The organism is Ruegeria sp. (assembly GCF_965243365.1).
In the GTDB taxonomy this organism is placed as follows: domain Bacteria; phylum Pseudomonadota; class Alphaproteobacteria; order Rhodobacterales; family Rhodobacteraceae; genus Ruegeria.
In genome coordinates this window covers 172,039-227,925 of the sequence record NZ_CBDEUW010000002.1, presented here as the reverse complement: position 1 = coordinate 227,925, position 55,887 = coordinate 172,039, and the positions used below count along the sequence as shown (strand labels likewise).

Annotated in this window: 55 protein-coding genes (1 of these 55 only partly in view); 26 read left to right on the top strand and 29 right to left on the bottom strand. The window is 58.7% G+C overall.

Features of this window, described 5'->3' with window-relative positions; genetic code table 11:
- Positions 1 to 47: the beginning of an alpha/beta hydrolase gene (locus tag ACP0GE_RS04815; RefSeq protein WP_424830864.1), read on the bottom strand. Its footprint begins 925 nt before the window's first position; only the first 47 of its 972 coding nucleotides appear in the window; it begins with the start codon at positions 45 to 47; its stop codon lies off the left edge, out of view.
- Positions 47 to 337, bottom strand: coding sequence for an SCP2 sterol-binding domain-containing protein (locus ACP0GE_RS04810; RefSeq protein ID WP_424830863.1), 291 nt, complete (start codon positions 335 to 337; stop codon positions 47 to 49). Before ACP0GE_RS04810 ends, ACP0GE_RS04815 begins: the two co-directional genes overlap by 1 nt.
- 69 nt (positions 338 to 406) lie before the next feature.
- Between ACP0GE_RS04810 and ACP0GE_RS04805 the strand changes: the two genes are divergently transcribed.
- From ACP0GE_RS04805 to ACP0GE_RS04780, 6 genes are all read left to right on the top strand, one after another.
- Entirely contained in the window at positions 407 to 976 is a 570-nt protein-coding gene (locus ACP0GE_RS04805; protein ID WP_424830862.1) for a tetratricopeptide repeat protein, read from the top strand.
- 21 nt (positions 977 to 997) lie between these two features.
- A complete protein-coding gene (locus tag ACP0GE_RS04800; protein ID WP_424830861.1) occupies positions 998 to 3,811 on the top strand; it encodes a helicase-related protein in 2,814 nt (937 codons plus the stop codon).
- A 6-nt stretch (positions 3,812 to 3,817) separates the two neighbouring features.
- Positions 3,818 to 4,183, top strand: a complete 366-nt coding sequence (locus tag ACP0GE_RS04795) for an RNA-binding S4 domain-containing protein (protein WP_424830860.1) — start codon at positions 3,818 to 3,820, stop codon at positions 4,181 to 4,183.
- A gap of 66 nt (positions 4,184 to 4,249) precedes the next feature.
- Positions 4,250 to 4,588 carry a ferredoxin FdxA gene (fdxA, locus tag ACP0GE_RS04790; protein ID WP_424830859.1) on the top strand — a complete coding sequence of 113 codons (339 nt, stop codon included), beginning with the start codon at positions 4,250 to 4,252 and terminating at the stop codon, positions 4,586 to 4,588.
- Between the two features lie 283 nt (positions 4,589 to 4,871).
- Complete coding sequence (locus tag ACP0GE_RS04785; RefSeq protein ID WP_424830858.1) at positions 4,872 to 5,381, top strand: CarD family transcriptional regulator; 510 nt, start codon at positions 4,872 to 4,874, stop codon at positions 5,379 to 5,381.
- Between the two features lie 124 nt (positions 5,382 to 5,505).
- Positions 5,506 to 6,267: an ion channel gene (locus tag ACP0GE_RS04780; RefSeq protein ID WP_424830857.1), complete on the top strand. Its 762-nt coding sequence runs from the start codon at positions 5,506 to 5,508 to the stop codon at positions 6,265 to 6,267.
- On the opposite strand, the gene cobS is transcribed toward ACP0GE_RS04780, so the two are convergent.
- A complete protein-coding gene (gene cobS, locus ACP0GE_RS04775) occupies positions 6,264 to 7,028 on the bottom strand; it encodes an adenosylcobinamide-GDP ribazoletransferase (RefSeq protein ID WP_424830856.1) in 765 nt (254 codons plus the stop codon). The two genes, ACP0GE_RS04780 and cobS, sit on opposite strands and share 4 nt — an antisense overlap.
- 79 nt (positions 7,029 to 7,107) lie before the next feature.
- On the opposite strand from cobS, the gene cobT reads away from it, so the two are divergent.
- The gene (gene cobT, locus ACP0GE_RS04770) at positions 7,108 to 8,121 is read left to right on the top strand and encodes a nicotinate-nucleotide--dimethylbenzimidazole phosphoribosyltransferase (protein WP_424830855.1); all 1,014 of its coding nucleotides are present in this window, start codon (positions 7,108 to 7,110) and stop codon (positions 8,119 to 8,121) included.
- Between the two features lie 31 nt (positions 8,122 to 8,152).
- Here the strand turns inward: cobT and ACP0GE_RS04765 are convergent, their stop codons facing one another.
- Together ACP0GE_RS04765 and ACP0GE_RS04760 are read right to left on the bottom strand one after the other, a co-directional pair.
- Complete coding sequence (locus tag ACP0GE_RS04765) at positions 8,153 to 10,036, bottom strand: monovalent cation:proton antiporter-2 (CPA2) family protein (protein ID WP_424830854.1); 1,884 nt, start codon at positions 10,034 to 10,036, stop codon at positions 8,153 to 8,155.
- A gap of 19 nt (positions 10,037 to 10,055) precedes the next feature.
- Positions 10,056 to 10,511, bottom strand: a complete 456-nt coding sequence (locus ACP0GE_RS04760; RefSeq protein WP_424830853.1) for an Lrp/AsnC family transcriptional regulator — start codon at positions 10,509 to 10,511, stop codon at positions 10,056 to 10,058.
- A 146-nt stretch (positions 10,512 to 10,657) separates the two neighbouring features.
- Between ACP0GE_RS04760 and hppD the strand changes: the two genes are divergently transcribed.
- Positions 10,658 to 11,755, top strand: a complete 1,098-nt coding sequence (gene hppD / locus ACP0GE_RS04755) for a 4-hydroxyphenylpyruvate dioxygenase (RefSeq protein ID WP_424830852.1) — start codon at positions 10,658 to 10,660, stop codon at positions 11,753 to 11,755.
- A gap of 115 nt (positions 11,756 to 11,870) precedes the next feature.
- Here hppD and ACP0GE_RS04750 read toward each other — a convergent pair whose 3' ends face one another.
- Positions 11,871 to 13,808, bottom strand: coding sequence for a hypothetical protein (locus tag ACP0GE_RS04750; protein ID WP_424830851.1), 1,938 nt, complete (start codon positions 13,806 to 13,808; stop codon positions 11,871 to 11,873).
- 164 nt (positions 13,809 to 13,972) lie between these two features.
- On the opposite strand from ACP0GE_RS04750, the gene ACP0GE_RS04745 reads away from it, so the two are divergent.
- Entirely contained in the window at positions 13,973 to 14,671 is a 699-nt protein-coding gene (locus ACP0GE_RS04745; protein WP_424830850.1) for an SIMPL domain-containing protein, read from the top strand.
- 2 nt (positions 14,672 to 14,673) lie between these two features.
- Here ACP0GE_RS04745 and ACP0GE_RS04740 read toward each other — a convergent pair whose 3' ends face one another.
- The 3 genes from ACP0GE_RS04740 to ACP0GE_RS04730 form a co-directional block, all read right to left on the bottom strand.
- Positions 14,674 to 15,378, bottom strand: coding sequence for a GNAT family N-acetyltransferase (locus ACP0GE_RS04740; RefSeq protein ID WP_424830849.1), 705 nt, complete (start codon positions 15,376 to 15,378; stop codon positions 14,674 to 14,676).
- A 2-nt stretch (positions 15,379 to 15,380) separates the two neighbouring features.
- Positions 15,381 to 16,673, bottom strand: a complete 1,293-nt coding sequence (locus ACP0GE_RS04735) for an O-acetylhomoserine aminocarboxypropyltransferase/cysteine synthase family protein (RefSeq protein WP_424830848.1) — start codon at positions 16,671 to 16,673, stop codon at positions 15,381 to 15,383.
- Between the two features lie 72 nt (positions 16,674 to 16,745).
- The gene (locus tag ACP0GE_RS04730; protein WP_424830847.1) at positions 16,746 to 17,741 is read right to left on the bottom strand and encodes a hypothetical protein; all 996 of its coding nucleotides are present in this window, start codon (positions 17,739 to 17,741) and stop codon (positions 16,746 to 16,748) included.
- A gap of 266 nt (positions 17,742 to 18,007) precedes the next feature.
- Here ACP0GE_RS04730 and ACP0GE_RS04725 point away from each other — a divergent pair, with 266 nt between their 5' ends.
- Genes ACP0GE_RS04725 through preA form a run of 3 tightly spaced genes read left to right on the top strand, consistent with a single transcriptional unit; the run spans position 18,008 to position 21,550 of the window.
- Positions 18,008 to 19,342, top strand: coding sequence for an NAD(P)-dependent oxidoreductase (locus ACP0GE_RS04725; protein WP_424830846.1), 1,335 nt, complete (start codon positions 18,008 to 18,010; stop codon positions 19,340 to 19,342).
- A 46-nt stretch (positions 19,343 to 19,388) separates the two neighbouring features.
- Positions 19,389 to 20,225 (top strand): methyltransferase domain-containing protein, encoded by an 837-nt coding sequence (locus ACP0GE_RS04720; RefSeq protein ID WP_424830845.1) that lies wholly within the window; start codon positions 19,389 to 19,391, stop codon positions 20,223 to 20,225.
- A gap of 20 nt (positions 20,226 to 20,245) precedes the next feature.
- Complete coding sequence (gene preA / locus ACP0GE_RS04715) at positions 20,246 to 21,550, top strand: NAD-dependent dihydropyrimidine dehydrogenase subunit PreA (RefSeq protein WP_424830844.1); 1,305 nt, start codon at positions 20,246 to 20,248, stop codon at positions 21,548 to 21,550.
- A gap of 43 nt (positions 21,551 to 21,593) precedes the next feature.
- Here preA and ACP0GE_RS04710 read toward each other — a convergent pair whose 3' ends face one another.
- Positions 21,594 to 22,202 (bottom strand): TetR family transcriptional regulator C-terminal domain-containing protein, encoded by a 609-nt coding sequence (locus tag ACP0GE_RS04710; protein ID WP_424830843.1) that lies wholly within the window; start codon positions 22,200 to 22,202, stop codon positions 21,594 to 21,596.
- Between the two features lie 167 nt (positions 22,203 to 22,369).
- Between ACP0GE_RS04710 and ACP0GE_RS04705 the strand changes: the two genes are divergently transcribed.
- From ACP0GE_RS04705 to ACP0GE_RS04660, 10 genes are all read left to right on the top strand, one after another.
- On the top strand, positions 22,370 to 23,620 hold the full coding sequence (locus tag ACP0GE_RS04705) for a Zn-dependent hydrolase (RefSeq protein WP_424830842.1): 1,251 nt from the start codon (positions 22,370 to 22,372) through the stop codon (positions 23,618 to 23,620).
- Positions 23,621 to 23,712: 92 nt separating this feature from the next.
- Positions 23,713 to 25,167, top strand: a complete 1,455-nt coding sequence (hydA, locus tag ACP0GE_RS04700) for a dihydropyrimidinase (protein ID WP_424830841.1) — start codon at positions 23,713 to 23,715, stop codon at positions 25,165 to 25,167.
- A gap of 54 nt (positions 25,168 to 25,221) precedes the next feature.
- Positions 25,222 to 26,019: an ABC transporter ATP-binding protein gene (locus ACP0GE_RS04695; RefSeq protein ID WP_424830840.1), complete on the top strand. Its 798-nt coding sequence runs from the start codon at positions 25,222 to 25,224 to the stop codon at positions 26,017 to 26,019.
- Positions 26,019 to 26,453 (top strand): GNAT family N-acetyltransferase, encoded by a 435-nt coding sequence (locus tag ACP0GE_RS04690; protein WP_424830839.1) that lies wholly within the window; start codon positions 26,019 to 26,021, stop codon positions 26,451 to 26,453. Before ACP0GE_RS04695 ends, ACP0GE_RS04690 begins: the two co-directional genes overlap by 1 nt.
- Complete coding sequence (locus ACP0GE_RS04685; protein ID WP_424830838.1) at positions 26,450 to 27,367, top strand: ABC transporter permease; 918 nt, start codon at positions 26,450 to 26,452, stop codon at positions 27,365 to 27,367. The genes ACP0GE_RS04690 and ACP0GE_RS04685 overlap by 4 nt, the downstream gene beginning before the upstream one ends.
- Positions 27,364 to 28,209, top strand: a complete 846-nt coding sequence (locus tag ACP0GE_RS04680; protein ID WP_424830837.1) for an ABC transporter permease — start codon at positions 27,364 to 27,366, stop codon at positions 28,207 to 28,209. Before ACP0GE_RS04685 ends, ACP0GE_RS04680 begins: the two co-directional genes overlap by 4 nt.
- A 59-nt stretch (positions 28,210 to 28,268) precedes the next feature.
- Entirely contained in the window at positions 28,269 to 29,264 is a 996-nt protein-coding gene (locus tag ACP0GE_RS04675; RefSeq protein WP_424830836.1) for an ABC transporter substrate-binding protein, read from the top strand.
- A 155-nt stretch (positions 29,265 to 29,419) separates the two neighbouring features.
- Positions 29,420 to 30,133, top strand: a complete 714-nt coding sequence (locus tag ACP0GE_RS04670) for an ABC transporter permease (RefSeq protein WP_424830835.1) — start codon at positions 29,420 to 29,422, stop codon at positions 30,131 to 30,133.
- Positions 30,126 to 30,860, top strand: coding sequence for an ATP-binding cassette domain-containing protein (locus ACP0GE_RS04665; protein WP_424830834.1), 735 nt, complete (start codon positions 30,126 to 30,128; stop codon positions 30,858 to 30,860). The genes ACP0GE_RS04670 and ACP0GE_RS04665 overlap by 8 nt, the downstream gene beginning before the upstream one ends.
- Before the next feature lie 23 nt (positions 30,861 to 30,883).
- Positions 30,884 to 31,699, top strand: coding sequence for a substrate-binding domain-containing protein (locus ACP0GE_RS04660; protein ID WP_424830833.1), 816 nt, complete (start codon positions 30,884 to 30,886; stop codon positions 31,697 to 31,699).
- Between the two features lie 54 nt (positions 31,700 to 31,753).
- Here the strand turns inward: ACP0GE_RS04660 and ACP0GE_RS04655 are convergent, their stop codons facing one another.
- From ACP0GE_RS04655 to ACP0GE_RS04610, 10 genes are all read right to left on the bottom strand, one after another.
- Positions 31,754 to 32,626, bottom strand: a complete 873-nt coding sequence (locus ACP0GE_RS04655) for a substrate-binding domain-containing protein (protein ID WP_424830832.1) — start codon at positions 32,624 to 32,626, stop codon at positions 31,754 to 31,756.
- On the bottom strand, positions 32,627 to 32,752 hold the full coding sequence (locus ACP0GE_RS04650) for a hypothetical protein (protein ID WP_424830831.1): 126 nt from the start codon (positions 32,750 to 32,752) through the stop codon (positions 32,627 to 32,629). It abuts the gene before it with no gap.
- A 13-nt stretch (positions 32,753 to 32,765) separates the two neighbouring features.
- Positions 32,766 to 34,028, bottom strand: a complete 1,263-nt coding sequence (locus ACP0GE_RS04645) for a c-type cytochrome (protein WP_424830830.1) — start codon at positions 34,026 to 34,028, stop codon at positions 32,766 to 32,768.
- Positions 34,029 to 35,231: a formate dehydrogenase subunit gamma gene (locus ACP0GE_RS04640; protein WP_424830829.1), complete on the bottom strand. Its 1,203-nt coding sequence runs from the start codon at positions 35,229 to 35,231 to the stop codon at positions 34,029 to 34,031.
- A 74-nt stretch (positions 35,232 to 35,305) separates the two neighbouring features.
- The gene (fdh3B, locus tag ACP0GE_RS04635; RefSeq protein WP_037307340.1) at positions 35,306 to 35,899 is read right to left on the bottom strand and encodes a formate dehydrogenase FDH3 subunit beta; all 594 of its coding nucleotides are present in this window, start codon (positions 35,897 to 35,899) and stop codon (positions 35,306 to 35,308) included.
- A gap of 12 nt (positions 35,900 to 35,911) precedes the next feature.
- A complete protein-coding gene (locus tag ACP0GE_RS04630; protein ID WP_424830828.1) occupies positions 35,912 to 38,806 on the bottom strand; it encodes a formate dehydrogenase subunit alpha in 2,895 nt (964 codons plus the stop codon).
- A gap of 102 nt (positions 38,807 to 38,908) precedes the next feature.
- Complete coding sequence (locus ACP0GE_RS04625) at positions 38,909 to 39,097, bottom strand: ubiquinol-cytochrome c reductase iron-sulfur subunit N-terminal domain-containing protein (RefSeq protein WP_424830827.1); 189 nt, start codon at positions 39,095 to 39,097, stop codon at positions 38,909 to 38,911.
- A gap of 57 nt (positions 39,098 to 39,154) precedes the next feature.
- Positions 39,155 to 39,766: a TorD/DmsD family molecular chaperone gene (locus tag ACP0GE_RS04620; RefSeq protein WP_424830826.1), complete on the bottom strand. Its 612-nt coding sequence runs from the start codon at positions 39,764 to 39,766 to the stop codon at positions 39,155 to 39,157.
- A gap of 4 nt (positions 39,767 to 39,770) precedes the next feature.
- Positions 39,771 to 40,349 (bottom strand): DUF3306 domain-containing protein, encoded by a 579-nt coding sequence (locus tag ACP0GE_RS04615; protein WP_424830825.1) that lies wholly within the window; start codon positions 40,347 to 40,349, stop codon positions 39,771 to 39,773.
- Entirely contained in the window at positions 40,346 to 40,900 is a 555-nt protein-coding gene (locus ACP0GE_RS04610) for a DUF3305 domain-containing protein (protein ID WP_424830824.1), read from the bottom strand. Before ACP0GE_RS04610 ends, ACP0GE_RS04615 begins: the two co-directional genes overlap by 4 nt.
- 260 nt (positions 40,901 to 41,160) lie before the next feature.
- Between ACP0GE_RS04610 and ACP0GE_RS04605 the strand changes: the two genes are divergently transcribed.
- Entirely contained in the window at positions 41,161 to 43,116 is a 1,956-nt protein-coding gene (locus ACP0GE_RS04605; RefSeq protein ID WP_424830823.1) for a 4Fe-4S binding protein, read from the top strand.
- Here the strand turns inward: ACP0GE_RS04605 and ACP0GE_RS04600 are convergent.
- Entirely contained in the window at positions 43,110 to 43,838 is a 729-nt protein-coding gene (locus tag ACP0GE_RS04600; RefSeq protein WP_424830822.1) for a hypothetical protein, read from the bottom strand. The genes ACP0GE_RS04605 and ACP0GE_RS04600 overlap by 7 nt on opposite strands.
- A gap of 129 nt (positions 43,839 to 43,967) precedes the next feature.
- On the opposite strand from ACP0GE_RS04600, the gene ACP0GE_RS04595 reads away from it, so the two are divergent.
- Genes ACP0GE_RS04595 through ACP0GE_RS04585 form a run of 3 tightly spaced genes read left to right on the top strand, consistent with a single transcriptional unit; the run spans position 43,968 to position 46,200 of the window.
- A complete protein-coding gene (locus ACP0GE_RS04595) occupies positions 43,968 to 45,029 on the top strand; it encodes an Mrp/NBP35 family ATP-binding protein (protein ID WP_424830821.1) in 1,062 nt (353 codons plus the stop codon).
- Complete coding sequence (locus ACP0GE_RS04590; protein ID WP_424830820.1) at positions 45,026 to 45,724, top strand: DUF4444 domain-containing protein; 699 nt, start codon at positions 45,026 to 45,028, stop codon at positions 45,722 to 45,724. The genes ACP0GE_RS04595 and ACP0GE_RS04590 overlap by 4 nt, the downstream gene beginning before the upstream one ends.
- Positions 45,721 to 46,200, top strand: a complete 480-nt coding sequence (locus tag ACP0GE_RS04585; protein ID WP_424830819.1) for a DUF6505 family protein — start codon at positions 45,721 to 45,723, stop codon at positions 46,198 to 46,200. The genes ACP0GE_RS04590 and ACP0GE_RS04585 overlap by 4 nt, the downstream gene beginning before the upstream one ends.
- 2 nt (positions 46,201 to 46,202) lie before the next feature.
- Here ACP0GE_RS04585 and ACP0GE_RS04580 read toward each other — a convergent pair whose 3' ends face one another.
- From ACP0GE_RS04580 to acs, 8 genes are all read right to left on the bottom strand, one after another.
- Positions 46,203 to 46,703 carry a flavin reductase family protein gene (locus ACP0GE_RS04580; protein WP_424830818.1) on the bottom strand — a complete coding sequence of 167 codons (501 nt, stop codon included), beginning with the start codon at positions 46,701 to 46,703 and terminating at the stop codon, positions 46,203 to 46,205.
- Positions 46,704 to 46,789: 86 nt separating this feature from the next.
- Positions 46,790 to 48,202, bottom strand: coding sequence for an exonuclease domain-containing protein (locus tag ACP0GE_RS04575; RefSeq protein ID WP_424830817.1), 1,413 nt, complete (start codon positions 48,200 to 48,202; stop codon positions 46,790 to 46,792).
- Between the two features lie 2 nt (positions 48,203 to 48,204).
- Entirely contained in the window at positions 48,205 to 48,723 is a 519-nt protein-coding gene (locus tag ACP0GE_RS04570) for a hypothetical protein (RefSeq protein ID WP_424830816.1), read from the bottom strand.
- A gap of 84 nt (positions 48,724 to 48,807) precedes the next feature.
- Positions 48,808 to 50,631, bottom strand: a complete 1,824-nt coding sequence (locus ACP0GE_RS04565; RefSeq protein WP_424830815.1) for a DUF294 nucleotidyltransferase-like domain-containing protein — start codon at positions 50,629 to 50,631, stop codon at positions 48,808 to 48,810.
- A 108-nt stretch (positions 50,632 to 50,739) separates the two neighbouring features.
- Positions 50,740 to 52,524, bottom strand: a complete 1,785-nt coding sequence (locus tag ACP0GE_RS04560; protein WP_424830814.1) for a sodium:solute symporter family protein — start codon at positions 52,522 to 52,524, stop codon at positions 50,740 to 50,742.
- Between the two features lie 5 nt (positions 52,525 to 52,529).
- Positions 52,530 to 52,814, bottom strand: a complete 285-nt coding sequence (locus tag ACP0GE_RS04555) for a DUF4212 domain-containing protein (protein ID WP_424830813.1) — start codon at positions 52,812 to 52,814, stop codon at positions 52,530 to 52,532.
- Positions 52,815 to 52,995: 181 nt separating this feature from the next.
- Positions 52,996 to 53,679, bottom strand: a complete 684-nt coding sequence (locus tag ACP0GE_RS04550; RefSeq protein WP_424830812.1) for an adenylate kinase — start codon at positions 53,677 to 53,679, stop codon at positions 52,996 to 52,998.
- Between the two features lie 7 nt (positions 53,680 to 53,686).
- A complete protein-coding gene (gene acs / locus ACP0GE_RS04545; protein WP_424830811.1) occupies positions 53,687 to 55,651 on the bottom strand; it encodes an acetate--CoA ligase in 1,965 nt (654 codons plus the stop codon).
- Between the last annotated feature and the right edge of the window lie 236 nt (positions 55,652 to 55,887).

The following is a 55,887-nucleotide window of genomic DNA, read 5'->3' as shown; positions in this document are numbered from 1 at the left end:
GGCCCGCCAGCCACGTCTTCATACAAAGGGGCTGGCGCGTATTCCATCAGGCCAGTACCGAGGCAAGTTTCATGGCAATTCCCATATCCCCGTCCACGCTCAGCTTGCCGGACATGAATGCGCCGGTCGGGTTCATTTCCCCGCTGAGAATCTGTTCGAACGTGTCTGCATCCGCGCTCAGGGTCACGTCGGCCTCTTCGTCGCTGACGCGCGCGCCATCCGCATCCAGAACAATCGCGCCCAGATCGGCGATGGCAAACTTGGCCGACGCGTCAAAAGCACCGCCCGCCAGTTTTTCATTCAGCGCGGCTGCTGCTTTTTCAAGAATCTCGCTCATGTTATTCCTCATTTTGTTAATGCGCCAAGAATGGACATCCCCGGTCGCAACGCTACACTGACCGTTGTTATGAGCATTGCAAGCATCAATCTCAAAGGTATCGTCGCGGCACTTGTTGTCCTAGTCATGTTTTCCACCAGTTCGGGTGCGCAGCAGGCGGATTCCCGCAACGAGGCTGATCTGTTGCAGCAACTGGCCGAAGCGACGCCGGAACAGGCCATTAATCTGGACCGGCAGTTGCAGGCGCTCTGGTCACAGTCGGGGTCGGCATCGGCCGATTTTCTGCTGGAGCGCGGGCGCGAAGCGCTGGATGACGGTGATATCGAGAAGGCAATCGAACACCTGACGGCGTTGACTGATCATGCACCGGATTTTGCCGAGGGCTGGCATATTCGGGCTTCGGCGTTTTTTGGAATGGACCGCTATGGCATGGCGGCGGCCGACCTTGAACATGCCCTGACACTGAACCCCAACCACTACGAGGCCATCTATGGGCTGGGTCTGATCTTTGAGATCATCGGCCAACCAGAACAGGCGTATAAGGCCTATTCTCGTGCGTTGGCTATACATCCCCACCATGAAGAAGTAACCAACGCCATGAATCGGCTGAAGCCTCAGGTTGAAGGCAAGGCTCTGTAAGGCGCTGAGCAGGGGACAAAAGTGAGCGGGTCATCCCGAATCGTGGCCGTTCTTGGCCCGACAAACACAGGTAAAACCCACTACGCGATTGAGCGCATGCTGGGGCACCGGACCGGTGTCATCGGCCTGCCACTGCGGCTGCTGGCGCGCGAGATCTATGACAAGATCGTCGCCATTCGCGGCCCCTCGGTCGTGGCCCTGGTCACGGGTGAAGAACGGATCGTTCCGCCGCGAACCCAGTATTGGGTCTGTACTGTCGAAGCGATGCCCGAAGGCATGGGCGCGGATTTCGTGGCCATTGATGAAATCCAGCTATGTGCTGATCCCGAACGCGGCCATGTGTTCACCGACCGGCTGCTGCGCGCCCGCGGAACAAACGAGACGCTGTTTCTGGGCTCCGACACGATGCGCGGTGCAATTGCCGCGCTGGTGCCCGAGGCTCAGTTTGTCCGGCGCGAGCGGATGTCTAAGCTGGTCTATTCCGGGTCCAAAAAGATCAGCCGGATGCCCGCACGCAGCGCTATCGTCGGGTTCTCGGTCGAAAACGTCTATGCCATTGCCGAATTGCTCCGCCGTCAAAAGGGCGGGGCGGCTGTTGTCATGGGTGCGCTCAGCCCGCGTACGCGGAACGCACAGGTGGATCTCTATCAGAACGGTGAGGTCGACTATCTGGTCGCCACTGACGCTATCGGCATGGGGTTGAATCTTGACGTGAACCATGTGGCGTTCTCGTCTCTGACCAAGTTCGACGGTCGAAGGATGCGGCCTTTGGCCCCGAACGAACTGGCGCAGATCGCTGGCCGTGCAGGGCGCGGTATGTCTGACGGCACCTTTGGCGTGACCGGTGAGGCCCCGCCACTGGACGAAGGTGTCGCGCAGGCGATCATGGACAGCCGATTTACGCCGATGAAAAAGCTGAACTGGCGGAATGCTGCCCTTAGGTTCGGCTCGATTGACGCGTTGATCGACTCGCTTGAGGTCAGTCCCAATGACGAACATCTGGTCAAAGCGCGGCCCGCCGATGACCTGAATGCGCTGAAATCACTGGCGCAGGTTACCGAGGTCGTGGCTCGGGCCAGCGACGGTCAATCCGTCCGTTTGCTCTGGGATGTGTGTCGAATACCCGATTTTCGCGGTATCAGCCATGCCGAACATGCCAGCCTGCTTGAGGTGATCTATGGCCACCTGCACGAACGCGGCTCGATCCCCGATGACTTCATGGCACGGCAAATCCGCCGGATCGACCGGACCGATGGGGATATTGATGCACTGTCCAAAAGGTTGGCATATATTCGCACATGGACATATGTTGCGCAGCGAAATGGCTGGTTGCGTGACGAATCCCATTGGCGTGAGGAAACGCGCACTGTAGAAGACAGGCTGTCGGACGCGTTACATGACCGTCTGACTCAGAGATTTGTGGACCGGCGTACATCGGTTTTGTTGCGCCGGCTCAAACAGAAGGAGGCCCTTTTGGCCGAAGTAAATGACAAGGGTGAAGTGACCGTCGAAGGCGAATTCGTCGGTCGTCTGGAAGGGTTCCGGTTTATCCCGGACAAAGCTGCTCAGGGAACCGAGGCGAAAGCTCTGAAATCGGCCTCTCTGCAAGCACTCGCGCCGCAATTCCATCTGCGTGCCGATCGCTTCTACAATGCACCCGATACCGAAATTGATTTCACCGATCAGGGTGGCCTGATGTGGGGCGAATATGCTGTTGGCAAGCTTGTTGCCGGGGCCGAGCCTCTCAAGCCGATGGTCGAGGTTTTTGTGGATGAGGCCGCGGGGCCGGATGTCGAACAGAAAGTTCAGCGCCGTTTGCAACACTTCATCGACCGCAAGGTTGCTGCGCTGTTCGAGCCGCTGCTGAATTTGCAGCGCGACGAGGAACTCAGCGGTCTGGCCAAAGGCTTTGCCTTCCGCATGGTCGAAGCGCTGGGCGTGCTGCCGCGCGCGCAGGTCGCGCAAGAGGTCAAGGATCTGGATCAGGACGCTCGTGGCGCACTGCGCAAGCACGGTATCCGCTTTGGTCAGTTCACTATCTTCATGCCGCTGCTGCTGAAACCCGCACCGACGCGCCTGCGTCTGGTTCTTTGGGCGCTGTCCAGTGGCTTGCAGGAATTCCCCGAGGCACCGCCTCCGGGTCTGGTCACCGTGCCGGTCGCCAAGGACGCGCCGCAAGGCTATGACACTATGTGCGGATACCGCGATGCGGGGGAGCGCTCGATCCGGATCGACATGCTGGAACGTCTGGCCGATATGCTGCGGTCCGAGGACAGCCGGGGTGGGTTCGAGGCCAAACCCGACATGCTGTCGATCACCGGCATGACGCTGGACCAGTTCGCGGACCTGATGCAGGGTCTGGGCTACAAGGCCGAACGTGGCGAGCGTGAGAAAGTGAAACCTGCACCTGTTGAACAGCCTGAGGCCGAAGCGGCCGGACAACCCACCGCTGAAGAGATTCTGGCACCAGAAGCTGCGACAGATGAGGTTGCCACACCCGCCGAGGCGCCAGCCGAGGCCACCGCAAGCACCGAGGCGGCAGCCGAGGCTCCGGTCGCTGACCCCGCGCCGGACGAGCCCGAAGTGGAGGTGTTCTACACCTTCACATGGGGCCGCCAGCGCCAGCAAAATCGTGGCCCGCGCCGCGAGCAGGGGCAGGGCAAGGGCAAACCGCGTGGTAAGCCTCAGGATGGGCGCGGCAAGCCTCATGGCAAAAAAGGTGGCAAGCCGCAGGGCGCGAAATCGTTCTCTTCCCGGCCTCCGAAAAAGGAAAAGGCTATCGATCCCGATAACCCATTCGCCGCAGCGCTGATGGGCTTGAAGGACGGCAATTGATCACCAGTGGCCGAGGCCAAGCTGCGGATTGACAAATGGTTGTGGCAGGCGCGGTTCTTCAAGACCCGTAGCCTGGCCACCAAACAGGTCAGTGCTGGCCATGTCAGACTGAACGGCCATCGGGTGCTGAAACCGGCGCAGGCCGTGGCGCCCGGAGATATCCTTACCTTCCCTCAGGGTCGTGTTGTGCGTGTGGTTCGGGTTGAAATGTTGGGCGAACGCCGTGGTCCTGCATCCGAGGCGCAGACACTGTACTTTGATATGACAGAAAAGCAGGACGAACCTTCTGACAATCCGCGTTTTGAAGGAAAAGGTCGCCCGACCAAGAAAGATCGGCGCGCTATCGATCTTTCTCGCATGTCTGACGACTGATCTGATCTTGCAGACGGCGTCAGACTGAACTAGCTAGTCGCCCAAGCCGTAAACAGGAATTGACCAATGACCTATGTTGTCACCGATAACTGCATTGCTTGCAAATACACCGATTGCGTCGAAGTCTGCCCGGTGGATTGCTTCTACGAAGGCGAAAACGCGTTGGTCATCCATCCCGATGAGTGCATCGATTGCGGCGTGTGCGAACCGGAATGCCCTGCGGATGCGATCCGCCCCGATACCGAGCCGGATATGGAAGGGTGGGTCGAATTCAACCGGAAGTATTCCGAACTATGGCCGGTGATCGTGACCAAGAAAGACCCACTTCCCGAAGCCGAAGAAAGAGACGGCGAAGAAGGCAAGCTGGACAAGTATTTCTCGGAAGCACCGGGTGAGGGCGGGTAAGCGATTCGCCGCCGATCGGATACGGCATCCAGATAAAGTTTGTCTGGCAACGATATGATTCCACTCGGTTTCCCGCGTCATTTCACGGGATGACCTTTTGAGTGTCGCAATTTTGTGATATACTCCTTACCTGAATGATGACTGAGACTGGGATGCGCTCCGTAAGTATGCTCACTTTGGAGTTTTAATTTTGTGACATGATAGCCGTGTGGCGGCGCCCTGAGTGGCTCTGCCAAGGGCTATTTTTGTCTGCGTCACAGTCTGCAACCAAGGATGAATGTGAATGTCGAAGTCGAAAAAGCTTGAGTTCCGCCCGAACGATTATGTTGTCTACCCTGCTCATGGCGTGGGCCAGATCATTTCGATCGAAGAGCAGGAAGTGGCGGGATTTTCGCTGGAGCTGTTCGTCATTTCGTTTGAAAAAGACAAAATGACCCTGCGGGTGCCCACCAACAAGGCCACCGAATCCGGCCTGCGTTCGCTCAGCTCGCCGGATGTGATCAGCCAGGCGATGAAAACGCTGAAGGGGAAGGCCAAGGTCAAACGCGCCATGTGGTCGCGCCGGGCGCAGGAATATGAGCAAAAGATCAACTCGGGTGATCTGATCTCGATTGCAGAGGTGGTCCGCGACCTGCACCGCACCGACGATCAACGCGAGCAGAGCTATTCCGAGCGCCAGCTGTATGAAGCAGCGCTAGAGCGTCTGACCCGCGAAGTGGCCGCCGTGTCCGGTGCCGACGAAATCGCGGCTGCCAAGCAGGTAGATGAAGTTCTGACTTCGCGCGCGGCCTGATAGGGTTCGAATTCATTCAAGGGCCGTCCCGAATCTCGGGGCGGCCTTTTTTCGTGGCTGCGCGCTTGGTATGGCGGCACATGTCAGGTATTTTTCTGTTGATACAGGAAGATGCGGGATCACGATGAAGCAAACTGTCAAGTTTCTCTACATCAGCCACGAGCCGGTTTCGGTTTGGTTCCGTTATGGTCTGATCCTGTTCGACATCGCTTCGATCATCTTCTTTGTTGCCACCGCAAATATCCCTCATGGACCGGGGCTAACGGCGGCAAGCTTGGGCGTGGGGTTGATTATCCTGCTGGATTTTTCCGCCCGCTTGTGGATTTCGAAAGATCGTTGGAAGCTGCTGCGCCAAATCTACACGCTGGCCGATATCGTGGTGATCGTATCCCTGATGCTCGATCCGTTTCTGACCGGAAATCTGGCGTTCGTTCGAATTTTGCGGGCGTTGCGGTTGATCCATTCTTACCATCTGCTGCGGGATTTGCGTCGGGACAGCCTGTTTTTCCGCACTCACGAAGATGCGGTGATCGCAGCGATCAACCTGCTGGTCTTCGTCTTTGCGACGTCCACGGCGGTGCTGGTCTTTTTTGCGCCTGAGGGCTCTCAAACTCCCTATATCGACGCGCTTTACTTTACCATGGCGACACTGACGACGACGGGGTTTGGGGACATCACGCTGAACACACCCGCAGGAAAGCTGTTCTCTGTCTTCATCATGGTCGTCGGTGTGGCGCTGTTTGTACGTCTGGCCCAGGCGATCTTTATGCCGCAAAAGGTGCGCTATAAATGCCCAAGTTGCGGGTTGTTTCGGCATGATCCGGATGCCGTGCATTGCAAGCATTGTGGTGCAACGTTGCGCATCGAAACCGGGGGTGCGTCTTAGATCAATGCGGTCAGAGCCAAAAGAAAAACGATTTCCGAGACTTGTTGTGCAGCGCCCAGAATGTCCCCGGTCTGACCACCGATCTTGATCCTGGCGATGCGTGCGACAATCGCGGCGGCAAACAGGGCGCAGATCATAGGTAACACGGCCTGTGCACCCAGCAACAACAGGGCCAACAAAATGGCTAACCCTATGCCAGCCAGAACGGCGAACAGGGGCGGCGCACCAACCGAATGGCTCAGGCCCGAGTTGCGCGCGTTGGGCAGCGCGTGCATCAGCGCGGGCATCACGGCACGCGAGAACATGCAGGCGGCCAACACACCCGTCAGCAGATTTGCCCCTACCAAGGTCACGACAGCCGCAATCCGAAGCAGCTGAAAAAACATCAAAGCCAGCACGCCATAGGTGCCGATATGGCTGTCCTTCATGATCTCAAGCCGGCGCTCGGTCGTAAACCCACCCCACAGCCCGTCGGCGGTGTCGGCCAGCCCGTCTTCGTGCATCGCTCCGGTCGCGATGATCAGTACGGCGACCAGCAAGGTGGCAATCGCAAACAGGGGGAGCTGCGCCCAAATGGCGATCCAGCCGACCCCACAGGCCAACGCTCCGACAACGAGCCCGGCCAGCGGATAGGCCCAGGCAGCCTGCGATTGGCGGGCAAAGGCCTGATCGGGAAGGCGCGGCAGGGGCAGGCGGGTCAGCAGGACCAAAGCAAGCGGTATATCCCACCGTGAAAACGGGGCGGTGTCGTTTTTATGCACTCCCAAGCCTTTCCCGGTCTTGTTGCTTTGCCAACAATGGTTAAACACACAGGACCACTCTGATGCAACGAGGCTTTGAATGCTGCCCGAACTCAAAGATCTGAACAGTTTCCGCAATGCGCTGACGCAGGCCCCTGATGCCGATCCGGCGGCGCGCAATGCAGCCGAAGAACGCAATGGCCAATTGACCAAACCCCCGGGTGCGCTGGGACGGCTTGAGGATCTGGCGATTTGGTATGCAAGCTGGCGCGGGGATGCGCAGCCCACGATCAACGCGCCTCAGGTCATTGTCTTTGCCGGTAATCACGGTGTGACGGCGCAAGGCGTGTCGGCCTTTCCTGCGGAAGTCACCGTGCAGATGGTCATGAATTTCCAGCATGGCGGGGCAGCGATCAATCAACTGGCCAAGGCGGCAGGTGCAAAGATGGACGTGCACGCGCTTGAACTGGACCGTCCGACGGCCGATTTCACCAAAGACCCAGCCATGAGCGAAGATGAACTGCTGGACGCCCTGCGCACCGGGTGGCAGGGGGTTGATCCCGAAGCCGATTTGTTGGTGGTTGGAGAGATGGGGATCGGCAACACCACCCCCGCCGCAGCCATCGCCTGCGCCCTGTTCGGGGGCGAGGCCGCTGACTGGACCGGTCGCGGTACGGGTGTCGACGATGCAGGTTTGGCCAACAAGACCCGTGTGGTTGCGGAAGGTGTTGCCTTGCACGGACAGGCTGGTGACGGTCTGGACATTCTACGGTGCCTCGGCGGGCGCGAGATCGCGGCTATGGCCGGGGCCATCGCTGCCGCGCGGGTTCTTCGCATCCCGGTCATTCTGGACGGGTTCATCTGTTCCGCTGCCGCTGCTTGTCTGGCGCAGCTTTCGACCGCGGCTCTGGATCACGCTGTGGCTGGTCACCAAAGCGCGGAAGGCGCGCACGGGGCCATTCTGGCCAAGCTTAACAAAGAGCCATTGCTGAGCCTTGGGCTAAGGCTGGGCGAAGGCTCGGGCGGGGCGCTGGCGATCAATATCCTGAAAAGCGCCGTGGCCTGCCACTCTGGCATGGCGACATTCGCCGAGGCCGGAGTTTCTGACAGCTAATCGTGGCACCTGACCGATGCCCAGCCTTCGGTCAGGCTGATTTCTTGGCGTGCTCCTCGGCCAGTTCAAGCAGAGCGGTCTCAAGATCCTTTTCCAACTGTTGCGCGCGTTCGATGTACTTCTTGTTCTCAGCCGTTGGCATGCCGGGAATCCATAGCTCGGCCAGTTCGCGCACCGACCCACGGTCGTGGTGATAGAATGTCTGCTCGGCTTGTGAGGCCTCGTATTGGCTGAGGCCGATATTCTCTAGCACGTAACGCCCGGCCCGCAGAGAACTGTCGAACATCTCGCGCACGATGTCGTCGGCTCCGGCCTGATACAGCTCGTACACATGGGTTCGGTCCTTGGCGCGGGCGACGATGTGCAGATCGGGCCGTTGACGTCGCGCATAGCTGACCAGACGGGTCGCCTGTTTGCGGTCATCCATCGCCACCACCAGCACCGCGGCTTTTTCGATACCGGCAGCGCGCAAAAGCTCGGGCCGGGTCGGGTCGCCCAGAAAACCTTTGACGCCAAAGCGACGCATCAGCTGGATGGTCTCGATATCGTGGTCCAAAACAACGGTCTTAAAGCCGCTGGCCTGCACCAATCGGTTCACGATCTGACCAAACCGCCCGATGCCGGCGATAATGACCGGCCCTTTTTCGTCGATCTCATCCGGTTCGATTTTTGGGCCGCTTTCGCCAATCCGTCGGCTGAGCAGGTCGTAGATAATGAACAGCAGTGGCGTGATCAGCATCGTCAGCGCGATGATCATCAAAAGCTTCTGTGACAAATCCTGGGGGATGACGTTCTGCTGTGTTGAGAAGGCCAACAGCACAAAGCCGAACTCACCCGCCTGCGCAAGGCCCAGCGTAAACAGCCAATGATCGCGCCCACGCAGTTTGAAGGCGCGTCCAACGATGTAAAGGATGATCCCCTTGGCCAGAATAACCAGAAAGGCCAGACCAATCAGATCGAAGGGATCGTTGAAGAAATACCCTACGTCGATACGCGCCCCGACCGTAATGAAAAACAGGCCCAGCAAAAGACCCTTGAAGGGTTCAAGGTCGCTTTCCATTTCGTGACGGAACTCAGAACTGGCCAGTACGACGCCCGCCAGAAATGCGCCGAGGGCAGGGGACAGGCCGACCAATGCCATAAGAAACGAAATGCCAACCACGATCATCAACGCCAGCGCCGTATACATCTCGCGCAGGCGCGTGGTGTGGATAAAGCGGAACAGCGGGCGCGTCAGGTAGATGCCCGCCAGTATGACAAAGGCGATGGCGCCAATTGTGACCAGTGTGACCGCCCAGCCCGGCAGGCCTTCGACCAGAGACAGCGTGTGTTGATGATCCGCACCATGCGCAGTAGCCGAACCGCGGTCGATCGACCCGTCATTCTCGATATGGACCATCGCGGGCAGGGCCAGCAGGGGCAGCAAGGCCAGAATTGGGATGACCGCGATATCCTGAGTCAGCAGAACGGAAAAGGTCGCGCGTCCCCCATTTGTCTGCATCAGCCCTTTTTCTGACAGGGTTTGCAGGACAATAGCGGTCGAGGACAAAGACAGGGTGAGACCAACAGCCAGGGCAACCGACCATTGGTGCCCCGCATAAAAGGCAACAGCCGCGATGGCCGCAGTGGAAAGGCCAACCTGAAGCCCGCCAAGGCCCAGGAGCTTATCCCGCATGTCCCATAAGGCGCGTGGCTCAAGCTCTAGCCCGATCAGGAACAGCATCATGACAACGCCGAATTCGGCAACATGCTGCAGGTTTTCCGTTTCGGCCCCGACCAGCCCCAGAACCGGGCCGATGGCAATACCGGCAGCCAGATAGCCCAGAACCGACCCCAGACCCAGACGTGCCGACAACGGCACCGCGATCACGGCCGCTGCCAGGTAAATCGAGGCCTGGTAAAGGAATTCGTTCATTTCAGTCCTTCCTGCGCGTCTAAGTCGGCAATGGAGCGTCGCGTTTCAGTTGATCCATCACGATCTGGCTTTGGACCCGAGCCACCGCAGGATGCGGCAGGATCACCTGATGAAGCAAGCTGTTGAGTGCTGATAAGTCGTCACAAAAGACATGCAACAGGTAATCCGCCTCACCGGTCATCGTCCAGGCGCTTGTGATCTCTGGCCGAACATTGACCATGCGCGCGAAACTGGCCGATTGCTCGGGGCCGTGGGTGCCAAGATGGACTTGAATGAAACCCTGCACCTGCAGCCCAAGCTTCCGCGGATCCAGCCGGGCGGTGTAGCCAGTGATATAGCCTTCGGCCTCCAGCCTTTGGCGGCGGCGTCCAGCCTGACTGGCCGACAGGTTCAGCAACTCACCCAACTGATGCGCTGTAAGATGTGCGTCCTTTTGCAAAGCTGACAACAGGCGTGTATCTGTCGCATCCAACACGTGCGGGAAATCTCCAAAATTAGTCAGCAATATGCGGTAAATGCGCATATAGAGTGAGCTTACACGAAAAGAACGCGCAGAAACAGCGCTGAATAAGGCGTATTTTTGAATCAGCAAAGAAATTCCTATTTTTCAGGAGACGCGCCATGGGTCCTTTCCCGCACAATGCCCCGAAATCTGTGATCAGCGCAGAAAACCCCGCCGGAACCGACGGCTTTGAATTCGTGGAGTTCGCACATCCCGAACCGCAGGAATTGCGCGACCTGTTCGCCCGCATGGGTTTTGAATATGTCGGCTATCACCGCGACACGTCCTCGGTCGAGCTGTGGCAGCAAGGTGATGTCACCTATATTCTGAACGCTGATCCCGACAGCTTCGCTGCGAAATTTGTGGCCGAGCACGGCCCATGCGCCCCATCCATGGGCTGGCGTGTGGTGGACGCGCAGAAAGCTTATGAGCATGCCGTGTCCAAAGGGGCCGAACCCTATGATGCAGCGGACAAGACCATGAACGTGCCCGCGATCAAAGGGATCGGCGGCTCGCTGATTTACTTCATCGATCAGTATCACGACACCTCGCCCTATAATGAGGAATTCGAGTGGCTGATACAGTCCAAGCCGCGCGGCGATGGGTTCTATTACCTCGACCACCTGACCCACAACGTGTTCAAGGGCAACATGGACAAGTGGTTCAAGTTCTACGAAGACCTGTTCAACTTCCGTGAAATCCGGTTCTTTGACATTCAGGGCAAGTTTACTGGCCTATATAGTCGTGCGCTGACCTCACCCTGCGGACGTATCCGTATCCCGATCAACGAAGATCGGGGAGAGACAGGGCAGATCGTATCCTATCTGAAGAAATACAAAGGCGAGGGCATTCAGCACATCGCGGTGGGCAGCGACGACATCTACAGCTCGACCGATGCAATTGCCCAAAAGGGTCTGAAGTTCATGCCCGGCCCGAACGAGACCTATTATGATCTGTCCTATGACCGCGTAGCGGGGCATGATGAGCCGAAAGAGAAGATGATGAAACATGGCATCCTGATCGACGGCGAGGGGGTTTTGGACGGCGGCGAGACCAAGATCCTGCTGCAAATCTTCTCAAAAACCGTAATCGGGCCGATCTTTTTTGAGTTCATCCAGCGTAAGGGCGATGACGGGTTTGGTGAAGGCAACTTCCAGGCCTTGTTCGAGTCCATTGAGCGTGAGCAGATTGAGGCCGGTGAAATTTCAGCGGCTTGAATGAAGATCACGGGCGCGCCGGTAGCCAGACGGCCCCGGCGCGCCTGTGTCTTGCCTTTTGAAAATGATTAGCGGCACGCCCAGAACGATTCCGGGCGGAGTATCCGTCGCCGGATCATCCACGCGGCATCTTCAGCGTGATGTTCTTTCCGCGTTTCTGATACCGCAATTCGCTGTCTCCGATGGCAATCACGTTGCCGCCGTCGATGCGGTCTCCGACCTTTAGCTTTTTGTACCGTCCGCTGGGCAATCGCACCAGGGCGCGGCGGTTGGCGGGGGTGCCATACACACCAATCAGGTTCAGCTTGCGCAGGTTGATCGCGTTGTCGATCGTGGCCTGTCGGGCAACTGATGCCGTTGTCGGTATCTTTGGCGACACCGATTTGGGTTGAAATGATCCGGCCTCGTCACTGCTTGTTGCCACATCTGCGGTTGACCCAAGGGCTGCAGTGCCAGCGGTCGGCTTGGCCGCCGCGCGGACCAGTAGGTTGTTTGGCCGTGTTCTCGGGCGGGGTACGCGGACAACGGCCAACGCGGTTGGCGTATGGTCAACGACGGGTCGATCTTCGATGGATTTCGGGCGCAGCTTTGGCCGAATCCCCGCCAATTCATCGCGAGAAAGCCCGCCCAACTGCTGCCGTTCGAACTGATCTACCAAGTTTTCGGGGCGGGGACGGGGGCGCAAACCCGCCAACCGCGAGTCGGGCTCCTCGATCTCGGGTTCGCTTTCAAAACGCACCGGCGGTTCAGGGGGGGTCTTTGATGGCTTGCCTTCGAAAACCAGAATGCCGTCAGGGTTCAGAGTGCCCTCAGGGCTCGGTGTGACAAGCCCACGGTCGTCAAGATCAAACGATTGCGCGGAAGGCACCGGCAACCCGGCCAGTTCGAACGGTTTATCGGTGTCTAGGCTTTCTGACAGGGGCAGTGCTATTGCGTCCTGAGACAGGTTCGTCTGGTCAATTGAGGACAGATAAAGCTCATCTTCATCCAGCAACAGCAGCGGGGCGAATTCAGCCGGTTGCACCGGTGCGGTTCCGGTGAATTCGCGGAAAACCGTTTCCGGAGTGATCGCCGAGGCAATGTCTTCGGCCTGTTCGGGGTCCTGTGTCAGCGCCTCAAGTATTGCCGCATCTGTCGGTGACAGGGTTGCGTTGTCTTCAGGTGCGGCTTCGGGGGTAATGTTCTCGACGATTTCCGGTTCGACCTTCAACGCCTCAAGAATAGCGGCGTCGGTGGGTGGTGTGGTTTCATCTTCGATTGCCGGGGGCTCGGGTTCCGCTTCGGTCGGTGGAAGGCTGACGATCTGATCCTCATCGACCGGGACTTGTTCTGCTGCAACCTCCTCCGCAGGATTCGATCGCATCAGCGACCATGCCCCAACGACCAAACCCAGAAAGATTGCGGCGGCGATTGCAGGGATAGCAAAGCGTTCCAGGCCCATCTGCGACAGGTCAAAACCCGTTCGCGCAGCTACCTGCGAACGAAAGGTGTCTGGATCTGCCGAGGCCGCGATTGGATGGACAGGAATCGAAGTCTTCTCTTCTTCCGGCAGGAGCTCAGCAGCCGCCTCGTCATCCGATATGGGTGTCAGGTCGACGCTGGGACCGGTCAGGGCATCTTCGCCCGTGGCGCTTGCGATATAGGCTTGTGGAACAAAACCATGATCGGCTGCGAAATCGTGCGCTTCGTCAAGCGTCTGCTTTGCAACCGCGACGATCTGTGTATGTGTTTCTTCGGTGCTTGTTGAATAAGTCAGTTCATCCAGTGCATAGGGCGTGGCCTCTTCCAGCGTGTCGCGGATTTTCTGGTCCAGCGCTTGCGGGTCCAGCCCGTCAGTATCGATGCTCAACAATCGCACCTGGTCTGACGGAATGATCAGCTTGCAACTCAGATCATTTTCCAGCGCGAATCCCTGATCGCGCAAGGCCCTGATCCGGTCGTTCAGATCAGGTGCGTCCAACGGCACGGTTCCGATGCAGAACCATTCGTCATCAGACCAATGGTGCAAGGAAATCCCGTTTTCGGAGAAAGACAGCGCAAAGGCAGGTTTCATAATCCGTTGGAACCACAATTCTCAGTTTCAATGCAAACGCCTTTGCATTCGCCACCAGAGATTAGAGCAGGAACCCGCCGAGGGAAAGGAAAAGGCATGCCGCCCTCTTGTCTGGCAAGGCCTTGCCACCCCATGTATTGAGAAAGGCAAAAGGAGAGAGCACCTTGAAGACACTTGCTTTTCTGGCGGCGATGACCGCAGCCGTCGCGACCTTGCCCGCGCATGCGGAAGAACGTCGCATCGCTGTCAGCGGTACGGGCACCGCACTGTCAGCCCCTGATATGGCCACCATTACGCTGGGCGTGACCAATCAGGACAAACAAGCTTCGGATGCGATGCAGGCAACCTCGAACGCGGTCGCCCAGATTCTGGCTCGGCTTGACGAGCTGGGGCTTGAGCCGCGCGACGTTCAGACGCGTGACCTGTCATTATCGCCTGTTTGGTCCAATGGGCGCACACCGGGTAATGAACAACGCGAGATTACCGGATTTGTCGCCTCGAACCGCGTGTTTGTCAGGGTGCGTGACCTGGACAGCCTGGGACAGATCATGGACGCCGTTATCCAGGACGGTGCCAATGATTTTGGTGGGCTGAGCTTTTCCATACAAGACCCGAAACCGCTTCAGGCCGAGGCCCGCGCTGATGCCGTAGCGGACGCGCGTGCCAAGGCCGAGCAATTGGCGAAGGCCGCCGGACTGACATTGGGAGAGGTCGTGTCCATTGACGAACATGGCGGCGGGGTGCGTCCGGTCGCTCAGATGCGGGAAATGGCGATGATGTCAGATGCCGGCAGTGTTCCGGTGGCGGGTGGCGAAGTCTCGGTCGCAGTCAATATATCGATGGTTTTCGAAATCGCCGAATAAGATCAGGTACGGGCTTGCAGCGGTTGGCGCTGCTGGCCCGCCTCATCGAAATTCTCAGGTGCGAGCCACGCTTGGAAAGCGTCCCTGATGCGCGGCCACTCGCTGTCTATGATCGAATACCACGCGGTATCCCGATTGCGCCCCTTGTAGTGCGTCGCCTGCCGGAAAACGCCTTCGAAGACAAAACCAAGCCGCTCTGCCGCGCTGCGAGATGGGGCATTCAAAGCGTCGCATTTCCATTCGTATCGACGATAACCCAACTCATCGAAAACGCGGCGCATCATCAGGTACATCACCTCGGTTGATTGCGGCTTGCGCTGCAGCAAAGGCGAGAAGTGGATATGGCCGACCTCAATTGCCCCGGCTGCCGGTTCGATCCGCAGATATGAGGCCATCCCGACCGGCGTGCCCAATGTGTCCAACACTGTGTGGAACATCGGGTCCGCGCCTGTGCAACTGGCCCGGACCCACTCGACAAAATCGCTTTCACGGTCGAACGGTCCATAGGGCAAATAGGTCCAGTTGCGACCATCCGCGTCCCTCGCAAACGCCCGGTACAGGCCGGGCGCATGCAGGTTTACATCCAATGGCACGACTGAGCAGAACCGCCCCTGCATCGGTAACTCAGGCGGTGTCGGACGAGGAAAATCACCCGACACCGGCAATCCGATAGGTTGACCCAGATCGTTGTTGTCGTGCCAGACCATGATCAGGCGCTGGCTTTGGACAGGGCCTGATCCAGATCCGCGATCAGGTCGTTTGCGTCTTCGATTCCGATGGATACACGGACAACACCCGGTCCGGCACCCGCCGCCTCTTGCTGTTCCGGCGTCAGTTGGCGGTGTGTGGTCGAAGCCGAGTGGATGATCAGCGAACGCGCGTCACCGAGGTTGGCCACATGGCTGAAAATCTCCAGCGCGTTGACCAGCTTGATACAGGCGTCATAGCCGCCCTTGACCGCGAAGGTGAACAAGGCACCGGCACCACGCGGGTAGTGCTTTTTCACCCGGTCACTGTAGGGGGACGAGGGCAAACCGGCATAGGTCACATAGTCGACCCGGTCATCTGCTTCCAACCAGGCCGCAACCTTCTGCGCGTTTTCGACATGACGCTCCATCCGTAGCGACAGGGTCTCGATCCCCATCAGGGTGTAATGCGCTGCCTGCGGGTTCATCGTCATGCCCAGATCACGCAGGCCGATGGCAATTCCGTGGAAAGTAAAGGCCAGCGGGCCGAAGGTCTCGTGGAATTTCAGCCCGTGATAGGCAGGCTCGGGTTCGCTGAGCGAGGGGAATTTGCCATTTGCGGACCAGTCGAACTTGCCCGAATCCACAATGCAGCCGCCTGTGACTGTGCCGTTTCCGGTCAGGTACTTGGTGGTCGAATGCACCACCAGAGTCGCGCCGTGTTCAATCGGGCGGCACAGATAGGGCGTGGCCGAGGTGTTGTCGACAATCAGCGGAATACCCGCATCATCGGCAAGATCGGCCAGCGCGCGAATATCTGTGACATAGCCGCCGGGGTTGGCGATGGATTCGCAGAATACCGCGCGGGTGTTATCATCGATGGCGGCCTTTACGGCGTCCAGATCATCAGTATCTACGAACTTGGCGGACCAGCCGAACCGTTTGATGGTTTGGCTGAACTGAGTGACCGTGCCGCCGTAAAGGCGGGTCGAGGCTACCACGTTGCAGCCCGGCCCCATCAGCGGGAACAGCGCCATGATTTGCGCCGCATGACCAGAAGAGCAGCACACCGCACCCACGCCGCCCTCAAGCGTTGCCACGCGTTCCTGTAGCACGGCAACGGTCGGGTTGGTCAGGCGCGAATAGATGAACCCGACCTCTTGCAGGTTGAACAGAGCCGCGGCGTGGTCTGCGTCACGAAAGACATAGGCCGTGGTCTGGTAGATTGGTGTCTGACGGGCCCCGGTCGCGGGATCGGGGCGCGCCCCGGCGTGAATTTGCAGCGTATCAAAACCGTAGGTTGGGCCGTCTGACATCTTGGAAATCTCCTATTGGAATCTGTGTTGCAGAATCTCTAGGCTATTGACCGGATTCACACAACGTTGCGATTACCTCTGCCAGAGACCTTTTGACTTGATTGCCTTGCGGATTGCCTGCTCGCGTTGGGGCAGGTTGTCCTGATCGAACATCTCGCGGATCTTTGCGCCTTTGCCCTGAATGACCAGCTTTTTGATCGGATCATAGTTGCGCAGAACCTTCTTGATCTTGTTCGGCGCGGATACCGTTTCCAGAACTTCGATCACATGATCGCTTTCGCGCGCATAGAGCAATGGAAACAGGCGGTAATGACAGCTGACGGACCCGTCCAGTAAACCCGGGGGCAGGGCGTCCCGACCGCTTCCGAAGGAATGGATGACCAATGGCAGCACGGCTTGATCCAGCCAGGGGTCTAGAACTTGCCCGGTCAACTCCGGGATTTCCTCATCCCGGATGGTGCGGGCATAATCCAGAAAGCGTTCACCGAACCGACGGGGGCATTTGTAAAAAAAATACCCGGCGTTGAAATACAGGAACCTCCGCCAGTGATTCTGTGGTTGCGTGGGATCGATCGAACTTTGGAAATCCAGCCCAAACCGGTTGTACATTGCCCGCCAGATGCCTTCATAGTCGGGGCCATAGAGGGTGGGTTTGGGCCATGTCCCCTCAACCTTGAGCGAGGCGCCGGGGCGGTCAAAGTCAAACGGCACCTGTGTCAGGTCGCCGGTGATCAGCGTATCGCTGTCGAAGAAGACAAACGGCTCGCCTTCGGGAAGGGCCAGCAGGGCCTCGATCTTGTTACCCTGCGGATAGTTGCCGCCGAAGACGTGATTGTCGAACGGGATGATCTCGGCCCCCAAATGGTCCAGCGCTTTCAGCACGTCCGCGTTCTGAATGCTGGGGTCCTGTCGCCAATGTGGTCCTGGTTGCGGTACGGCTACGATCAGGCGACCGGAAAACCCGGGCGAGGAATGGCGTAGAGAGGCTGCAAACAGCAGCGCCTCATATTGCAGGCGGTTGTTTTGCCCGATGACGACAACATTGAACTTCGGGGATGTTGCCTGCATTCACGCGCTTTCTTGGTCTTGAGTTTCGGGCCGCTTCGTCTTGGGATTACAGCAACAGGGATGGGGCGTCAAAACCTCAAAACCCGGTTTGACGCGAGTCAGGTTGCCGATGTGCGGCGCCATCCACGGCTAAAAAGGCCTGAAATTTTGTGGATTTCGCCCGAAATTCGCATTTTTTGATCATTTGGCAAATTTTACCAATTGATAAAAAATTAGAATGTGGCAAGCTACCCTGTACAACAAACATATCTACAGGGAGTAGAGTGATGGCACAGGGCCAGATGGCACCCGGGATCGTCTCCGGGCGGCTTTCCAGCGATGAGCTGACCTCGAATTTCACCGATTTGCATCCGCCACTGGCCCCGCATGAGGCCGCCGTGGCCGCAGATCGCTGCTATTTCTGCTATGACGCGCCATGTGTGACGGCCTGTCCGACGGATATCGATATTCCGTTGTTCATTCGCCAGATTCAGGCTGGTCAACCGCAATCCGCGGGTCGAACCATCCTGGAGCAGAATATTCTGGGCGGCATGTGCGCCCGTGTCTGCCCGACCGAGACGCTGTGCGAAGAGGCCTGCGTGCGTGAAACGGCCGAAGGTAAACCGGTTGAGATTGGGCGGCTGCAACGCTTTGCGACGGACGACATCATGGTCTCTGGGGCGCATCCGTTTGAACGTGCGGCGCCGACCGGAAAGACTGTTGCTGTTGTTGGGGCTGGGCCTGCGGGTCTTGCCTGCGCGCATCGTCTGGCGATGCTGGGCCATGATGTCGTAATCCACGAAGGCAAATCCAAGCCGGGCGGTCTGAACGAATACGGCATCGCCGCTTACAAATCGACAAATGACTTTGCGCAGGCCGAGGTTGATTGGTTGCTGAAAATTGGCGGGATTGCGATCGAAACCGGCTCGACCCTGGGTAACGGGGTTTCGATGGAGGGGTTGCTGCAAAACTATGACGCTGTGTTTCTGTCCATCGGTCTGGCCGGAGTAAACGCGCTGCGGGCGCAGGGTGCCGACAAGGATGGCGTGCGCAATGCGGTCGATTTCATCGCCGATGTGCGGCAGGCCGACGATCTGGCGCAATTGCCGGTCGGGCGGAATGTCGTCGTCATCGGCGGCGGCATGACTGCGGTGGATGCGGCCGTGAAATCCAGATTGTTGGGCGCGGAACAGGTGACCATCGCCTATCGCCGGGATCGCGACGCCATGGGAGCCAGCCGCTATGAACAGGATCTTGCGGCCTCGCACGGTGTTCGGATCATGACCAATGTTCAGCCCGTTGCGATACATGGCAACGGATCGGCCGCCGAGATTGAACTGGAATACACGTCCAGTGCGGGCGGAACGTTGACCGGCACCGGAGAGACGATCCGGGTGCCTGCCGATCAGGTCCTCAAAGCCATCGGTCAGACTCTGGAAGGCGCACCAGAAGGGCTGACGCTGGACGGTAACAAGATCGCTGTCAGCGGTGCTGGGCGTACGTCTTTGGCCGGTGTCTGGGCAGGCGGCGACTGCGCTGCCGGGGGTGAAGACCTGACCGTAACGGCGGTGGCAGAAGGCCGGGATGCGGCTATGGATATCCACGCAACGCTGGTTTCGTGATAGGGTGGGGTATTCACCCCATTTCTTTCACTTCCGAGGTATTCTCATGTCCCAGATTGAACAAGCCGTTGCTCAACACTACACAACCGGCGCCCTGACCGAACGCGTCCGCGCGGCGTTGAAAGCCAGCGGTGTCGATCCGGACGCGGCGACCGTGGCCGATCTGAAGGCGGGGGACGAATTCCACACCGGTGGTGTTCTGGCAACTGACAACCTGTTCACACAACTGTCGCCAACCCATGCGACGCGTGTGCTGGATGTGGGGTGCGGCATCGGCGGGACATCGCGCTACATCGTGGATCGCTACGACTCGATGGTGACCGGGGTCGATCTGACGCCGGAATTCGTGGAAACCGCCACTGCCCTGAGCGATCTCGTCGGTCATTCCGACAAGGCCAGTTTCCACGTTGGCAGTGCGTTGGACATGCCGGTGCCGGATGCGGCATTCGACCTTGCCATCATGCTGCATGTCGGCATGAACATCGAAGACAAGGCCGGGCTGTTTACCGAGGTGTCGCGGACGCTGGCCACCGGTGGGACGTTTGCTTTGTTCGATGTGATGGGGGGAGACGTGGACGAGCCGCTGGCTTTCCCCCTGCCGTGGTCGAGTGTGGCCGAGACCTCTTTTGTTCACGCGCCCGAAGTCTACAAGGACGCAGCCGCCGCAGCAGGCTTTGAACTGGTCACCGAAAATGATCGCACCATGTTTGCGCTCGAATTTTTCGAGGACGTCTTTGCGAAGATTGCAGAAAGCGGCCCGGCACCGCTGGGTATCCACCTGATGATGGGCGAGACGGCGCCCGAGAAGTTTCAGAACTACGTCGCAAACCTGAAGGCCGGGCACATTTGCCCGACGGAAATGATATTCAAGAAAACCGGCTGAGGAGCCGGAAAGGAGTACCCATGGCTGACCTGACAACAGACTTTCTGGGCATTTCCAGCCCCAACCCTTACTGGCTGGCCTCGGCCCCGCCCACAGACAAGGAATACAACGTCCGCCGCGCGTTTGAGGCCGGATGGGGCGGTGTGGTCTGGAAAACGCTGGGATCCGAAGGGCCTCCGGTCGTGAATGTCAACGGCCCGCGTTACGGGGCCATCTACGGTGCAGATCGGCGGTTACTGGGTCTGAACAATATCGAACTGATCACCGACCGCCCGCTTGAGGTGAACCTTGAGGAGATGGCGCGTGTCAAAGCCGACTACCCGGATCGCGCGCTGATTGCCTCGCTCATGGTGCCGTGCGAGGAGGAGGCCTGGAAAGCGATCCTGCCACGTGTGGCTGAGACCGGCGCGGACGGGATTGAGCTGAACTTCGGCTGCCCGCACGGGATGAGCGAGCGCGGCATGGGGTCTGCAGTGGGGCAGGTGCCAGAGTATATCGAAATGGTCACCCGCTGGTGCAAGATGTACTATGACCGTCCGGTAATCGTGAAACTGACGCCAAACATCACCGATATCCGCAAACCCGCGGCTGCGGCTCGGAATGGTGGTGCGGATGCCGTGTCGCTGATCAACACGATCAATTCAATCACCAGCGTCAACCTGGACACGTTCAGCCCCGAACCGTCGATTGATGGCAAGGGCAGCCATGGCGGCTACTGCGGTCCGGCGGTCAAGCCGATTGCGCTGTCCATGGTCTCGGAAATCGCGCGGGCTGAGGCGACCCATGGTCTTCCGATCTCGGGCATTGGCGGCGTGACCACGTGGCGTGACGCGGCAGAGTTCATGTCACTGGGCTGTGGTACGGTTCAAGTCTGTACGGCGGCGATGACCTATGGGTTCAAGATTATCGACGAATTGACGGCTGGCTTGTCGGAATGGATGGACGAAAAGGGCTATTCCAACGTCTCGGAAATTGTCGGACGCGCGGTGCCGAATGTGACCGATTGGCAGTATCTGAACCTGAACTACGTGGCCAAGGCCAAGATCGATCAGGATCAGTGCATCAAATGCGGTCGCTGCTATGCCGCCTGCGAGGATACCAGCCATCAGGCGATCTCGATGTCACCGGACCGCGTGTTCGAAGTGATCGACGAAGAATGCGTCGCCTGTAACTTGTGCGTGGATGTCTGCCCGGTCGAAGGCTGTATCTCGATGGAGCCGATGGCAGCAGGCGAGGTTGATCCGCGCACAGGGTTGGAGGTGCAGCCGGACTATGCCAACTGGACGACACATCCGAACAACCCAATGGCTAAAGCGGCAGAGTAAGCTGATAGACAGACTAATTAAAGGGCCAGTATTTGGCCCTTTATTAAGGGGCCAGCAACTTTCGGTACAGTGTATCGATAAATGGTTCGGCACCTTTGAACGGGTCCTCACCGTCCAGAATTGCGCGGACCTGAACATCGAAATCGGCATAGTGCTGCGTGAGTGCCCAGATCGAGAAGATCAGATGTTGCGGGTGCAGCCTGGCGATCTTCCCGTCGTCCATCCATTTCGTCAGCACGGCAGATTTTTCATCGACCAGTTGCTTCAGGTCGTTCGACAACGCGTCCTGTATGCGCGGTGCCCCTTGGACCAGTTCATTGGCAAATAGGCGACTCTCACGTGGTAATTCCCGGCTCATCTCAAGTTTGCGGTGCACATAGGACAGGATTTCCTGCAATGGGTCCCCGTCCTGGTCCAGATCGTGCAAGGGGGCCAGCCAGGTCTCAAGCAAACCAGAGAGCAATGCAGTATGGATCGCCTCTTTGGACGGGAAATAGTACAGCAGGTTGGGTTTGCTCAACCCCGCCTCGCTGGCGATCTGGTCCACCGTCGCGCCACGGAAACCATGAGCAGAGAAAACGTTCAGCGCGGCCTCGAGTATCGCGGACCGATTTTTTTTCTGAATTCTGGTTGCGGAGCGATCCGTGGGCATTTTCAGCGTGTCTCTATTTTGTCATTTGGGGGCAAATATGCCGAAATGAGCGGCAGCGCCATGCAATTTCTTGACTGATTTCAAACCCGTGATAGCGTGAGTTTGACCAGATGGTCAAATCAAGACACCAAAAGCGAGCCAAATCGCAAGCAACAGGGAAAACGACTATGGCAGCTCCGGCGCAGAATCTCAGGATCAATGGCGACAGGTTGTGGGACAGCCTGATGGAGATGGCCAAGATCGGCCCCGGGGTTGCAGGTGGGAACAATCGCCAGACGCTGACAGATGAAGACGCCGCGGGGCGCGCCCTGTTCCAGGAATGGTGCGAGGATGCCGGTTGCACCATGGGTCTCGATCAGATGGGCAACATGTTTGCTCGGCGCGAAGGCACAGACTCCGAAGCGTTGCCGGTTTATGTCGGTTCGCATTTGGACACTCAGCCGACTGGCGGGAAGTATGATGGAGTGCTGGGCGTCTTGGGCGGATTGGAGATCATTCGCACGCTGAACGACCTTGGTATCAAGACCAAACACCCGATTGTGGCGACGAACTGGACTAACGAGGAAGGGACGCGATACGCGCCTGCCATGCTGTCCTCGGGCGTGTTTGCCGGGATGCATACGCAGGATTGGGCGTATGACCGTGAAGATGCCGAGGGCAAGAAATTCGGTGACGAACTGAAGCGCATCGGTTGGCGGGGTGATGAAGACGTCGGCGCGCGCAAGATGCACGCTTTCTTTGAACTGCATATCGAACAAGGCCCTATCCTGGAGGCCGAAGGCAAGGATATCGGCGTCGTCACCCATGGCCAGGGGCTGAGCTGGACGCAGATCACGGTAACGGGCAAGGATGCCCATACCGGCTCGACCCCGATGCCGATGCGCAAGAATGCCGGTTTGGCGATGGCGCGTATTCTTGAGAAAGTAGATGAGATCGCGTGGTCACATGCGCCCCACGCGGTTGGCGCGGCGGGTCATATCGATGTTTATCCGAACTCGCGCAATGTGATCCCGGGGAAGGTGGTGTTCACGGTCGATTTCCGCTCACCCGAACTGGACGTGATTACCGATATGGAGAACCGTTTGCGTGTGGCTGCAGAGGATATTGTCGAAGAAATGGGGTTGGAGATCGAATTTGAGAAGGTCGGCGGTTTTGATCCGGTGAAATTCGATGATGGCTGTGTTGCGGCTGTCAGGGATGCAGCCGAGCGGTTGGGCTATTCCCACACGGACATCATCTCAGGCGCCGGCCATGACGCCTGTTGGATCAATCGCGTGGCACCAACTGCGATGGTGATGTGCCCCTGCGTGGATGGGCTAAGCCACAATGAGGCCGAAGAGATCAGCAAGGACTGGGCTGCAGCTGGGGCCGATGTTCTGTTTCATGCGGTCGTCGAGACAGCGGAGATCGTGGAATAAGGGGCTCTGCCCCCGTCGCCCTGCGGGCGACTCCCCCGGGATATTTTGGGCCAGATGAAGCAAGTGGCGCAGGCCGCATCAGGGAGTTTAAAATGAGCACTGTAATTAAAAACGGAACCGTTGTTACCGCCGATCTAACCTACAAAGCGGATGTGTTGGTCGAAGATGGGGTCATCACCGAAATCGGGATGGGTCTGAAGGGCGACAAGGAACTGGATGCGACCGGCTGCTATGTGATGCCGGGTGGGATTGACCCGCATACCCATCTGGAAATGCCGTTTATGGGCACCTATTCCAGCGATGATTTCGAAAGCGGCACGCGCGCGGCCTTGGCGGGTGGCACCACGATGGTGGTGGATTTTGCTCTGCCAAATCCGGGGGAGAGCCTGCTGGATGCGCTGAAACGCTGGGATAACAAATCGACGCGGGCGAACTGCGATTATTCTTTCCACATGGCGGTGACCTGGTGGGGTGAGCAGGTGTTTAATGACATCAAAACCGTCATCGAAACACGTGGAATCAATACGTTTAAGCACTTCATGGCCTACAAAGGCGCGTTGATGGTGAATGACGATGAGTTATTCGCCTCGTTCAAACGTTTGGCTGAGTTGGGTGGCACAGCCATGGTCCATGCTGAGAACGGCGACGTTGTAGCCGAACTCAGCGCCAAGCTGCTGGCCGAAGGCAATACCGGGCCGGAAGCGCATGCCTATTCTCGCCCGCCGCAGGTGGAGGGTGAGGCCACCAACCGGGCCATCATGATTGCCGATATGGCCGGTGTTCCGCTCTATGTCGTGCATACGTCGTGCGAGGAGGCCCACGAGGCCATTCGGCGGGCCAAGATGCAGGGTAAGCGCGTATGGGGGGAACCTTTGATCCAGCATCTGACGCTGGATGAAAGCGAGTACTTCCACCACGATTGGGAGCACGCGGCGCGGCGTGTAATGAGCCCTCCGTTCCGGAACAAGCAGCATCAGGATAGCTTGTGGAACGGGTTGCAATCGGGAACGCTGAGTGTTGTGGCCACGGATCATTGCGCGTTCACAACCGAGCAGAAACGTTATGGCGTCGGGGATTTCACCAAGATCCCGAACGGGACCGGTGGGCTGGAAGACCGGATGCCGATGCTGTGGACTTATGGCGTGAATACCGGGCGTTTGACCATGAATGAGTTCGTGGCTGTGACTTCAACAAACATCGCCAAGATATTGAATTGTTATCCGAAAAAAGGCGCTGTTCTGGTTGGTGCTGATGCGGATTTGGTGGTTTGGGACCCGGACAAGGCGAAAGTGATTTCGGCCGAGACACAGCAATCGTCCATCGACTACAACGTTTTCGAGGGTAAAGAAGTACGCGGTTTGCCGCGGTTTACCCTGACCCGAGGCGCAGTGGCGGTGCATGACGGCGAAATCAGAACTCAGGAAGGACACGGGAAGTTCGTGGCGCGTGAGGCCAATACGCATGTGCACAAGGCGCTGAGTACCTGGAAAGAGCTGACGGCGCCGCGACCGGTCGAGCGGTCGGGTATTCCGGCGACGGGTGTGTAAAATATCTGACCACCCGATGGGCGGCCTGATCTCCAATAAGTTCAAGGGGATGGAATGAATACTGAAAGTGAATCTCAGCCCGTTGTCGAGGCACGGCAACTGGACTTGACCTTTCAAACCAACGATGGGCCGATCCACGCCCTGAAAGATGTTCACCTGACTGTCGACAAAGGTGACTTTGTCAGCTTCATTGGCCCCTCGGGCTGTGGGAAAACGACGTTCTTGCGCTGCATCGCGGCCCTTGAAACACCAACCGGCGGAGCGTTGACCGTCAACGGCATGACCCCGGATGAAGCGCGACGGAACCGGGCTTATGGATATGTGTTTCAGGCGGCAGGGCTGTATCCATGGCGTACCATTGCCAAGAACATTAAGCTGCCGCTTGAGATCATGGGATATTCGGTGGCTGAACAGAACGAGCGAGTTAGAAACGTTCTGGAACTGGTTGATCTCGAAGGATTTGATGGAAAGTTTCCCTGGCAGTTATCCGGCGGCATGCAGCAGCGGGCAAGCATTGCGCGGGCTTTGGCGTTCGATGCTGATATCCTGCTGATGGACGAACCCTTCGGCGCCCTGGACGAGATCGTGCGCGACCATTTGAACGAGCAGCTTCTTGCGCTGTGGGCGCGGACCGAGAAGACCATCGGGTTTGTGACACATTCGATCCCAGAAGCGGTGTATCTGAGTACCAAGATCGTAGTCATGAGCCCTCGGCCCGGGCGGATCACGGATGTGATCGACAGCCCGCTGCCAAGGGACCGGCCTTTGGATATTCGCGATACACCGGAATTCATCGAGGTTGCGCATCGCGTTCGCGAGGGGTTGCGGGCTGGCCACGGGGATGACGTCTGATGGCCGTGTCTGATCCCAGACGCGCGGCGCTGGATGACATTCCGGCTTGTGCGCAGGTTATCTCGACCTGGGCGTCGCAGACCGATTGGATGCGGAACGAGGTTCTGGCGACCAGCGAATTAGAGACCCTGATCCGGGAGGCCTTCCCAGAGCGTGAGATATGGGTCGCCGGTGAACCGGTGGATTGCTACATGTCCATCGATCCAAAGGCACAGAAAATCGGAGCACTATATTGCCTGCGCACTGGGGAAGGTGTTGGCAAGCAACTTCTGGACCAAGCGAAAACCGGACGGAACTATCTGTGGCTGACGACGCATGAGCCGAACAAAGCTGCGCAGAAATTCTATCGGCGCGAAGGGTTTGTCGCGGTGGGAACCGAGGCCGCAACGCCGCCGGAAACCATTCCTGTCATCAAGATGGAGTGGCGGGCATGAAGCAGGTGGTGGCCGTTCTGACTGTTGTCGCTGCTATCGTGGCATTCTGGTATGTGGCCTGCATTCCGATGAACATCAAAGGCGTGTTGACCGAGCAGGAGCGCGCAGGTGCCGAAGTTCAGCCGCCCTCGGCGCAGGAGCGTCGGGATATGGGAGAGGTTGGGCTGTCAGTCAGAAACAGCTTTGCCATCCCTGCAACATGGGCGCAGGAACGACCCCGACTACCTGCACCGCATCAGGTTGCCGTTGAGCTGTGGGAGACAACGGTTCAGAAGAAGATCACTTCTAAACGGTCGCTGATTTACCATGGCTGGGTAACGCTTAGTGCGACGATGCTGGGGTTCGTGATCGGGACAGGGTTGGGGATTCTGTTGGCGGTCGGAATTGTGCACAGCCGGGTGATGGATCTGTCGGTGATGCCATGGGCCATTGTCAGCCAGACGATTCCAATCATAGCGTTGGCTCCGATGATCATCGTTGTACTGTATTCAGTGGGCGTTCAGGGGATCATTCCCAAGGCGATCATCTCGGCTTATCTGAGCTTTTTCCCGGTCGTCGTGGGCATGGTCAAAGGCTTGCGCAGTCCGGATGCGATGCAGCTGGATCTGTTGCGCACCTATAGCGCCAGCAAGTCCCAGGCCTTTTGGAAGCTGCGTTTGCCAGCATCAATGCCTTACCTCTTTACCTCGCTGAAAATCGGTATTGCGGCGTCATTGGTGGGGGCAATCGTGGGTGAATTGCCAACGGGTGCCGTCGCTGGACTTGGTGCGCGCTTGCTGGCGGGTAGCTACTACGGTCAGACCGTGCAAATCTGGTCGGCGCTGTTTGCCGCCGCCGTTTTGGCGGCTTGCCTCGTTGGGTTGTTGGGCCTGATCGAACGGACGGTCCTGAAACGAATGGGGATGGCACAATGATCGCAATTCTGGGCGCAATTGGGGTGTGGCTGCTGGGGTGGTGGCTGAATAGCCGCCTGGCCAGCGGGCCGTATTCAGGCACCAGGATGGTCCGGTTTCTGGCGCCTTTGATCTTTGGCCTGACCATTATCGGTATTTGGGAACTGGTGGTGCGCGGGTTGGACGTGCCGTTGGTCATCTTGCCCGCGCCCTCTGTTATTGCGGTGCGATTTGCCAGCAGTCTGCCGACCCTTTGGGCGGATTTCGTTCAGACGATCATCAAAGGCGCGCTCAGCGGTTATATCATCGGCTGTGGCGCGGCGTTTCTGATGGCCATCGCAGTGGACCGCTGGGATTTCCTGCGTCTCGGCCTGTTGCCAGTGGGCAATTTCGTAGCGGCTCTGCCCATCGTTGGAACCGCGCCAATTCTGGTGATGTGGTTCGGGTTCGACTGGCACTCAAAGGCTGCGGTTGTGGTTGTGATGGTGTTCTTTCCCATGCTGGTCAACACGGTGGCGGGCTTGCGTGAGGCTACCGCCATGCAGCACGACCTGATGGAGACCTATGCGGCCACCTATTGGCAGAGCTTCTTCAAGCTGCGTTTGCCCGCCGCAATGCCCTTCATTTTCAATGGATTGAAGATTTCTACCACCTTGGCGCTGATCGGCGCTATCGTGGCTGAGTTCTTTGGCTCGCCGATTTTGGGCATGGGCTTTCGGATTTCGACCAGCGTTGGCCAACTTTCGCTGGATATGGTCTGGGCCGAGATCGTCGTGGCGGCACTGGCCGGAACGGCGTTTTACGGGCTGGTCGCCATGATCGAAAAGGCGGTGACGTTCTGGCACCCGTCGCAACGCGGATAAGGATAAGAATTCAACAGACCCCGATAACGGGGCACCAACAGCAACTAGGAGATATGAAGATGAATAAGCTACTCAGCGGGGCGGTTGCAGCCTTTAGTATGGCAGCCAGCGCAGCGTTTTCGGCGGATGAAGTGACACTCCAGCTCAAGTGGGTCGGACAGGCACAGTTTGCAGGCTACTTTGTTGCTGAAGCCAAGGGGTTCTACGACGAAGAAGGTTTGGACGTCACGATCAAACCTGGTGGCCCGGACATTGCGCCGGAACAGGTAATCGCCGGTGGCGGTGCTGATGTAATCACGACGTGGATGGCAGCGGGTTTGGCGGCGCGTGAACGGGGTGTGCCTCTGGTTAATATTGCGCAACCGTTTAAAACCGGTGGGCTGCAGGTGAACTGCCTGAAATCGACAGGTGTTGAATCTCCTGACGATTTTCCAGGCCGAACCATGGGTGTCTGGTTCTTCGGCAACGAATACCCCTTCTACGCGTGGATGGCCTCGCTTGGGATCGAAACGGACGGCGCTGATGAGAACGGTGTGACCGTCCTGAAGCAGGCGTTTTCCGCTGATCCGCTGATCCAAGGGCAGGCGGACTGTATCTCGACTATGACCTATAATGAGTATCGTCAGATTTTGCAGGCTGGGATCACACCTGAGGAGTTGGTGACCTTCAACTATCTGCAAATGGGTTTCGGTATGTTGGAAGATGGCCTTTACGTCCTGGAGGAAAATCTGAGCGACCCGGAATTTGCCGACAAGATGGTACGTTTTGTCCGCGCCTCGATGAAGGGATGGCAATACGCGGCAGAGAACCAGGAAGAGGCGGCTGAAATCGTCCTTGAATTCGATGCGACTGGTGCTCAAGAGTTGGACCATCAGGTTTATATGATGGGCGAAGTTGCAAAGCTGATCGAAGGGTCGAATGGCGCTCTTGATCCGGCGGATTATGAACAGACAGTAAAAACCCTTCTGTCTGCCGTGTCAGCCGAGAATCCGGCGATCACCAAAGAGCCCGACGGTGCCTGGACGCACCAGATTACGGATGCTGCACTGAACTAGAATCCGAAGTCATATGCGACACGACGCGGCCTGGAAAACGGGCCGCGTTTTTTGTTCGTGATGCCGGAAATGTGCCAGTCAGTGAGGTGGAAATCAGTTAGTATTCATCTGTAAAATATGGCATTCTGTCGGAAACACATCAATCTTGGTAGAAAATGCAGGGATTTGCATCAGAATTCAGTTCCGCACTGGCTTTGATCCTGAACGGGGATGCCGAGCTGTGGGCGATTGTGTTGTTGTCCCTGAAGGTTTCCATTTTTGCGGTGCTGATTTCGGCGGTGATTGGGATGCCCGTTGGCGCTGCTCTGGCCGTGGCGCGTTTTCCGGGGCGTCGTATTCTGATTGTTTTGATGAATGCGCTGATGGGGCTTCCGCCGGTGGTGGTGGGCTTGTTGGTCTATCTGATGTTGTCCCGTTCCGGGCCTTTGGGCGTGCTGGAGCTGTTGTATACCCCAGCGGCGATGATCATCGCGCAGGTGGTGCTGGTGACGCCGATCATTGCCGCTCTGACACGGCAGGTGGTTGAGATACTAGCCGAGGAATATGCGGAACAGTTGCGGTCTCTGGGGGTATCCCGGCTGGCTTCGGTTCCGGTGCTGCTTTGGGATGCGCGATTGGCCTTGGTGACGGCGCTGCTGGCCGGGTTTGGGCGCGCGATTGCCGAGGTTGGCGCCGTGATCATCGTTGGCGGCAACATCAACCATGTAACACGGGTGATGACGACGACGATTGCCTTGGAGACGTCCAAGGGCAATCTGGCGCTTGCGCTGGCCTTGGGGGCGATCCTGATCGGTATCGCGGTGGCGGTGAATGCGATGGTCAGTACGCTCAGCCTGCGGGCCGAACAGGAGGGGCTGCGTCATGCGTGACCTTGTCTGTGAGAACGCAAATGGCCTGTGTGTGCAGGGTTTGAAGATCAAACGCCAAGGCGCGGCGCTTTTAGATGTACCGGAACTGGTATTGGACGGCCCCGGGCCAACTCTGATCCTTGGGCCAAATGGGGCCGGGAAAAGCTTGCTGCTGCGCTGTTTGCACGGGTTGATTGCGCCGGATCGAGGGCAGGTGATGTTCAGGGATGGACCTTTGACAGCCGATCATATGGCCCGACAAGCCATGGTGTTTCAGCAACCTGTTTTGCTGCGCCGGTCAGTCAGCGGCAATCTGGACTTCGTATTGAAACGTCAGGGATTGGACCGGGCCGCACGCCGGAAGAAGATTGCCGAGTTGCTGGTCGAAGGCGGATTGGACGGCAAAGCTCGGCAGGCCGCGCGATCGCTGTCCGGGGGGGAGGCGCAGCGCCTTGCCATTCTGCGCGCGCTGGCGACCGGGCCGGACACCCTGTTTCTGGACGAACCGACCAGCGCGCTGGACCCGAGCGCCACACAGAAAATCGAACGGATGATATTGCGCGCCTCAGCCCGCGGGGTGCGGGTTGTGATGGTAACGCACGACATCGGCCAGGCCCGTCGATTGGCCTCGGACGTTGTCATGATGCAGGGTGGGCAGGTGGTTGAACATGGGGCGGCGCGTCAGGTGCTGGATGCGCCCTCCAGTCCGGCGGCACGCCGATATCTGGCCGGTGGTTTGGTCACCTGATTCAAAACAGGACGGAGAAAATGATGTTCCGCGCAAGTTTCAGCGCTGCACTGATCACGCTTGGATTGGCCGCTACGCCGTGCCTGGCCGAAGAGCCTTTCGTCGTCGTGCAATCCACGACCTCGACCCAGAATTCGGGCCTGCTGGACTATATCCTGCCGGGGTTCGAGGCCGAGACCGGCATTGACGTTCGTGTGGTTGCGGTTGGCACCGGGCAGGCGATCCGCAATGCGATCAACGGCGACGGGGACGTCTTGCTGGTTCACGCCAAACCGGCGGAAGAGAAGTTCGTGGCCGATGGTTGGGGCGTCGAGCGTTTAGATGTGATGTACAACGATCTGGTTCTTGTCGGGCCAAAATCCGACCCGGCTGGAGTGCGAGGCGGGGATGACGTCGTCACTGCTCTGGCAGCTATTGCACAGGCCGAGGTGCCTTTTGCTTCTCGTGGTGACGACAGTGGCACGCATAAGGCCGAGATGCAGCACTGGTCCGCTGCTGGTCTTGATCCGACCGGGGCGTCCGGAACGTGGTACCGCGAAACGGGCTCGGGTATGGGGGCAACGCTGAATATCGCCAGCGGGATGGGAGCGTATGTACTGACGGATCGAGCGACCTGGTTGTCCTTTGGTAACCGCGGCGATCTGGAGGTTCTGGTCGAAGGTGATCCGCGTCTGTTCAATCAATATGGAGTCATTCTGGTGAACCCGGAAAAACACCCTGGCGTGCGTGCGGCCGCCGGGCAACGGTTCATAGACTGGTTGACTGGTCCTGACGGGCAGGGCGCAATTGCATCTTACCGTCTGGATGGCGAGCAATTGTTTTTTCCGAATGCGCAGTAAATTGGCCTGTGGCCAATGCCTTCGGCGAGAGTATTTGGAAAAAGATGAAGCGCGTCAGCCGCTGGCGCCATTGTGCTGAATCTGACCCAGCCCTGTGATGTCGTAGCCGCCGAACTCGGCTGCCCGGGTGCGGAAACGGTCGGACTGCAGGAAACTGAGCAGCTTTTGCATCGGTGGGTCAAAGAAGGCACGACGCCAGATGGCGAGGTCCAGACGTTCTGCATGGGTAGGAATGAAGCGCAGCCCGAAAGTGCCAGCCAATGCACCCAGTCCGAAACCGGCCTCGGCCTTGCCATCCCGCAGGGCGGTGGCGAGTTCCTCCTCGGTGCGGGCGCAATCGGGCAGGGGGCTGAGATCGGCGCGGGCAAGCCCGCTGGCAGAGAGTTGTGCGTCGAACAAATGCTGGCTGGCGGCGCTGTCCTGACGCAGGACGACTTTGCGACCTTTGAGGTCCTGAAACCCGGAAATGCCTCCGGTTCCGGGGGCCAAAAGCAACCCGCGTTGGCGCTGCGCGATTTCGACCAGAACAACCGGGGCTTCCCCCAGCGTGTCCCGCAGGGATTGGGTGTTGAAACCGTCCGCCTCGTGAATATGCAGGGCTGCAGCCTGCGCGTCGCGGTCCTTGAGGCGGCCCAGCCCGTCGAATGAGCCGTCATAATAGGTCGCCAGCCCCGACCCGCTTTCCCGCAAGGCCCAATCCAGCAGCGGATCGTGGCTGCCCGCCACAATCGGCGGCAGCGGCGGTTCGGCCACTTGTGGGCCTGAGCGAGAGGCGTTGAGCCATGCGATAACTTCCGCCCTTGGAAACAGAAGTTTGCCCATGGCGCGGACGCAGGGAACCTCGCCCGAGGCGGCAAGGTCATAAGCCTTCCGCTCGCCGATGCGCAACAGATCGGCCAGTTCGCGCGTGGTCAGGAATTCGGGCATTCAGTCGAGACGCACAGCCGGGCCAGCCGTGGTATCGGCGGCACTGAACCCGATCTGGTCCAGCGCCTGAGGGGCGGCGATGGTTATGACGGCCATCACTGCGACGGCGGCTAGAAAGGCTTTCATCGTCTCCTCCGGCTCAGTTCTCGGGCACCGTGGCACGGCGCAGAAAGGCGATCAGGTCGGTCCGGTCCTGTGTTGCCGAAATCCTTTGCATCGGCATCTTTGACCCCGGGATATAGTGATCCGGCCCTTCATCGAACAGAGCGTTGATTGTGTCTTCATCCCAAATGATATCAGAGTCTTGCAGGATGTCCGAGTATAAATATCCCGGTAATGTTCCGGCCTTTCGTCCAAAGATATTATGCAGCGTCGGTCCGGCGCGCCTTTGCCCATCCGGTGTCAGGCTGTGGCAGATTGAGCATTTGCGGGCGAACTGGCGCTCACCATTTCCCATTTCTTCGGGCTGTTTGAGAAAGTCGGGCTGGGTTGCAGCCATTTGCGTGTGATCGCCCAGCGATGTGACAGGCCAGCTGTACATTGCCTCATCAATGCCACCGGCGTGAATGTTCTGGCCGTCGGTCGAAAAGGCCAGCGCCCAGACCGGGCCGCGCAGGGTGGCGCGGAAATCCTGTGCGATGCGCCATTCTATTGTGTCGATCACCATGATGTAACCTTCGCCGTCACCCACGGCCAGCATCCGCCGGTCCGGGCTGAGCGCCAGCGCAAGGATGGGGCGGCGGCCAAGGGTGAAATCCCGTTCCTCGCCCGTAGTCAGATCGCGGACCCGGGTGATGCCGTCGACTGCACCATAGGCGATCCAGTTGTCCTGCGGGTTCAGGGCAAGTTCGTTTATGCCAAAGCCATGTTCGATCAGACGCTCAAGCTCCTGTCCCGTTGCGACGTCCCACAGGCGCAGGGTTCCATCGACCCCGGCAGAATAAAGCTGTGTTCCATCTGGCGTAAATGTCACGGCATTCACGCCGCTGCCCGTTGGTCCCAGCATTTTCGGCGCAGACCCGTCCTCGGGCCACAGACCGATGGTTCCGTCCCAACTGGCGGTTGCGACATGGGTTTTTGAGGCTGCGAGCCCCACGATCTTGCCTTTGTGCTGGCCGACCACATCTCCGCCCGGCCAGCGGCGCAGGGTGAAATCATCGCCTGCGGAGTAGATCGCGGTGCCATTGAAGGCAACCGAGTTGACGGCGGCCTCGTGCCCTTCCAGCCATTCGGGTTGGCGTTCGGACCAAAGACCAACGGAATTGTCGAAACTGGCGGTCGCTATGCGCCCGTCCGAAGCAGTAGCGATTCCCATGATCGGCCCGCCATGGCCTTTGAGTGTGTAGAACTCAGCCCAAGCGGGCAGGGGCAGCAGAGCCAGGACGAAAACCAGTCGGCGCATTTATTCAGCGGGGGAAGCAGCGGCTTTGCGGGCCTCTTCTTCCTGAACCTCTTCCAGCCACAACGAGTGATGCTCGCGCGCCCATTGTTCTTCGACCTCACCGGTGCCCATGGCATCAAAGGCACCTTCCATACCGATTGAGCCGAGGTAGATATGGGCGATGATGATGGCGATGAAGACATAGGCGATCATGACATGCCAGACTTGGGCGTATTGCATTTCTTCCTGTGGCGACATCTGCACGGGCAGGGTTAGGCCCAGTGCCTGCGGAATGCCCGTAGCGTTCGCGACCGAGAAGGTCTTGGCGAACAGGGGCATCTCGAACGGGAACAGTAGCGACAGACCCGACAGGCTGATCGAGACGCCCAGCAGGATACACGCCCAGAAGATCACCTTTTGGCCCGCGTTGAATTTCTTGGCGGGTGGGTGGCTGCCTTTGGTGAACAGGCCCCCTCCGGCCGCCAGCCATTTCAGGTCGGTACGGTTGGGGATGTTGTGGGCGATCCAGTTCAGCGTGACGATGATCAGGCCCAACATGAAAGCCCAGGCGAGATTGTTATGCAGCCATTTGCACCCCTGTGCGATGGTGGCAAAGCCTTCTTTTCCAAAGATCGGGATCAGGAAGTCGCGGCCATAAAGGGTCAGCAACCCGGTCAGGCCAAGGATCAGGAAGGATCCGGCAAACAGCCAGTGGCCGAAGCGTTCGAAACTGGTGAAGCGCAGAACGGTGCGGCCGGTCTTTTCCCCGTCAATACGGATGCGACCCCGGATCAGGAAGAACAGAAGGATGATGGCGACCATTCCGCCAAGGATATAGGTTCCGTATTCCCGCAGGGGACCGGTGCGGAAGGTCAGCCACCACATGCCGCCATCCTGAATCAAAACTCCAGCAGCGGGGCCTTTGGAGGAAACGGTCACATCTGCCGTGCCATAGCGCAGGGCACGGTAGACATCGCTGTCGGACGTAACCCCCCGCGTGCCGAGTTGGCCCAGCAGGCCTTCGACATTGCCTTGCCCGGTGTTTTCAGAGCGATAGCTGTTATCGACCTGCTCGCCGCGCTGGCGGGCGAGGATATCTTCGAGAGTTGTTGCCCCGCCGGTTTCCGCCCTTTCGGGTGCGGCGGTGCTGTCATCGGTCGATTGGGCTGCTACCGAAATGGCCAGCCCTAGGGTGAACAGAAATGCGATGAGAAAGCGGAGCATCTGAACCTCGGTCAAATTCCAAGATCGGACAACCCGCACAAGGCGGGTTATCCATTGCTTATGAAGACAGCGGGCTAGCCGTCTTTCTGGTCGTAGGCGGTGCCCCAACCCCATGCGCCCGAGCCAAACCCGCGCGCCACGACGCGTTCGCGGTAGATGGCCGACACCACGTCGCCGTCACCGGCAAGCAGGGCCTTGGTGGAGCACATCTCGGCGCAGATGGGCAGTTTGCCCTCGGCGATCCGGTTGCGACCATATTTGGCGAACTCTGCGGTCGAGTGCGTTTCCTCGGGGCCGCCGGCGCAGAAGGTACATTTGTCCATCTTGCCGCGCGATCCGAAGTTGCCCGCCTGCGGGTATTGCGGCGCGCCGAAGGGGCACGCGTAGAAGCAATAGCCGCAGCCAATGCACAGGTCCTTGGAGTGCAGGACGACGCCTTCTTCGTTCTGATAGAAGCAGTCGACCGGGCACACCGCCATGCAAGGCGCGTCTGAGCAATGCATACAGGCCACCGAGATCGAGCGTTCGCCCGGGTTGCCGTCATTGATCGTAACCACCCTGCGGCGGTTGATACCCCACGGCACCTCGTGCTCATTTTTACACGCGGTGACGCAGGCGTTGCATTCGATGCAGCGTTCAGCGTCGCAGAGAAACTTTGCTCTAGCCATTTATCGTCCTCCTTACGCTGCCCAGATCTTGCAGAGAGTACATTTGCTCTCCTGCATCTGGGTCACTGAATCGTAGCCATAGGTCTGGGCAGTGTTGGAACTTTCACCCAGGACATAGGGGTCAGCGCCTGCGGGATATTTGTGCCGCAGATCCTCGCCCTGGAAATGGCCGCCAAAGTGGAATGGCATGAAAGCCACGCCAGCACCGACCCTATTGGTCAGCATCGCCATCACCTTGACTTTGCCGCCCTCGGGACCTTCGACCCAGACCTGTGCTCCGTCTCGAATGCCAAGGTTGTTGGCATCGCGCGGGTTGATCTCGACGAACATGTCCTGTTGCAACTCGGCCAGCCACGGGTTCGACCGGCTTTCCTCGCCGCCGCCCTCATATTCGACCAGACGACCAGACGTCAGGATTATCGGGTAATCCTTTGAAAAGTCGTTCTTTTGGATCGAAGCATAAAGGGTGGGTAGACGATAGGCCTGACGATCCTCGTAGGTCGGATAGTCCTCCACCAGATCGCGCCGGTTCGTATAGAGCGGCTCGCGGTGCAGTGGGATCGGATCCGGGAAGGTCCAGACGACCGCGCGGGCTTTGGCGTTCCCGAAGGGCGCGCAGCCATGCTTGATCGCAACCCGCTGGATGCCGCCGGACAGGTCGGTTTTCCAGTTGGTCTCTGGCCCCGCAACGGCGTCGATGGCCGCGCGTTCCTCGGCCGTCAGGTCGCCGTCCCAGCCAAGGTCCATCAGCATCTGCATCGTAAACTCGGGATATCCATCCTGAATTTCCGATCCAACGCTATAGACCCCTTCGGCCAGCAGGTTGTCGCCGTCCCGTTCCACGCCAAAGCGTGCACGGAAGGTCAGGCCACCTTCGGCCACCGGTTTGGACATGTCATAAAGGTTCGGTGTCCCCGTATGACCCATCTCAGCCGTTCCCCAGCAAGGCCATGGCAGGCCGTAATACTCGCCGTCGTTTGGTCCACCAATGGCTTGCAGCGTGGTTCTGTCGAACGTGTGCTGGTTGGCCATATGGCTTTTCAGACGTTCCGGCGACTGACCGGTATAGCCGATGGTCCAGAGGCCCGAGTTGAACTCACGCGTGATGCTTTCAACATTCGGGGTTTCCGGGTCTTCCATCTCGATATTGCGGAAGAACCGATCCGCCCAGCCGAACTTGTTGGCGAACTTGGCCATGATGACCTCGTCCGGCAGGCTTTCGAACAGCGGATCAACCACCTTGTCGCGCCACTGGAGCGAGCGGTTCGAGGCCGTGACCGAGCCACGGGTTTCGAACTGCGTACAGGCCGGCAGCAGGTAAACGCCGTCGGTGCGGTCATGCAGAACGGCCGAGACGGTGGGATACGGGTCGATCACGACCAGCATGTCCAGCTTCTCCATCGCCGTCTTCATTTCCGTCATCCGGGTCTGCGAGTTGGGCGCGTGGCCCCACAGAACCATGGCGCGGACGTTGTTGTCCTGATCCATGTTGGCCGGGTCTTCCAGAACACCGTCGATCCAGCGGGAAACCGGGATGCCGCGTTCGTTCTGAAGCGGTTTATCCTTGCCTTCCTTGTCTTTGATCGTGGCAAACTGACCGGCTAGCCATTCGGGTTCTTCACCCCAGACACGGGCCCAGTGACCCCACGCACCCTTCGACAGGCCATAATAGCCGGGCAGGGTGTGAGACAGAACACCAAGGTCCGTCGCGCCCTGCACGTTGTCGTGGCCGCGGAAGATGTTGGTGCCACCCCCCGAGGTGCCCATGTTGCCAAGCGCAAGCTGTAGTACGCAATAGGCGCGGGTGTTGTTGTTGCCGTTGGTGTGCTGAGTGCCGCCCATGCACCAGATCACCGTCCCGGGACGGTTGTTGGCCATGGTGCGCGCAACACGTTTCAACTGCGAACCGGGGGTGCCGGTGACACGTTCGACCTCATCAGGGGTCCACTTGGCGACCTCTTCCTGAATCTGGTCCATGCCCCAGACACGGGTGCGGATGAATTCTTTGTCCTCCCAACCGTTGTCGAAGATGTGCCACAGGATACCCCAGATCAGCGCCACGTCTGTACCAGGGCGGAAGCGGACATATTCATCCGCATGCGCCGCGGTGCGCGTAAAGCGCGGGTCGCAGACGATCAGAGGCGCGTTGTTCTGCTCTTTCGCGCGCAGAACGTGCAACAGCGAGACGGGGTGCGCCTCGGCCGGGTTGCCGCCGATGATGAAGATGGCCCGGGAATTGTGGATGTCGTTGTACGAATTGGTCATGGCGCCGTAGCCCCATGTATTCGCAACACCCGCAACAGTGGTCGAGTGGCAGATACGCGCCTGATGGTCCACGTTATTCGTGCCCCAATAGGCGGCGAACTTGCGGAACAGATAGGCCTGTTCATTATTGTGTTTCGCGGAACCCAGCCAATACACGCTGTCCGGCCCGGATTCTTCGCGGATGCTCATCATGCCGTCGCCGATCTCGTTGATCGCCTGTTCCCAGCTGATGCGCTTCCACTCGCCGCCTTCCTTTTTCATCGGATACTTCAGGCGGCGCTCGCCATGGGCATGCTCGCGAACCGAAGCCCCTTTGGCGCAGTGCGCACCCAGGTTGAACGGGCTGTCCCAGCCGGGTTCCTGCCCGACCCAGACACCATTCTGAACTTCGGCAACGACCGTACAGCCGACCGAGCAATGCGTGCATATGGATTTGATATTCTCAACAGCGGTTTTCGCCGCTGTTTGGGCGCTGGCTTGCGTCACGGTTCCGCCCGTGGCGCTGATCGCGGCAAGGCCGCCGATCGTCAGGCCCGAGCCACGCAGGAATGCGCGGCGATCGACGGTTTTCTCGCCGACCTGGGACAGGATACTTGTCCGCTGGGGGCGTCTCGCAACCCCGTTGGTCTTTTTCCTAAGCATTGGTTTCCTCCCTTGCGCGCCGTGTCAGCCACGGCTGGCTTGGTACTGCTGCCGACGTCAGGGCCAATCGCAACCGTCCGTCGGGTGGTGGCATCGTCCGACTTAGAACCGGGCGCTGTCCAGATAGGCGCGGGTATGCGCTGTGTCCTGAATGCGGGTTTCGTCCGTGGGCAGCTCGGCTGCTTCGGCTTCTCCGCTCAGGCTGGCTGCGGCGACGGCAGCAGGTGCTGCGGTTCCGGCCAGTTTCAGGAAATCGCGGCGCGTGGCACCGTCTTCCTCGGTCTTGCTCATGGGCTCCTCCTGTCCCAATTGCGGTTTGGTGCCTTGGGGGCACCGGCGAGTGGCGGGCTAGGCCGCCGTCATTCGGAAGGCTTCGCGCTCGATCTCCATGAACACCCGACCGGCAGTCCCGACCGAGGCATAGAGAACCGAGTTCTCGGCACCTTCCAAATCCGAATAGAAATGCGCGGCCCAGGGGCCGATATGCTTGTTCCAGAACGCTTTTTGGTCATCCAGAGGGGCAGGCGCGCCGAAACGACCGACGATCATACCCGCCATCATTTCCATCAGCGAGGCGATGTTGTCTTCGGGTTCATAAACATTCTGCGCCCGCGTGATGCCACGCGCGGCCATGTCATTGCGTAGCTGCGCCAGCGGTTTTTCGTTCAAGAATCCGGTCAGATAGAAACTGGCATAAGGCAGTAACTCTCCCCGACCCAACCCGATGAACAGGGCGTTGAATTCACGCTCAGCGGCGACAGGTTTGGTCACCTTGGCCACACGGGCCATCGCCTGAATGGCCTGACCTAGATCAGACTCATCACCGCCAAGCCCTGTCATCTGATCCAGCAGCATCTGATCGGGCGGGCCGGACAGAAGCAGGCCCAGGAAGTTGTAGAAGTCCGCGCGCAGACGATCCTCGGCTGAGATATCAAGAGTTTGCGCGTTGTCTGCGGTCATGGAGTTATCCTTCGAATTCAAATTTCATGCGGCGCGGAACAGGAGAGAGGTCGGCGTCCTCAGGTTCTTCCACTTCGGCCATCAGCACGGGTTCAGATGCAGGTTCGGCGGTTATGGCCGGTTCTTCATCTGCTGCGGCTACATCTGCTTCGGTTTCGGTTTCTGGCGCTTCAGGCTCGGCCTGAGCAGCCAGTGCTTCAACATGCGCCAGCATGCCCCTGCCAACCTGATAGGCGGTTTGGATGTTTTCGATCACGCAGGCGGCATCCGTATAATCCTCGCCATAGTCGACAAGGCCGTCGACATTCGCCAACACCGGATTAAGTCGCCACAACCGCCGCAGCGCGCGACGGCGCAGACGGTCGGGAACGGCTTTTGCCATGAAACCCGAGACGTCATCTCCGGCCTGCAACTGATCGGGATCGGGCAGGTTGAATTCGGCCAGAATCTCGGCATCGCTTTTTTCTTCCAACTCGGCTTGCTGGGTTGCGATAGCCTGTTCTTCTGCGGCCAGAACCTCGGCTTCAGCCTCGGCCTGAACGGCAGCCTTGCGGCGGGACCAGAAATCGCGGGTCTGGGTCATTGCAGCACCCGGCGCGGGGTACGATAGACATCCGAGTCCTGACGGATACGCGCATCCCCTTTGCCGTCTTCCACAAGATCAACGCGTTTCTTGTCGCGGCGGCGTTTCACAAACACCTCGTCGCGGTGATGTTCCAGCGCAAAGTCCCGGACCCAGGCAACCAGCCCTTCGGTCATGGGGATCTTTTCGACAATCTCTTCGCCGGTGTCGGCATAGTCTTGGCCCTCAAACGGCGAGGCCGTGATCAACACCGCGTTCAGGGGCGTATCCCCGTCCAATTCGTTTCTGAGGATAAGGTAGAGAGAGGGCTGACCATCCGACAGGTTCACCATATAGGCCTCGGTCTCGTCGGCCCAGAGGGTAAGGGGCAGGGTGGCCGCGTGGTATTCAACGGCTTCACCCTCGCGACGCAGTTCCAGCCAATCGGCCGGGCCTGCACCAGGCAACGCGGCAACCGCGCGCCAGTTCCATTTCGCCCACCGGGTTACCCCGGGCGTTTTGCGCACTATGACGCCAACCGGCATTTCGATCTGACGTGCGGCCTTGGCCACGTTTCCTCCCCGAAAAGGCTCTCCCCTGCCTTCTCTTGATGTGTAATATGATACATAAATTGGCGCGCTGCCAAGTCCACATTGGCCCCTGAGTGGCGCGATCACCGATTATTTATCCGGTTTGGGCCTGCATCCAGCTCGCAAACGAAATTTTGATGAAAAATAGTGCACAAATCCCGACTTCTTTGGGCGCGGTACATTGCCTGTTCCGGGATTGGGTCTAATGTGCTGCAGGCGATGATGTGAACAAGGGGAGACAGATGACAGCAAAAATCCTTCTGTGCGACTGCGCGGGGACGCAATCTGTAGACCCGGATCAAATCTCCTCGGCTTGCGATGTAGGATGTTCGAAGGTCCACACCGCCCTGTGTACGCGCGAATTGGCGTCCGCCGCAGCGCTATTGCAATCGGAAGACTCTGTTGTGATCGCCTGCGGTCAAGAGACCGAGGTCTTCCGCGAACTGGCTGATGAGCTTGGTGTGGATCAGCCTGGATTTGTTGACCTGCGCGATCGGGCGGGATGGTCGGACCAGGGGCAGGATGCGGCCCCGAAGATGGCGGCGCTGACTGCCGAGGCTTTGCTGCCGCAACCTGTGACACCCAGCATTGACGTCATTAGCGAGGGCACGTGTTGCATCATTGGTCCCGGAGACATTGCGTTTGATCTGGCCGCCATATTGGCTGACAGCCTTGCCGTCACGGTTCTGGTCACGGATGACGAGATACCCATGAGCCGCGCGTTTGATGCTGTGCGGGGCAACTTGCGTGGCCTGTCCGGGGCGCTGGGCGGGTTCACTCTGAAACTTGATCAGGTACAGCAGATAGAGCCCGGCGGGCGCGGCACGTTCGGGTGGAGCGATCCGCGCGACGGTGCCACATCACGCTGTGACGTCGTGATTGATCTGACGGGGGGCACACCGTTCGTTGCTGCCCCCGATAAGCACGAGGGATATTTGCGCGCCGACCCTCGTGATCCGTTGGCCGTTTCGCGGGTTGCGCTGGAGGCGGTGCAATTGGTGGGGACTTTTGAAAAGCCACTCTACGTGCGATTGGACGAAACGCTTTGCGCCCACTCCAGAGCCGAGCAAACAGGCTGCACGAAATGCCTGAACATCTGCCCAACCGGCGCGATTACCTCGGCGGGTGAGCATGTGGCGATTGATCCGATGGTCTGCGCCGGTTGTGGAGAATGCGCCGCGCTATGCCCATCGACGGCAATCACTTACGAGGACCCGCCAGTTTCCGCACTCTTGTTGCGTATGCATATCCTTGCCCGCACATTTCGACGTGCAGGCGGTTCTGCGCCGCGATTGCTGGTTCATGACGGGCACGGTGCGCAGATGATCCAGTTGGCGGCCCGGTTCGGTCGTGGGCTGCCAGCGGATGTCATCCCGTTGGAACTGAACGTCGTGTCAGGGTTTGGCCATGCGGAAATGCTGGCTGGCCTGGCCCATGGGTTTGCCCGTGTTGATGTGCTGCTATCGCCCAAAACCGAACGTGATGCGTTGGATCAGGAACTGGTTCTGGCGCGGGCGCTTTCTGGTGATCGGGCTGTTGGTCTGATTGACGTGGACGACCCGGATGCGCTGTCGGACCTTCTCTATGATCAAGAGGGAGCAGAGCCGCTGACCGAACCCGTACTTCCGTTGGGCAATCGCCGTCAGATTGCTCGTCTTTCGGCGCAAGCTTTGAACCCACAGGCTGGGGAACCGCTGCCGCTGCCGGATGGCGCTCCTTATGGCGCGATTGCCGTGAACACGGATACCTGCACGCTCTGCCTCAGTTGCGTATCCCTTTGCCCTTCCGGGGCGCTGATTGACAATCCGGACAGGCCGCAACTGAATTTTCAGCAGGATGCCTGCCTGCAATGCGGCCTTTGCAGGACCATCTGCCCTGAACAGGCGATTACTTTGGTGCCGCAGATGGACCTGAGTGACGCCGCCCTGTCGCAGCGGGTTCTGAACGAAGAAGAACCGTTTGCCTGCGTCGAATGCGGCGCGTTGTTTGGTGTGAAATCCACGGTCGAGCGGATCATGGAGAAGCTGTCGGGCACACACCCGATGTTTGCAACCTCGGAGCAGGCCCGGATGATCCAGATGTGCGATGATTGCCGGGTCAATGCGCAGTTCCACAGTCAGGACAACCCTTTTGCCTCAGCGCCGCGCCCCAAGGTTGTCACGACCGAGGATTATTTCTCAAAACGCAAGGATCACTGAAATTGCAAAGGTGCGCCCAGATCCGCTGCCTCCAGCGCGGTCACAAAGGCCAGAATCGCCTCGAGATCGTCCAGTGTCATTTCGACCGGGTGAATGGGCGAGGGAAGGTTGACAGCGAAGGGCGGTGTAACGTCTTCAATCTGGGTAAAGGCCGGGTGTGGATTCAGGGCAAAGAACGCCTGAAACCTTTCCGACCAGTCGGGCATCGCGCGCAGCACGGCGAACGAAGGCGTCGACCCCAGCCCGTTCATCCGGTTTTGTGGTCCGATCACGTGGCACCGGCCGCAATGGGTCATCGACAATTCCTCTCCCAGGGTGACATCGCCACTGATACTCTGGTCCTCGACAATGGCGGCGATTTCAATACTGGCGGTAAAGGGGGTGCCGTCGGGAGGGGTGTAACTTTCAACCGTGCGCTTGCCGATGTCGGACAACAGCCAGTCGCGGAACCGGGCCTGACGCTTGTTGTCGTTGGTGCGCAAGTGGTAGATCACATCGTCGCGCGAAAAAACCGGATCGCCGGGCGGATTGACCTCCAATGACATTTCGCCATTTTCATCCGCAATAACGCGTATCCCGGTCTTGAGAGAAAAGCGCGGAAGGATATGTTGCAGAAGGCCGGATGCTGAAACCTCGTCCGGGGCCTTTAGACCCAGCGTCTCTTGCGCCCGGGAAGGGCTGGCAGAGAGCGTCAGGCTCAGGCACAAGAGGACAAAGCGCATGGCCCAGCCTAGCGGCGCATGGGCGAAGGCGTCAAATGAACAGAATGAGACGGAGACACATGCAATGAGCGGCGACGGATATTTGTCGGTACGCAAGGCCCCAACCGGGCAGAACAAAAGGAAGGGCGCATGAGCATCCGTGACGCGGTTCTGGCGAACCTGAAAAAGATCACCGACCCGGTTTCCGGTCAGGATATTGTTAGCGCAGGTATCGTGCGTGCGCTGAATGTGGATGGCGACACTGTGCGCTTTGTGCTTGAGATCGACCCCAAGCAGGCAGAGAAGATGGAGCCTGTGCGCGCAACTGCGGAACAGGCGGCACAAATGGTGGATGGTGTGGCCAAGGTTTCGGCCATGTTGACGGCGCACTCCGACAAGGCGCCGCCGGACCTGAAACCGAAACCCAAGCCATCACAGACCGGCCCGCAAGCAGTGGCGGGAGTGGACCGGATCATCGCCGTTGCTTCGGGCAAGGGTGGCGTGGGCAAGTCCACCGTGTCAGCGAATCTCGCCTGTGCGCTGGCGGCTGAAGGGCGGCGTGTCGGCCTGCTGGATGCGGATGTCTACGGGCCGTCCCAACCTCGGATGCTGGGTGTCTCGGGCCGTCCGGCCAGCCCCGATGGCAAGACAATCCTGCCGCTGCGCAATCACGGCGTCACCATGATGTCCATGGGCTTGATGACCAATGAAGGGCAGGCCGTTGTCTGGCGCGGCCCGATGTTGATGGGCGCGCTGCAACAGATGATGAACCAAGTGCAATGGGGCGCGCTGGATGTGCTGATTGTCGACCTGCCACCCGGCACCGGCGATGTACAACTGACACTCAGCCAGAAGTTCAAGGTGGATGGCGCCATTGTCGTCTCGACCCCGCAGGACGTGGCGCTGATCGATGCCCGCAAAGGGATCGATATGTTCAACCAACTCAAGACGCCCATCGTCGGGATGATCGAGAATATGTCGACCCATATCTGTTCCAATTGCGGGCATGAGGAACATGTGTTCGGCCATGGCGGCGTCGCTTCTGAGGCCGAGGCGCTGGGCGTGCCGCTTCTGGGGGAAATCCCGCTACATCTGGATATCCGGGTGGCCTCAGATGGGGGCGCGCCAATCGTGGTCAGCAAGCCCGATACCCCACAGGCCGAGGCGTTCCGCAAGATTGCCCGCGACCTGATCACCCAAGGCAACGCATGAGCGATCCGGTCTTCCCTCCGTTGTTGACGGGCCATCCGGTGCAGGGTGGGGAAGACCCATATGAGCGGGCGCAGGCCATGGCGGCGCTGGGCTGTGACGCGGGAACGGTAGTCTACAACATTCAGGCTGATCGTTTGCGTGTTGCCATAGTGTTTGCCCCCGAGGTCGCCTTAGCCGATGCCATGGCAATGCTGCCCTTATGCGCGGTGGGTTTTCAGAACGCGCTGGGCGCATTGGCCCCGCCCGAGGTCGCCGTGCATCTGGGCTGGGATGGGCTGATTTGCGTGAACGGTGCGCGTTGTGGCCAGTTTTACGTCGCAGCCTCGACCAGCGATCCAAAGAAAGAGCCGGACTGGCTGATCGTCAGTTGGGAACTGGCGCTGCTGCAAACCGGTGATGCCCCCGGAGAAACGCCTGACATCACCGCGCTTTATGACGAAGGCTGCGCCGAGGTATCGCCGGTTCAGCTGGTCGAAAGCTGGTCGCGCCATATGCTGACCTGGCTCAACCGCTGGCAAGAGGATGGAAACGCCCCTTTGCACGCCGAATGGATGGGGCTGCTGCGCGGTGTTGGGGAGCCGATCGAAGGGCAGGGCGTGTTTCTGGGCACGGACGAACGCTTTGGAATGCTGATCCGCAATGGTGCGGATACCGATCTGCGCCCGCTGACCGATTTGCTGGAGGACATGAGATGAAACTCGCCCGCGCCATTCACTTTGATGAAAGCGACAGACACGTCTTTCATTCCCCCGCCCGCACCGGTGAATGGTGCATCGCGGGCGGGTTCGAGTTTTCCAATTGGGGCGCGGGTGATCTGGAAGGCAAGGCACGTCAGGCCTTTGCAAATGGATGGTTGGGGCTTGAGACCTTCGGGCGGGTGACTTTTGTGGCCGTGACCCAAATCGAACCTGCCGAGCAAGCGCAGATCACCCAAAACCTGGCCGAACACTTTGTGCGGCTTTATGGGGCACCATCAGCCGAGGCCGCGCTGGGTGTAGCTCAGGACGAATTGGCGCACATGTCCGAGCTTTGTGACGAACATGATCCGAACACCTTGCTGACTGTTGCGCGGGAGTTGACCGAAGCAGGGGTACACGAGGCGTTTCGCGTGATCACACCACAGGACGCGCAGCTAGAGGCGCTGGCGGTGCATGGGTCGCTGGACGAGTAGGCCTAGATCAGGTCGGCAAAGCCACCAAATTGCCCGCGCTTGAAGATCAGCCCCTGACCTTTGCGATGCATGACCCGATCCACATGACCAACCAGAATCAGATGATCCCCAGCCTCGTGGCGCGCATGTAGCGTGCAATCAAACCGGGCCAGACACTCGGTCAGGTGGGGGCGTTCGGCCTCATCCAGTTTCCATTCGGCATGCGAGAAATCCAGACCGTTGCGGGCAAATTTCAGCGCCTGATCCTGCTGATCCTGCGCCATGACGTGGACGGAATAGGTTTGGCAGGTGCTGAACGTATCAAACCGATTTGAATCCTTTGCAAGACACCACAGCACCAGTGGAGGGTCCAGGGAAACCGACGAGAACGAATTGACGGTTATCGCCCGGGGACCGTCCTGTGTATGGGCCGTGACAACCGTGACGCCTGTGCCGAAACATCCCAAAGCCTCGCGAAAGGCCATGGATTGATCCGGGCTAGGTGTAAATGTCTTTTCGTTCATTGCATGCTCGTGGTCGGGCAAGTCTGAGGTGCCACGCCGGGCCGGGATTGTCCACGAAAAGCTATGAGGAATTCTGATGTTTTTCTTTAGTTCAGATCTTCCAGCAATCGCCCGTGCTTGCGGGTTTCCGAGATGACATCGCCAAAGGTCACCATGCCACGGGCCGTCAGCATAGGAAGCATACATACCAGCACCTCAGCCGTCGCCACCGCGTCGCCCATCGCGGTATGCCGCAAGTTTTCGGGAATTGTGATGCTGAGGCGGTCGCAAACCGCATCCAGAGTATGCGTTTCGCTGGCCCCGAACAGAACGGCAGACAACAGGACCGTATCCAAAATGGGGTGGTTCCACTCGACCTGCATCCGTTCGGCGTGGCGATGAAGAAAGGCCATGTCGAACGGTGCGTTATGGGCAACGATCACCGCGTCACGTGCAAACTGATGGAAACTGCGTCCTGCCGCAACGATATCGGGGGCCCCTTGAACCATGGCGTCGCTGACCCGGTGGACTTTGGTCGAAGCCGCAGGGATCGGGATTCCCGGGTCAACCAGAGTATCAATCTTTTCGCCATCGACGATCTTGCCCTTCACGACCCGGACGGCGCCGATTTGCACGATCTCATCCTTGTGTGGCAGCAGACCTGTCGTCTCGGTATCAAAGACAACAAAAGTCAGGTCGGAAACAGGCCGATGCTCGAATGCAGCGTCCGCGGGTGAATCGAGCAGATCGAAATCGTAGACCAGAGGTCGGGCATCCTCGGGCTGCATCTGCGCCGTACTGTCGTCGAAAATCAGCATATAGCCCGGCGCGTCGCCCAATGGTTTCATTCGGGCAGAATAGGTCTGCCGCCCGTCAACGCTGGTCAGGGTGCATTTCACGTCCAGTCCGGTTTTGCTCAGTTCGGCATAGGCATCCGTCAGCCCGGTGCTTTCCAAGTAGTCAAACAGCGACGCGTTCAGCCGTGGATGTGCGATCTGGGCCAGAACCTCGGCAGCCTGCGCGTCATACAGAACGATCTGATGCTTGGGTCCGGCCAGCAGCATGGCAACCGGGATTTCGGTCAACAACGCAGTCAGGCGCTGCTTTTCAGAGGCCAGATGCGCGGTTTCCGCGGCTACAGCCTCGGCGGTGCTCATCGCGTTTGCCGCCAGTTGATCTGCAAGCCCGGCGGCGGCCGGGGCCAGATCGCCAAGATAACGTGCAGCCTGCAAATCCAGTTCGGTGCTGACACCTGCATGCGCGCGGGCGCGAAGCTGCGCCGACAGACGTTCAATCGGCTTGGCGACGTTGTCGTCGAATAACAGCCAAACGCCGACGATCAACGCCAGCAATCCAAAGGCAATCAGGATTTCGGCAAAGATATACGCGTTAATCAGCTCCGGGTCATTTGCACGCTCATAGCTGAACCACAACGCAGCCGAGCTGATCACCAACCCGCCGATGGCCAACAGGCAGAAGAACAGGAATATCCTAAGGCGCAGGCTCAGATTGGTCAGCATTGTCAGACCCCGCAGGTGGCCTCGATGACCGGATCACCATCGCCCGCTGTGAACCAATCGGCATTGATCAGGCGTCCGTCATCCGAGAATTCGGCCCCGTCCGCCAGATTGGCGCGGCTGTTGTCGGCACAGTTCACAGCAACCGGCACTTTGGACACAGGTGCCCAGCGGCCAAAGAAATAAAGGTCAACCAGCCGCTGCTCGGGAACATTGTCGTTGGTACGCACGGATACGGTATCGATGGCGGCAAACCTGTCGATAAAGGGCACCGCATAGGTCCAGGGGCGATAGAAGGCGCGGCTTTCAACCTCCTGCACGATGGTCAGCTCTTGCGGAAGCTGGTCGCGGGTGCGGTCATACCAGGAGTATTCGCTGGTGATCGTCATGGCGATCATACCCAGGCCAGCAGCGACAGGGGTGGTCCATTTCGGCAGACGCCCACCGGTCAGTTTGTTCAGCACCAAAGCGATGCCGGCAAAGGCAAGGCCTGCAAAAACCGTACCGATCAGTTCCAGAAACATAGGTTTCCTCCATCCGTCAGGCGCAATTCGCCCCTTATTCTCGTTCCAAATACGGTCGCCGAAGGCGATCCGGCATTTTCAACCTTACCCCAGCATGCCTTTACCGTGACCAACTGCCGATTGCATCGTTTTTACCACCACAAAAGCGTCGCGCAGATGGCTTCGCTCAAAATCCGACAGGTCCGAGGGCGGCAGGTAATTGTCTGGTTTATCATCGGATTTGACCAGTCGAACCTGATGTTCCAGCCGGGTTTCGGCGATCAGGTCATAGGCATCCAGCAGATCGTGTGCGCCTGAGTGGCTAAGAACACCTGCCGCTTCGGCAGCCTTGAGCCGCGCGCGGGTGTTCGCTTCGGTCAGCTTTCCCTGCAGGCTGTAGACGCGGGCCAGATCCACCACAGGCACAACGCCGTTATGCTTCAGGTCCAGCGTATTCCGATGCTCGCCTGACCGGATGGTGGCAAACCCGCGCAGCAATCCCAACGGCGGGGTGTGTTTCAGCGAATTCGCAATCATATGCGCGACAAAGATCGAATTCGCATTAGCGGCTGCCAACGTATCCGTGTGAAGATCGGTGAACAGATCAAATGCCCCGCCAATGGGCCGCAGGTCGAACATGACCGAGGCCAGCATCTGCGCTTCGGGGTTCGGTTTCGCGATCCAGCCCTGAAAATAGTCCCGCCAGACGCGCACCGGCTGGCACCAGCGCGTATTGGTCGCCATCATGTCGCCGGGGCAATAGAAATACCCGCAGGTGTCCAACCCGTCCGAGACGAACTTGGCCAAATTCGCGAAGTAATCCATGTCGGCTTCGGTCACGCTGTCGTCCAGCATCAGGCAGTTGTCCTGATCCGAAACACCCGTCTGTTCCTGTCGCCCCTGCGATCCACAGGCGAGCCACAGGTACGGCGCCGGCGGCGGTCCGAGTTTGTCTTCAGCCAAAGTCAGCAACCGGCGCGTGACCGTATCGGCAATGTCAGTGATCAGGCGGGTGACAATCTCGTGCCGGTTGCCACCTGCCACCAGTTGCACCAGAAGCTGCGGGATTTCTGTTGTGACCTTCGCCATCTGCTCGGCGGTATCCGCTTGGGCGATCCGGCGCACCAGTTCGGCAGAGTTGACGGCCTGATAATGGGTCAGGTCGGTCTGGGTCACAATCCCGACCAACTTGCCAGCCTCCGAGATGGGAATATGCCCGATCCCACGCTCCATCATCACATGCAAAACGTCCGAGCCAATGTCGGTCGGGGATAGTGTAATCGGATCGGCGGTCATGATGGCCGACACCGTGGTGTCCTTCGGCATCTCTTCGGCCACGAACTTGCCCGAGATATCTCGCAGCGTGGCGATTCCAAGCAGCTTGTCGCCCTCGGTCACGCAGAGGGATGAGATATGGCGGTCGCGCATTATGCGCGCGGCCTCATCAACAGGTGTGCCGGGCGGGCAGGTGGCCGGATCGCGAGCCATCAGCACATCAATGGCGCTGGTCGCCAGGCTCTGCGGGCCACTGCGTGTGCCACGGGTTCGGTCAAAGAACTTGGAAACAACGTCGTGCCCGTCAATCAGGTCCTTCACCAGATCGGGTGGCAGCACGATCAGCACAGTCGGCGCATTGGCCCGTGCGTGGGTCGCGGCCTTGCCGTCTTTCAGCAAACCGCGTTCGCCAAAAGAATTTCGTAACCCCAGATGAGAGACGACCGCGCCATTTTCGTCGGTGATCTCAACCTGTCCTTCGTAGATCACAAAAACGCCGGGCAGGGTGTGGCCGAGCTCGTAAACACTATCGTTTTCACCGACTTCACGAACTTCGATCTGCTTGGCCAGATCATCGACCACATCGTGAGGCAGCGAGTCATAGGGATGAACGGATTTCAGAAACCGGGTGATCTCATCATGGGACAGGGGCATCATGTGTCTCCGTGCTTCTGAAAGAAAAGTCCCGCCCAGTGGTATGCCGGGCGGGATCAGTGGATCGAAAAACGCGGTCAGAGGCAAGAGCCGCCGACCGCATCACACTCAGTGATCCTGAGCCGCGCCCGCACCACGGGGAATGCGCACGCTTTCGACCAGATCCTTGATCTCTTGCGGTGTCTCTTTGGTCATGCCTGCAACAGTGTAGGCAACCGCAAAGTTGATCATCGCACCGATGGCGCCGAACGAGGTCGACTTGATCGGACCCAGCAGAGGATCAGCATCGGTGAAAGAGTTGGTGCCCGGAATGAACAGCCAGCCCTTGTGCAGGAAGATGTAGACCAGGGTCACGACCAGACCTGCCAGCATACCGCAGACCGCACCGGTGTTGTTGATGCGGGTCGAGAAGATCCCCATCATCAGCGCCGGGAAGATCGAAGCCGCCGCCAGACCAAAGGCCAAGGCCACGGTTTGCGCGGCAAAGCCCGGTGGGTTCAGGCCCAGATAGGTTGCGACAACGATGGCCACGGCCATTGCGATCCGCGCCGCCAACAGCTCTCCTTTTTCAGAGATCGACGGGTTGATCGCACCTTTGACAAGGTCATGGGACACAGCCGACGAGATCGCCAGCAACAGGCCCGCAGCGGTTGACAGAGCAGCCGCAAGACCACCGGCAGCGACCAGACCGATCACCCAACCCGGCAGGTTGGCAATCTCGGGGTTGGCCAGAACCAGGATGTCGCGGTTGAACTTGGTCAGCTCGTTACCGACCCAGCCTTTTTCTTCCGCGATAGCCGTCATCGCTTCGGACTTGTCGTTGTAGTACTGGATCTTGCCGTCGCCGTTCTTGTCTTCCCAGTCCAGCAAACCGGTCTTCTTCCACGTGGCCATCCAGTCATAGCGCGGATCATTGTCGATCTCTTCAACCGAAACAGCGCCACCTTCGATGCCACCATTGGGCCACATCATGTCGGTGATGTTCAGACGGGCCATTGCGCCAACCGCAGGGGCGGTCAGGTACAGCAACGCGATGAAGACCAGCGCCCAGCCCGCCGACCAGCGTGCGTCAGACACTTTGGGAACGGTAAAGAAGCGCATGATGACGTGTGGCAGACCGGCGGTGCCGATCATCAGCGACAGGGTGAACAGCACCATGTTCAGCGTGTTCGAGTGATGGGCGGTATAGTCGTTAAAGCCCAGCTCGGTCACGATGGCATCCAGCTTGGTCAGCAGGGGCTCACCACTGGCGGTGTCACCAAACAGACCCAGCGCCGGAACTGGTGTGCCGGTCAGCTGTAGCGAGATAAAGATGGCTGGGATGGTATAGGCGGTGATCAGCACGCAGTACTGAGCGACCTGAGTATAGGTCACACCCTTCATCCCACCAAACACCGCATAGGCAAACACAACGCCTGCACCAATCAAAAGCCCGGTGGTGTTTGACACTTCGAGGAAGCGGCCAAAGGCAACACCGACACCGGTCATCTGACCGATCACGTAGGTCACAGACGCTACGATCAGACAGATCACCGCGACGATGCGTGCGGTTTGACTGTAAAAGCGATCGCCGATGAATTCCGAGACGGTGAACTTGCCGAACTTACGCAGGTAAGGGGCAAGCAGCAGCGCCAGCAGCACGTAGCCACCGGTCCAACCCATCAGGAAGGTCGAGTTGTCATAGCCGGTAAAGGCAATCAGGCCCGCCATCGAAATGAACGAAGCCGCAGACATCCAGTCCGCCGCTGTCGCCATACCGTTGGTGACCGGGTGAACGCCGCGGTTTGCAGCATAGAACTCTGATGTGGAACCCGCGCGGGCCCAGATCGCGATGCCGATGTAAAGCGCAAAGGACGCGCCAACAAACAGCAGGTTGATGGTAAACTGATCCATGCCGCTTACTCCTCGTCGACGCCGTATTCAGCGTCCAGCTTGTTCATGCGCCAGGCGTAGTTGAAGATCAGCACCAGAAAGACCAGGATCGATCCCTGCTGGGCGAACCAAAAGCCCAGATCGGTGCCGCCTACGGCGATGCCTGACAGCAGCGGACGCAGCAGAATGCCGAATCCAAACGACACCAGCGCCCAGATCGCGAGGCTGATGTAGATGAGGCGCAGGTTGGCCTGCCAATAGCCCTTATCGGCTTCGGCAGTCTGCGCGGAGTTTGTTGAATTATCCGCCATCGCGGGTTCCTCCTTCGCTTCCCTCATAGGCGGCCCGTTGCTTTACTCCTCCAGTGCATCGGGCCGCTTCTCGATTGTGCCAAACGTCATATGACGCTCGGCAAAACTTCTCTGTTCCGCCAAGGCGGTTCATTGAAGCATTCTGTCGTAGGATCAGAGCCTTACGGCTTGTCCTCTCCCCTTAAATCATCGCGTCGCGGACGATCACCTCCAGGTCGCGAGCGATGCCTTCAATCCGGCCCATGGCGTCTGTGCGTTTCAGCACGCCCTGGCCTTCGTAGTAACTGATCAGCGGTGCGGTCTGCGCGTGATAAGCTGTCAGGCGCGATGCCACAGTTTCCGCGTTGTCATCCGCGCGGCGCATGAATTCGGTATGGCCACACTTGTCGCAGGTGCCGTCTTTGGCAGGTCGCTTATACTTGTCGTGATAGCCTTCACCGCAGCCGGCGCAGGTGTAGCGGCCCGAAATGCGCACCACCATTTCGGCATCTTCCACTTCGAGGCTGATTGCTGCATTGATCTTCTGGTCGTTCGAGGCCAGTAGCCCGTCCAGCGCTTCGGCCTGAACCGTAGTGCGCGGGAAACCGTCAAGAATGACACCCTTGGCGCAGTCTGGCTGCACCATCCGGTCACGCAGGATATCGATGACGATCTCGTCACTGACCAGATCGCCAGCTTCCATCACGGCTTTGGCCGCTTTACCGGCCTCGGTCCTTGCAGCAACCGCGTCCCGTAACAGATCACCGGTGCTGAGTTGCACCAGCCCGAACGTGTCCTCCAGCATCCGCGCTTGGGTTCCCTTCCCGGCGCCCGGAGGGCCGAGAAGGATCAGAACGGCAGGTGTGGTGAGCGTGGTGGCGTCCATCACATCCTCACTTGTTCGCGCGGTTTTCGATCAGGTCTTCGACCACCGACGGATCCGCGAGTGTCGACGTATCACCCAGCGAACCAAAGTCATTCTCGGCAATCTTGCGAAGGATACGGCGCATGATCTTGCCCGAGCGGGTCTTGGGCAGACCGGGGGCCCACTGAATCACATCCGGGCTGGCAATCGGACCAATCTCGGTTCGCACCCATGTACGCAGCTCTTTCAACAGTTCGTCCGAAGGCTCGCGATCATTCATCAGTGTGACGTAGCAATAGATGCCTTGCCCTTTGATTTCATGGGGATAACCGACAACCGCAGCCTCGGCTACAGCGGAATGCGCGACCAGAGCACTTTCAACCTCGGCCGTGCCCATGCGGTGGCCCGAGACGTTTATCACGTCATCGACGCGCCCGGTGATCCAGTAGTCACCATCCTCGTCACGGCGGCAGCCATCACCGGTAAAGTAGTATCCTTTGTAGTCCGAGAAATACGTCTTCTCGAACCGCTCATGATCGCCCCAAACGGTGCGCATCTGACCGGGCCAGCTATCCTTGATGCACAGAACGCCCTCGACCCCGTTGCCGCTGATCTCGACACCTGATTGCGGGTCCAGAACAACCGGCTGAACACCAAAAAACGGCTTTTGGGCCGAGCCGGGTTTCAACGCATGAGCACCGGGCAAGGGGGTCATCATGTGGCCGCCGGTCTCGGTCTGCCACCACGTATCCACGATGGGGCATTTACCTTTGCCCACAACCTCATTGTACCAGTTCCAGGCTTCCGGGTTGATCGGCTCGCCCACGGTGCCCAGCAGGCGCAGGTCGCTCAGATCGTGCTTTTCGACCCATTCGTTGCCCTGGCCCATCAGCGCCCGGATCGCGGTCGGAGCAGTATAGAATTGGTTGACCTTATGCTTGGCGCAGACCTCCCAGAAGCGGCCCGCGTCAGGAAAGGTCGGAACACCTTCGAACATCAGCGTGGTCGCGCCATTGGCCAGCGGGCCGTATACGATATAGCTGTGACCGGTCACCCAACCCACATCCGCCGTACACCAATAGACGTCGCCCTCATGGTAGTCGAATGTGATTTCATGTGTCAGCGATGCATAAACCAGGTAGCCACCGGTGGTGTGCACCACTCCTTTTGGCTGACCAGTCGAGCCCGAAGTGTAGAGAATGAACAGTGGATCTTCGGCGCTCATCTCGGCGGGTGCGCAATAGTCATCCGCCTCCAATGCCATTTCGTTATAGTCGTAGTCGCGCCCGTCAATCCACGTGGTCTGACCACCGGTACGCTTGACCACCAGACATTTCACGGTGTCCTTGCAGTGCAGCAAAGCAGCGTCTGCATTCGACTTCAACGGAGTCTTGCGACCGCCGCGCGGGGCTTCATCGGCTGTGATGATGACCTTGGCGTCGCAACCATTGACTCGTGCGGCCAACGCATCCGGCGAAAATCCTGCAAAAACAATCGAGTGAATAGCGCCGATACGTGCGCAGGCCAGCATTGCATATGCTGCTTCGGGGATCATCGGCAGATAGATGACGACACGATCACCTTTGCGCACGCCCATGGATTCCAGAATATTGGCCATGCGGCAGGTGCGGCGATGCAGCTCGGCATAAGTGATGTGCTGGGCCGCGTCGTTTGGATCATCCGGTTCCCAGATAATTGCAGTCTGATCCCCGCGTGTTTCCAGATGACGGTCCAGACAGTTGGCCGAGACGTTCAGCGTGCCATCGGCATACCAGTTGATCTTGACCGAACCGAAATCGTAGTTGACGTCCTTGATCTGAGTATAAGGTTTAATCCAGTCGACCCGTTTACCTTGTTCATCCCAGAACGCTTCTGAGTTGTTTACAGAAGCCGCATACATGTCGTCGTATTTTTCCGCGTCAACATGCGCGCGCGCGACGGTTTCTGCGGATGGCTCGTATACCTTGGCTTCTGCCTGGGCAGCGGTTGTCATTTTGAGGCTCCTCCCTCTGGACTGGATAATTTCGGATCGATGTTTCGCCCGCCGATCAGACAATGTCGATCCTGTTCCTCCCCAATTCGGATAATACGGAGTTCAGAAAATATTTAAATAAATAGCCGTAAACCTTGGATTTGTTTGTAAACAAATTTCTGTTGTTGTCGGGTTTCTGTAAAGAATGTGGGAAATTTCTAAAAAAGTAGTAATATTATAGCTGCTTAGCTGTAACG

Excerpts from the sequence above, each read along its gene's own strand:
- ACP0GE_RS04735 (WP_424830848.1), bottom strand. The coding sequence starts at position 16,673 with ATGTCAGACGGCCCAACCTACGGTTTTGATACGCTGCAAATTCACGCC.
- ACP0GE_RS04810 (WP_424830863.1), bottom strand. The coding sequence starts at position 337 with ATGAGCGAGATTCTTGAAAAAGCAGCAGCCGCGCTGAATGAAAAACTG.
- ACP0GE_RS04660 (WP_424830833.1), top strand. The coding sequence starts at position 30,884 with ATGTTCCGCGCAAGTTTCAGCGCTGCACTGATCACGCTTGGATTGGCC.
- ACP0GE_RS04615 (WP_424830825.1), bottom strand. The coding sequence starts at position 40,349 with ATGACCCAGACCCGCGATTTCTGGTCCCGCCGCAAGGCTGCCGTTCAG.
- ACP0GE_RS04560 (WP_424830814.1), bottom strand. The coding sequence starts at position 52,524 with ATGGATCAGTTTACCATCAACCTGCTGTTTGTTGGCGCGTCCTTTGCG.
- ACP0GE_RS04550 (WP_424830812.1), bottom strand. The coding sequence starts at position 53,679 with ATGGACGCCACCACGCTCACCACACCTGCCGTTCTGATCCTTCTCGGC.
- ACP0GE_RS04780 (WP_424830857.1), top strand. The coding sequence starts at position 5,506 with ATGAAGCAAACTGTCAAGTTTCTCTACATCAGCCACGAGCCGGTTTCG.
- ACP0GE_RS04585 (WP_424830819.1), top strand. The coding sequence starts at position 45,721 with ATGAAACTCGCCCGCGCCATTCACTTTGATGAAAGCGACAGACACGTC.
- ACP0GE_RS04695 (WP_424830840.1), top strand. The coding sequence starts at position 25,222 with ATGAATACTGAAAGTGAATCTCAGCCCGTTGTCGAGGCACGGCAACTG.
- acs (WP_424830811.1), bottom strand. The coding sequence starts at position 55,651 with ATGACAACCGCTGCCCAGGCAGAAGCCAAGGTATACGAGCCATCCGCA.
- ACP0GE_RS04575 (WP_424830817.1), bottom strand. The coding sequence starts at position 48,202 with ATGCTGACCAATCTGAGCCTGCGCCTTAGGATATTCCTGTTCTTCTGC.
- ACP0GE_RS04740 (WP_424830849.1), bottom strand. The coding sequence starts at position 15,378 with ATGGTCTGGCACGACAACAACGATCTGGGTCAACCTATCGGATTGCCG.
- hydA (WP_424830841.1), top strand. The coding sequence starts at position 23,713 with ATGAGCACTGTAATTAAAAACGGAACCGTTGTTACCGCCGATCTAACC.
- ACP0GE_RS04675 (WP_424830836.1), top strand. The coding sequence starts at position 28,269 with ATGAATAAGCTACTCAGCGGGGCGGTTGCAGCCTTTAGTATGGCAGCC.
- hppD (WP_424830852.1), top strand. The coding sequence starts at position 10,658 with ATGGGTCCTTTCCCGCACAATGCCCCGAAATCTGTGATCAGCGCAGAA.
- ACP0GE_RS04655 (WP_424830832.1), bottom strand. The coding sequence starts at position 32,626 with ATGCCCGAATTCCTGACCACGCGCGAACTGGCCGATCTGTTGCGCATC.
- ACP0GE_RS04645 (WP_424830830.1), bottom strand. The coding sequence starts at position 34,028 with ATGCGCCGACTGGTTTTCGTCCTGGCTCTGCTGCCCCTGCCCGCTTGG.
- ACP0GE_RS04730 (WP_424830847.1), bottom strand. The coding sequence starts at position 17,741 with ATGCAGGCAACATCCCCGAAGTTCAATGTTGTCGTCATCGGGCAAAAC.
- ACP0GE_RS04725 (WP_424830846.1), top strand. The coding sequence starts at position 18,008 with ATGGCACAGGGCCAGATGGCACCCGGGATCGTCTCCGGGCGGCTTTCC.
- preA (WP_424830844.1), top strand. The coding sequence starts at position 20,246 with ATGGCTGACCTGACAACAGACTTTCTGGGCATTTCCAGCCCCAACCCT.
- ACP0GE_RS04805 (WP_424830862.1), top strand. The coding sequence starts at position 407 with ATGAGCATTGCAAGCATCAATCTCAAAGGTATCGTCGCGGCACTTGTT.
- ACP0GE_RS04595 (WP_424830821.1), top strand. The coding sequence starts at position 43,968 with ATGAGCATCCGTGACGCGGTTCTGGCGAACCTGAAAAAGATCACCGAC.
- ACP0GE_RS04605 (WP_424830823.1), top strand. The coding sequence starts at position 41,161 with ATGACAGCAAAAATCCTTCTGTGCGACTGCGCGGGGACGCAATCTGTA.
- fdxA (WP_424830859.1), top strand. The coding sequence starts at position 4,250 with ATGACCTATGTTGTCACCGATAACTGCATTGCTTGCAAATACACCGAT.
- ACP0GE_RS04705 (WP_424830842.1), top strand. The coding sequence starts at position 22,370 with ATGGCAGCTCCGGCGCAGAATCTCAGGATCAATGGCGACAGGTTGTGG.
- cobT (WP_424830855.1), top strand. The coding sequence starts at position 7,108 with ATGCTGCCCGAACTCAAAGATCTGAACAGTTTCCGCAATGCGCTGACG.
- ACP0GE_RS04590 (WP_424830820.1), top strand. The coding sequence starts at position 45,026 with ATGAGCGATCCGGTCTTCCCTCCGTTGTTGACGGGCCATCCGGTGCAG.
- ACP0GE_RS04690 (WP_424830839.1), top strand. The coding sequence starts at position 26,019 with ATGGCCGTGTCTGATCCCAGACGCGCGGCGCTGGATGACATTCCGGCT.
- ACP0GE_RS04710 (WP_424830843.1), bottom strand. The coding sequence starts at position 22,202 with ATGCCCACGGATCGCTCCGCAACCAGAATTCAGAAAAAAAATCGGTCC.
- ACP0GE_RS04580 (WP_424830818.1), bottom strand. The coding sequence starts at position 46,703 with ATGAACGAAAAGACATTTACACCTAGCCCGGATCAATCCATGGCCTTT.
- ACP0GE_RS04665 (WP_424830834.1), top strand. The coding sequence starts at position 30,126 with ATGCGTGACCTTGTCTGTGAGAACGCAAATGGCCTGTGTGTGCAGGGT.
- fdh3B (WP_037307340.1), bottom strand. The coding sequence starts at position 35,899 with ATGGCTAGAGCAAAGTTTCTCTGCGACGCTGAACGCTGCATCGAATGC.
- ACP0GE_RS04565 (WP_424830815.1), bottom strand. The coding sequence starts at position 50,631 with ATGCCCCTGTCCCATGATGAGATCACCCGGTTTCTGAAATCCGTTCAT.
- ACP0GE_RS04555 (WP_424830813.1), bottom strand. The coding sequence starts at position 52,814 with ATGGCGGATAATTCAACAAACTCCGCGCAGACTGCCGAAGCCGATAAG.
- ACP0GE_RS04750 (WP_424830851.1), bottom strand. The coding sequence starts at position 13,808 with ATGAAACCTGCCTTTGCGCTGTCTTTCTCCGAAAACGGGATTTCCTTG.
- ACP0GE_RS04785 (WP_424830858.1), top strand. The coding sequence starts at position 4,872 with ATGTCGAAGTCGAAAAAGCTTGAGTTCCGCCCGAACGATTATGTTGTC.
- ACP0GE_RS04670 (WP_424830835.1), top strand. The coding sequence starts at position 29,420 with ATGCAGGGATTTGCATCAGAATTCAGTTCCGCACTGGCTTTGATCCTG.
- ACP0GE_RS04765 (WP_424830854.1), bottom strand. The coding sequence starts at position 10,036 with ATGAACGAATTCCTTTACCAGGCCTCGATTTACCTGGCAGCGGCCGTG.
- ACP0GE_RS04720 (WP_424830845.1), top strand. The coding sequence starts at position 19,389 with ATGTCCCAGATTGAACAAGCCGTTGCTCAACACTACACAACCGGCGCC.
- ACP0GE_RS04640 (WP_424830829.1), bottom strand. The coding sequence starts at position 35,231 with ATGCTCCGCTTTCTCATCGCATTTCTGTTCACCCTAGGGCTGGCCATT.
- ACP0GE_RS04650 (WP_424830831.1), bottom strand. The coding sequence starts at position 32,752 with ATGAAAGCCTTTCTAGCCGCCGTCGCAGTGATGGCCGTCATAACCATC.
- ACP0GE_RS04620 (WP_424830826.1), bottom strand. The coding sequence starts at position 39,766 with ATGACCGCAGACAACGCGCAAACTCTTGATATCTCAGCCGAGGATCGT.
- ACP0GE_RS04680 (WP_424830837.1), top strand. The coding sequence starts at position 27,364 with ATGATCGCAATTCTGGGCGCAATTGGGGTGTGGCTGCTGGGGTGGTGG.
- ACP0GE_RS04625 (WP_424830827.1), bottom strand. The coding sequence starts at position 39,097 with ATGAGCAAGACCGAGGAAGACGGTGCCACGCGCCGCGATTTCCTGAAA.
- ACP0GE_RS04630 (WP_424830828.1), bottom strand. The coding sequence starts at position 38,806 with ATGCTTAGGAAAAAGACCAACGGGGTTGCGAGACGCCCCCAGCGGACA.
- ACP0GE_RS04570 (WP_424830816.1), bottom strand. The coding sequence starts at position 48,723 with ATGTTTCTGGAACTGATCGGTACGGTTTTTGCAGGCCTTGCCTTTGCC.
- ACP0GE_RS04600 (WP_424830822.1), bottom strand. The coding sequence starts at position 43,838 with ATGCGCTTTGTCCTCTTGTGCCTGAGCCTGACGCTCTCTGCCAGCCCT.
- ACP0GE_RS04685 (WP_424830838.1), top strand. The coding sequence starts at position 26,450 with ATGAAGCAGGTGGTGGCCGTTCTGACTGTTGTCGCTGCTATCGTGGCA.